Consider the following 50979-nt stretch of genomic DNA (forward strand, 5'->3'; position numbering starts at 1 on the left):
AGAAACCAGTGGGGGTGTTTTTGTTTTTTTTTTGTGGAGTTTGTTGGGGGGGGGAGGGTGGTGCTCGACACCCCCCCCCCCCCCCCCCCCCCCCCGGCCCCCCCCCCCCCCCCCCCCACCACCACCATTTTTAGGAGCCATCATGGCCGAAATCGTATCCCGCCAAGCAGCAAAGATTGTTGCCGGCACCAAGCTTTCCCCGCACGAAGCCGCAGGCAAGAAGCGCGTCTACGTCATCACCTCGCCGGCCGCCGCCGCTTGGGCGCAGAACGACATCTTCGCGTCGGGCGTGCGCCTGCCGATCGGTAGCCGCATCCTGTGCAATTCCTACGTCAGCAACGAGGCGATGGGCGCCGGCGTCACGCTCGACGTCGGTCTGCGCGACTGGACCACCAAAGTGGCTATCGACGCCGACGGCATCGCCGCAGCTGTGGACGTGGCCGCCGCCGGCCGCACCAGCCTGAACAACGGCGCCTTCGTCGCGGCCGGCGTCGAGTACGTCACCACCGTCGTTAGCGAGATCTACGCCACGCTGGGCGGCGCCAACCCGACCGATGACAAGCAGATCCGCATCGAGGTGTGCGTGGTCACCACCGACTAAGCAGCAGCGTTTCTCCTCCTACCCTGTGTGGGTATTTCGCCGGGGCCATGTGCCCCGGTTTTTTCATGAGGCCCGACAATGGCTACTTCCGTTTCAATTTGTTCCAACGCACTGGTCATGGTCGGCGGCAAGCCGTTCTCGTCGTTCGATGAGCCGAAGGACAACGTGCGCACCGCCGCCGTGCTTTACGCGAGCGTGCGCGACGACGTGCTGCGCCTGCATTCGTGGAACTGCGCGACCAAGCGCGAGCTGCTGGCGCCGCTGGTGACGCCTCCCGCGTTCGACTTCACGCAGCAATTTTCCCTGCCCGGCGACTGGATACGCACACTACAGGTCGGCTACGAAGGCGACCCCATCCCGTACCGCAGCGAAGGGCAGCGCATCCTGGCCAGCGTCACCGTGCTGCCGCTGGTCTACGTCTACCGCAACGACATCGAGGCGACCTGGTCGGCGAACCTGATCCACGTTGTCGAGCTGGCCATGGCCGCCAAGATGGCCTATTCGGTCACCGCGTCGGCGAGCCTGCGCGACAGCCTGCGTGACGAGTACGCGCGCGAGCTGAAGGTGGCGAAGGCGATCGACGGCCAGGACGATCCCCCGGAAGAGTTCATGTCCGGCACGTTCGTTGAATCCCGCTTTTCGTAGGAGCAGCCCATGCCACGCGTCACAATCGACCAAACGAACTTCACCGCCGGCGAGGTGTCGCCGAAGTGCTACGGCCGCGTCGACGTTACTCGCTATGCAAACGGCGCCGCCGCCATGCCGAACTGCATCGTCAATATCCACGGCGGCGCCGAGCGCCGGCCTGGCGGGCTGTTCGTCGCGCCCACCAAGACGGCCGCGAAACGATCCCGCCTGGTCCCGTTCATTTTCAGTATCACCCAGGCCTACATGCTGGAGTTCGGCGACCTCTACATGCGCGTCTACGTGCAGGGCGGCGGCCAGGTGCTGGTGGCGGGCGTGCCGTACGAGATCGCCACGCCCTACACCGAGGCGATGTTGACCGACATGGACTTCACGCAGGGCGCCGACACGATGTTCCTGTTCCACCAGGGCGTGCCGATCAGCACGCTCAAGCGCCTGGCGGTCGATCTGTGGGCGTTGCAGGCCGCCCCGATTGCCGTCCAGCCGTTCGACGAGATCGGCCACACCTTCGCCGTCGCGCTTACGCTGTCGCTGGCCACCGTCGGCGTCGGCCGCACCGCCACCGCGGCGAGCGCCGTATTTCTGGCCGCCGACGTCGGCCGCCGCATCACCTACCTGTCGGGCATCGCCAAGATCACCGGCTATACCAGCCCGACGGTGGTGACGGTGGAGATCCTGGCCAGCTTCACGACGACGGCCATCCCCGCCAGCCTGTGGGTGCTGGAGGACTCGCCGCAGACCGATTGCACGCCGTCGGCGAAAGACCCGGTGGGCGCGACCATCACGCTGACGCTGGCGGCCAGCGGCTGGCGCGCCGGCGACGTCGGCAAGTACGTCCGCATCAACGCCGGCCTGTGCCTGGTCACCGCATTCACCAGCGCCCTGATTGTCAACGCGACCATCAAGGAAGCGCTAAGCGCGGTCGTGGCCTCGCCGGCCAGCGCCTGGACACTTGAGGCATCCGTCTGGAACGCGATCAACGGCTATCCCGCCACCGGCGCCCTGTACGAGCAGCGCCTGGCCGTGGCCGGCTCGATCAAATTCCCGCAGACCGTGTGGGGGAGCCGGTCCGGACTGTTCTTCGATTTCACAATCGGCATCAACGACGACGACGCCTTCAGCTTCGCATTGCCGTCCACCGGCCAGATCAACCCGATCCGCCGCATGGCGTCCGCCGACGCGCTGATGCCGATGACCTACGGCGGCGAATACACGATGAAAGGGGGTAACGACAGCCCGCTGTCGCCGACCAACGTCAAGGCCCGTGCGCCGTCCGTCTACGGCTGCAACTCGGTCAAGCCGATCCGCATTGGTGACGAGGTGCTGTTCGTGCAGCGCGCCGGCCGCAAGGTTCGTTCGATGGCCTACCGGATCGAGTCCGACACCTACAAGGCGCCCGACCTGACGGTGCTGGCCGAGCATATCACCGTGTCCGGCATCACCGAAATGGCCTATCAGCAGGAGCCGCGTTCGACGCTGTGGTGCGTGCGCGCCGACGGCAAGATGGCCGTGCTGACGCTGGACCGCGACGAGGGAGTTACCGCTTGGGCGCCGCAGAGCACCACCGGCTTCTACGAATCGGTGGCGTCGATCCCGAGCGTCGACGGCGACGAGGTTTGGGTGGTCGTGAGGCGCACCGTCAACGGCGTGGCCAGGCGCTACGTGGAGCGCTTCGACGCCAGTCTGTACACCGACTGCGCAATCCTCGGCGCCGACGCTGCCGGCAAGGCGGTATGGGTCGGCCTTGGCCACTTGGAAGGGGCGACGGTGGCCGTGCGCGCCGACGACACCTACATGGGCACCTTCACCGTGGCGGCCGGCGCCATCACGCTGCCGCGCAACGCCTTCGCGGTCGAGATCGGCCTCCCGTTCACCAATAGCGTCACGCTGCTGCGCCCCGAAGTTCAGGCCGGTGACGGCACCGCGCAGGGTAACAAGCAACGCGTGCACGAGGTATCTATGCTGCTGTCCGACACCATCGGCGCCAGGATCAACGGTGACGAGATCGCATTCCGCTCGTTCGGCCCGGACCTGCTCGACGTCCCGCCCGAGGAATTCTCGGGCTTCAAAAATCTCGGGTTGACCGAGTGGTCAAACGGCGACGCCGCAATCACGATCACTCAGGACGAGCCGTATCCGTTCCACCTGCTTGCCGTCGTGCGCAAGATCACCATCAATAGCTGAGGACACCATGAGCATTCGAGTAGCGACGCTGGACGACCTGCCGCGCATTCTGGATTTGGGCGAGCTGCTGCACAAAGAAAGCCCGCGCTGGTCGCGGCTGACGTTCAACAGGGACAAGGCCGCGGCGTTCATGCGCATGCTGCTGACCAGCGAAAGCGGGGTCGTCTTCGTGGCCGAGCGCGACGGCGTGGTCGTCGGCGGCATCGCCGGCTACGCAGAGGCGCACTGGGCGAGCGATGACGTGCTGGCGAACGAAGTCAGTTTTTTCATGGACCCGGGGGCGCGCGGCAGCATGGCGCCGACCCGGTTGATTTGCGCCCTTCGCGCGTGGGGCGAGATACGCGGGGCGAAATGGCTGCACGCCGGCACGTCCACCGGGCTGGACCCGGAACGCACGGCGGGGCTTTACGAGCGGCTGGGCTTCACCAGGTGCGCAATTGGATTGAAGGTTGAATATGGGAATTGAAACAGCAGCGCTACTCGCCTACGCGGCGGTGGCATCGGCAACGGTAGGCGCCGGCGCCGCGATCTATAGCGGGGTCCAGCAGCGACAAGCCGCCGACGACAACGCGGAGCTGGCCCGGCGCCAGGGCGTTCAGGAGAAGGACGCCGCCGTCGCGCAGGCCGAGAAAATCAGGAAGGCCGCGCGCGCGCAGGCCGGCGCCGCCAATGCCGCCCTGGCCGCGTCCGGCGTATCCATCGGCGAGGGAACGCCGGTTCGCATCAACGAAGAGATATACCGCGATTCCGAGAGCGACGCCTACAGCACGCTGCTGACCGGATCCCGCCGCCAGCGGACCAACAACGACCAGGCGGGCATATTGACCAACCAGGGCAACGCCGCGATGACGTCCGGTGTGATCAACGCCGGCGCCAGCTTGCTTAGCGCCGGCGCGAACTACACGAAATGGAAGGGTACGAAAACATGAGAATCCCCACCGGCAATTTCGGCAACGTCACCGCCCAGCCGCAGGCACAGGCCCAAGTCCCGGGCGGCAACGGAATCGGCCAAGCCGTCGGCAATCTCGGGCAGGCTATCGGGCAGGTCGCCAGCCAGGCCGCCAGCGAGATCGCCGAGAGCGCGGAGAAATTGAAGCAGGCCGAGCTGCAACAGCAGCGCGCGCAGGCGGGCGCCACGCTGGCCACGCTGCAAAACGACCTGCACGACGTGCACGACGAGATCGGGCGCAGCGTCACCGACGGCAAGATGCCGGCCGCCCAAGCCATCCCCGAATTCAAGAAACGCATGGGCGAGGCGGTCGGCGCACGCACCAAGGGCTTGACGGTCGAGCAGCAGCAGCTTATCAACGACCACGTTATCAAGGCCGGCGGCACGCTCGAGCGCAACCTCAACGGCATCGCCATCGAGCGCACGCGCGCCGACACCGGCGCCAACCTGGCCGCGATGGGCGAGCAGTTCCAGCGCGCGGCGATGCGCGACCTGCCCGGCGCCATCAGTCAGTGGGATTCCTCCGTCGACGCGATGGGGCCGGCCGCCGGTTGGGACGCCGGGAAGATCGCCGCGGCGAAGCAGTCGTTCAAGGAAGGCGCGACCTACAACTTTGAGGACCGCTCCCTGGTGGCTGCCGCAGAAACCGGCAAGTTGGATTTGGTGGTGGCTGCACGCGCGCGGCTGGAGGGTCCTGACGGCGAAGTGCTCGACCCGGCGCGCCGCACCGCGCTGATCACCAAGGCCTACGGCTACGAAAACGGCATCGTCGCATCTGGCGTGCGCGATGCCGAAAAGCTCAAGCGCGAGCAGGAAGCCAAGGAGAACAAGGGCCGCGACGCATTCAAGGACGCACAGACCATGATGCTCAACGGGCGCTACCTGTCGACCGACTACATCGCCGAGCTGGCCAACGCCACCGCCGGCACCAGCGCCGCGCCGGCCGTGCAAGCGCTGGTGAAGTCCCAGGCGCTGGTGGCCGGCTTCGCCTCGCTGCCGCTGTCGCAGCAGACCGCCGCCATCGAGCAGCGCCGCGCCGCCGGCTCGACACCCGGCATCGGCGCCTCGCCGGACCAGGAGGCGCTGACCAACCGCATGGAGCAGATCCGCAGCGGCGGCCAGAAGGCCTACGCCGAGAACCCGTGGACGGCGGCGCAAGAGCGCGGCGTAATCCCGCGCGCGCCAGAGGCGCAGCTCGGGGACGTTGCCGGCGCCATGGTAGTGCTGGGCGAGCGCATGAAGCAGATCGGCACGGTGGAAGCCGCCGCCGAGCGCAAGGTGTCGCCCCTGCAGCCGCAGGAAGCCGAGCAGATCGGCCGGCTGGTGCAGGCGCTGCCGCCGGACAAGCAATCCGACGCGCTTGCCGGTATCAGCAAGGTGGTCGGCGACGGCGACCGCGTGGCGGCGCTGGCGCGGCAGATCGACGCCAAGGACAAGATACTCGGCACGGCCATGATGGTGGGCGACCTGCAAACCTCTCATGGCCGGTACGTCAGCGAGCTGGTCATCAAGGGCGCGCGGGCGATCAAGGACAAGTCGATCATGATGGACGAGCGCAAGGAAACCGGCTGGCGCGGCGCCATATCCATCCAGATCGGTGACGCCTTCCCGAATCAGGAACTGCGAGACAAGTTGATCGACGCCGCCTATTACGTGCAGGCCGGCTTCGCGGCCGAGGGCGGCGGCACCGACATCAGTCGAGCAATCCGCCTGGTGGTCGGCCCCATCGTGGAGCACAACGGCAGCAAGATCCCGCTGCCGCGCGGCATGGAGGAAGGCGATTTCAACAAGCGGCTCAGGGCCGTGCAGCCGGCCAGCCTGGCCGCGCAGGCGCCCGGTGGCCAAGTCTTCGTCGGCAAGAGCGCCGTGCCGCTGGAGCAATTCGTGAAGTCGCTGCCCGACGCCGTGCTGGTGCACGCCGGAGCCGGCCGCTACAACGTCCGGGCCGGCATGGGCCTGGTGACCAACGCGCAGGGCAAGCGCATTACCGTGGAGGTGCGCTGATGGCCATCGATGATATGTTCCAAGAAGGTACCGACAAGGTGCTGGATTACCAAGTAACGCGGCCACTGCAAGCCCCGCCGGCGCGGCCGTCGTTCGGCGCCAGCGCCTGGGGAACCTTCAAGGCGCCGTTCGCCGGCGTCGGGGCCGGCGCCAACGAGGTGGCCGGCTTCGCGTCCGACATGCTGGGTGCGTTCGGCACGATGCAGGCGGGCTATGGCGCGCAGACCGACCCGAGCCTGTTGTTTGATTCCGCCGCCGCCGACAAGCGCAGGGTCGAGGGCGCGCCGGCGCGGGCCAGGGTCCAGAGCGGCGAGGCGTTCAGCACTGAGACCGGCACCGAGTTCCGCGCCCGGGCGAACAGCTTCGCCCCGGACCCGCAAACGGCGAGCAAGGCCGATCAGATCCTGTTCGGGCTGACCCGCTTCGCCACCAAAGCGGTCGGCTACTCGCTGGCGGCCGGCGGGGCACCGGGCGCCGTGATGGCCGGCGCCGACGAGGGCATGACCGAGGCCGGCCGCCTCAAGGCGCAGGGCGTCGACTTCGAGACGCGCACCACCGCCGGCGCCGCCATGGGCGTGGCGACAGCGGCGGCCGTGGCGCTGCCGTTGGCCGGGCGCACATGGTTGCAGACCGCCGGGCTTTACGCCGCCGGCGGCCCGGGCGGCTTCATCGCGCAGCAGGCCGCCAGCAAGGCCATCTTGCAGCACGCCGGATACGACCAGATCGCCGACCAGTACGACCCGTTCGACCCGGTGGGACTGGCCGTGGCCACCCTGGTCCCGGCCGGCTTCGGCGCCTACGCGATGCGCGGCATCAAGGCGCGGCCGATTCCCCCGGCCGGGCCGGCGCCGCGCGAGCTGGCCAGCATGGGCGGCAACGAGCGCCTGGCGCTGAAACACAACGACACCCGCCTGGACGCCTACGCCGTCACGGCGGCGCAGCGCGAGGGCATTCCGCCCGAGGCGCTGTTGGCGATCAAGAATGCCGGCGAGCGCTCCAACCCGACGCAGGTATCCCCGGCCGGCGCCAAGGGCGTGATGCAGTTCATGGACGCCACCTGGGCCGCCTACGGCAAGGGAGATCCGCGCGACCCGGTGGCATCGATCGACGCCGGCGCCCGCTACATGAAGGATCTACTCAAGCAGTACGACGGCGACGTGCGCGCCGCGATCGCCCACTACAACGGCGGCGGCAAGGCGGGCGCGGCGGTGCGTGCTGGCCGCTATGCCCCGGCGCAGGAGACGCGCGCCTACCTGCAACGCACGGACGCCTATATCGCCGAGCGCGGCGGCGCCGAGGCCGGGCGCGCCGCTGCAGCCGATCCCGAAGCGGTGGCCGCAGCCCGCGTGGCGCTGGTGCGCGAGACGGTCGAATCGTGGAACCTGCGCGACCCGGCCGACATGGTGGGCGCCCAGGAGCACCTAACCGCCGTGCTGCGCGCGCAAGACCAGATCGGCGCCGGCGCGCGCGTCGATATCGGCGACGCCGTGCCGATCGATCTCCTTGGCCGCGCCCGGCTGCTGGACGACTTTACCGCGCGCCTCGAGCAGACCCGGGCCGAGCTGCTGCCGGAAGCTGCGGGCCTGGCCCCTGCCGGCGACGTTGGCGCGCTGCGCCAGCAGATCACCCGGCTCGAGCAAAGCCGGCCCGGCACCGACGACGCGACGCTGCGCGCCACCGCCAAAGAGATTCAGGCGGCCGAGGGCGTCAGCTACAAGAGCGCGCTGTCGGCGGCGAAGAAGCAGACCGGCGCCCAGCTTGCCGACATCGCTGGCCAGGTCGAGCGCCTGCAACGCCAGGTCGACGCCCACCGCGGCGCTGCGGAAGCGCAAAAGACCGTCAAGCACCTGGACGACCAGATCGCGCAGGTGAAGGCCGACCGCGCCGCCGTCGACGCGCCAACGCCGAAGCCGTCCGCGCTGGCCGTCCGCCAGGCCGTGGCCGAGCTGCCCGCAGCGAAACCGGTGAAAAGCGAAACGGCGGCGCCGGCACCCGCGCCAAAGGCCGCGCCAGCCGTCGCAGATCAAGCCCCAGGCGTCGCAGCCGGCAAGGCCGATGCGAACCCAGTCGCCGCGCACATCGACGCCCAGGCGGCCGAGATCGCGGCGCTGTCGCCCGACATGATGGTGCAGCTCGAGGGGATGGATGCGCCGATGCGGCTGGCCGATGCGCTGGAGGCCGTGAAAGCCGAGGCGGCGCGCGATGCCGCCGACGCGCCGCTGCTCCAGGTGGCGGCCGAGTGTTTCTTGCGGAGTGCTTAGATGCCGCCCAGCAGGATGGCGCCGGCGATGAAGGCGCCGGCCAAGGTCAGCCCGCCCATGATTTTGAGATAGGCCTTCAGGGCTTCCCAGGCGACCTTCTTGCTGCCAGAGCCGCCCCATACCGCCAGCGGGATGATGGAAACCATCACCGCCAGCGCCAACATCAATTTGAAGAAAGTGTACATACGCCATGAAACCACAATGCCGCCAAGCTGTCGAGCGCGCCGCCGGCCGAACATTGACGCAAGCCGAAATCAAGAAGATCGAAGACCGCATCAGCGGCACGATGCGTAACCTCGCCCGCACCGACCCCGCCGGCTGGCGCGCCAAGGGCGCCGACCAGCGCGTGCTGGACGCCGCCACCCAGGCCATGGCCGACATTCAGGCCGAGGCCGCGCTCAAGGTGACGCGCGCCGGAATGCAGATTATCAAGACCGCCGCGATGGAAAGCCGCGTGGTCGACCTGATGGCCAGCTATGCCGAAGGGCGCAACAAGGCGCTGGTGCACGAAATGGACAACACGCACAGCTACATCGAGGGCGTCAAGCGCGAGACGATGGGCAATCTGATGGACCTGCTTGACGCCGTGAACAGCAAGCAGGGCGCCAGCGCCGGCCGCAAAACGATGATGGTGCTGTTCGACGCCGAGAATCCGCAGATGAGCCGTGACCTGGCCACCGAGATTTTCGAGAATGCCGCCGGCAGCACCGGCAACGCGCTGGCCAAAGCCGGCGCCAAGGCGTGGCTGGAATCCATCGAGGGCATGCGCCAGCGCTTCAACGCCGGCGGCGGCGACGTCGGCCGGCTCGACTACGGCTACCTTCCGCAGCCGCACGACCAGGGGCGCGTGCGCGGCGACGCCAGCCCGGCGGCGCGCGACAAGTGGGTGCAATCGATCATGCCGCAGCTCGACCGCGGGCGATACCTTCAGGAGGACGGCGCGCGGCTGACCGACCAGCAGTTGGCGGGCGTGCTCGAGCGCGCATGGGAAACTATCGCCACCGGCGGCCTGAACAAGATGGAACCGGGCAAGTTCAGTGGCAGCGGCGCGCGCGCGAACGCCGGCAGCGAGACCCGGCAGATCCATTTCAAGGACGCCGGCGCCTACCTGCAGTACATGGGCAAGTACGGCGGCGGCAGCATGTACGACGCCATGCTCGGCCATATCGGCGGCCTGTCGCGTGATATCGGCCTGGTCGAGCGCTACGGTCCGAACCCGGCCCAGCAGATGCGCCTGCAGATGGACCTGGCCGAGAAGGCCGACACCGGCGTCAAGCGCGCCTTCGGCCTGCGCCCCGAGAGCTACTGGGACCTGCTGAACGGCAAGACCGGCATGGCCGAAAACGGCAACATCGCCCAGGTGGCGCAGGACCTGCGCAACATTCAGGTGTTCGGCAAGCTGGCCGGCGCCGTCATCTCCAGCGTCACCGACGTCGGCAGCTACTTCGTGACCACCGGCTTCAACAAGCTGCCGTACTGGGAAGCCCTGAAAAACATCGGCAAGCAGCTCGACGGCGACACGCGCGACTTCCTGACCATGCACGGCGTCATCGCCGAAACGATGGTGTCGAACCTGAACCGCTGGAGCGGCGACAACATCAAAAACACCTGGTCCGGACGGCTGGCCAACAGCACCATGAAGCTGTCGCTGATGAACGCGTGGACCGACACGCTGCGCCGCTCGTTCGCCATGACAATGATGGGCGGCCTGGCCAAAATGTCGAAAACGGAATGGGCCGCGCTGACGGAATGGGACCGCTCGCACCTGGGCCGCAAGGGCATCACGGCCGACGACTGGGACGTGATCCGCGCCGGCCAGCTCACGCAGTTCAACGGCGCCGACTTCCTGACGCCCGAGGCGATCCGCGCCAGCGCCGACCCGCGGGCGGGCGAGGTGGTGGCCAAGGTGCTGGGCCTGATCACCGACGAGTCGGAATATGCGGTCATCAATCCGGACCTGGCCACGCGGGCGATGGCCAGCGGCGGCGGCCTGTCGCGCGGCACGGTGCGCGGCGAGCTGGCGCGCTCGGTGATGCAGTTCAAATCCTTCCCGATCGCCATGATCTCGCGGCACTGGCGCCGGATGATGGAGGCGCCGCAGGGACTGGACGGCGCGCCGGGAATTGTTGGCGGCCGATACGGGGCAATGGGTGTCGGCCCGGTTACTGTCAACCGCCTGATGTACGGCGCGGCCATGATGACGTCGCTGACGGCGCTGGGCGCGGTGGCGTTCCAGACCAAGCAGATCGTCCAGGGCAAGGACCCGGTCGACATGACCACGCCGAAATTCTGGACCCGCGCGCTGGCGCAGGGCGGCGGCATGGGCATCGTCGGCGACTTCATTTTCACCGACCCGACCGAGAACCCGGGCGACGCCACCGCGAACGCGATCAAGAACGTGGCCGGGCCGACCGTCGGCAGCGCCTTCGATATCGGCTACAAATTGGGCGTCGAAAATATCTACGAGGCGGCCAAGGGCAAGGACACGCACCTGGCGGCCGAGAGCATCCGCGTCGGGCGCAGCCATTTGCCCTACGTCAATCTCTGGTACGCCAAGGCGGCGCTTGACCATGCCGGGCTGCATGCGCTACAAGAGAACTTAAGCCCCGGCTACCTGGGCCGCATGCAGCAGCGCGCGCGCAGGGACTGGGATCAGCAGTACTGGTGGGAGCCTGGTAATGGCGGCCCGGATCGGGCGCCGGATTTAACAGCCGTAGGAGGCAAGTGATGCGTCAAGACCAATATGAAAAGCTGCAGGCACTGGCCGAGAAGTTGACGGACGCGTTTATCGCCGAGGCCGACCCGGACAGCTGGCCCGGCGCCGGCCTCGGCCCGGCGGCGATGGACCAGCAGACCCGGGGCGACAGATACTGGTGCAAGAAAAACGCTGCGGCGACGCTGTCGGTGATCGTGCGCACCACCAGCCTGATCGGCATCATCCAGCAGCGCAGCGCCGCCGGCGCGCCGGACGGCGTCCAGCAGCAGCCGCAGGACGACGAGGAAACCGGCCTCGACGCCGAGGTCAAGGCGGCCGAGAAGGAAGCGGCCAAGCTACTCGCCAAAATGCAAGCCAGCATGAAGAAGGTTCATGGAAAATAAGATCCGCTTCCTCGCCTTCTTCGTGATGTGGGCGAAGGTGCAGGGCTGGACGGTTCCGCTACTCCACGTCCGCATCTGCCAGTGGCTGGACGAGTGCGACGACCCGGTGCGGGTGCTGATGGTGTTCCGCGGCGCCGCCAAGTCGACCATCTATGCGGTCTACAAGGCGTGGCAACTCTACCGCGATCCGACCTGGGTGTCGCTGATCTGGGCCGCCGACGGCCCGCTGGCCACCAAGCTGACCCGCGACACCATCAACGTGCTGCGCCGGCACCCGCTGTGCGTGGGCATGCTGCCGACAAAGCCCGGCGCCCAGATGTTCTGGGTGGCTGGCGCCGTCGACGCGCGCAACGCCAGCATGACCGCCACGGGCGTCAACCAGAACGTCACCAGCGCCCGCGCGCGCGACATCGACTACGATGACGTGGAAGTCCCGAAGAACATCAAGACGCCAGACGCGCGCGAGAACCTGCGCAACAAGATTCAGGAATCGACTTTTATTCTCGTCCCGGGCGGGCGCGAGACCTACATCGGCACGCCGCACACGCACAACTCGATCTATCCCGAGCAGGTGGCCGCCGGCGCCGCGCTGCTGAAAATCCCGCTGTTCGAATCGAGCGTGCGCTACGAGGAGACCAGCAAGGACACCCGCTACCGTTTCGACTTCACGCCCGGCGCCGACGGCCTGTATGTGGTGCTGGGCATCCACCGCTTTTCCCGGATGCTGGTCGAGGGCGCCGACTACCGCGTCGAAGGCCAAGAAATAGTGTTCGACCGGCCGCCTGGCGTGGTGATGGACATATACGCCCACTGCGCCTGGCCCGAGCGCTTTACGCGCGACGACATAACCCGGCGCCGCAAGAAGACCCGCACGCTCAACTACTGGGACAGCCAATATATGCTCGAAGCCAAGCCGATCAACGAGTGCCGCCTCGACCCGGCCAAGCTCAAGGCGTACGACCTGCAACCGGTCATCGAGAGCGCCAACCGCCAGGTGCGCATGATGCTGGGCAAGGTGCAGATCGTTAGCGGCCGCGGCTACTGGGATCCCTCGCTCGGCAAGGCCGGCGGCGACGCCAGCGCGCTATCGGTGATCTACGACGACAACCTGGGTAACCACTACTGGCACGTTTGCGAGGGGCTGGTGGGCGAGTTCGCCGAATTCAGCGACACCCGCAACACGCAGATCATCGCCGGCCAGGTGCTGCAAGCCTGCGACCTGATCCAGAAAGCGAATGTCCTGCACGTCTACGTCGAGACCAACAGCATCGGCAGCTTCGTCGGCAAGCTGCTGATGCGCGCCATCAAGCAGCGCGGCCTGCACTGTGGCGTCACCGAGATCACCACCAACGCGAACAAGAACGAGCGCATCCTCGGCGCGCTGGAAGCCCCGATGAAGTCGGGCGTGCTGTGGGCGCACGTCGACGTGCTGGACGGCCCGCTATGGGACCAGATGAAGGACTGGAACCCGGCAGTGAAGTCGCAGCCGGACGATTACCTGGACAGCGGCGCCGGCGCCATCGAGCAAGCGCCAGTGCGCATTAACCATTTAGTCGGGATTCCGACCGACAACATGCGCAAAGATTGGCGCCAATCAACTGGCGTCTTCGAGGTGACGCTGGAAACCTGAGCGTCGCCGGCGGTGGCGCTCTCACAGAGAGGCCGCCGTGTCCGTATCCAATCAAGAAACAGTTTTTCATTACGTGGGCAACGGGGTCACCGTCACATTCCCCTACGCCTGCCAAGTCCAGCTCGCCGCCGATCTCGACGTCTACCTCAACAACACGCTCATTACCAGCGGCATCACCATCAACGGTATTGGCGCGCCAACTGGCGGTAGTGTTACGTTCGCCGCCGCGCCGGCCAGTGGCGCCAGCGTGCGGTTGGAGCGCGTCGTAGAGTTGACACGCATCACCGACTATCAGCAAAACGGCGACTTCCTCGCGCGCGTCGTGAACCCCGACTTCGATCGGTTGTGGATGGCGTTACAGCAAATGCTGGCGGCACTCGGCAGGACTATCAGATTTCCACCATCGGAGGCTATCGACGCGCAGGTGCTGCCGGTCATCGCCTTGCGCGCCAATACCTTGCTCGGCTTCGATTCTGCCGGCGATGTCGTCTCCGTGGCACCGGCGGATCAAAGTGCTTCGGCGCTGGCGCTGGCGCTGGCCGGACCGAATGGCGTTCTTCAAGTCGGCAATGCGGCGGATGCGCGGGTTCTGGCAGCTTCGAATGGCGTATCCCTCATCGGGATAATTCGCGCTGCAACTGGCGCGGTTGCTGCAACCGCAGATAATTGGTTTCAGCGGCAAGATATTCACGTGTTTGAATTTATGTCGAGCGCTATGATTGCAGACGTTGAGTCCGGGGCTATGGCGATGGACCATACGGCGGCAGTTCAATCAGCCATCAATGCCGCAGTGACGAAAAAGCGAAAAGGGGTGCTGTTCGGGGCCGGAACATTCAAAATCTCCTCGCCGATTACTTGGCATAACGCAACCAGTATGGACCAGCCGGGGATTGCATTTGTAGGGGACGGGCGCGATGCCACTATCCTGCGGTCATTCATCGCCAATGGTCCTGTTTTCGATATCCGTGGCACCAAGAGTTTCGCGTCAGGCGGCACAGGCTCGAGGTTTTTCAACGGCGGCGGCATCTACGCAATGCGGCTGGACGGGCAGAGCGCGACCGGTACATCGGACGGTATCAGCGTTCAGGGCTGGCAGTACGCCGAGATTGTAGGGTGCTATATCACCACGTTTCCGCGCGACGGCGTGCGCCAATGGGTCGATACCGGGTTCCCCAACGCAGACTATTCATCGTCGAGCATCAACATCATCGACACATGGCTGTGGGATTGCACGGGCCAGGGCGTCAACCAGACCGGGGCAATAGGGGCATGGTCGTGGAAGTTCGAAAAATCACTGTTCGGGTACTGCGGCATGGGCGCGACGATCACCAGCGCCGGCAACGCGTTCTTCGATTGCTCATTTGTAGGAAGTGGCTACTCGCCTGCGGGCGTGGCACGTTCGGGCGGCTCCCACCTTCAGATTGGATCAATTGCAGGCGGCACGAATCGTATCACCATGCGCGGCTGTGAGTTTGATTTCGCACGCCTGGCTCACGTGAAACTTGACTATTGTTCCACCGTCACGATCTCGCAATGCCGTTTCATTTTCAACGACCGGAACGCGACGGGAACGCTCACTCCAAGCGTAGGCGGCGTGGTCATCGCGCCGGATGGCGCGGGATCAAATGTCGTTGGCGTTCATATTGATCATTGCAACGTGCGAATCGACACGGCGGGGACTTGTAACGCATTCGTAATCGCTAATTCGTCAAACACGATAAATATCCGAGTGGTTGATACGACGTACTCAAATAACTCCAGGGCTACGCTGAATAAATACGTTGGATTCACATCGTCTAATTTCAATGTCCGCTACGATTATTGCGCGATAGACGGCGGGCTGTCGTCAGATTGCATACCGGGCCGACCGTTGCCGGAATACATCGGACAGGCTACCTCGCCCACCGTTCCGGCGTCGGCCGTCGTAATATTCGGCACGCAAGAAGCGCTTAACCTACAGATTTTTGCGGCCACCTTGTACAACACAGCGACCGGCGTATTTACCTGTCCAGTAACAGGGTACTACGACGTTGCATTCTCTATCGTCGTGGTTAGCGCCACGACCGCCGAGTATTATCAATTCCAATTGAGAAAAAACGCCGTACTTGTGACCGAATTCAATTTTTCGGGCAACTCGCTTTACCGAACTCTTATGGCCGGAAGTCATCGACTGCACTGTAACGCGGGAGATGCGATTGATATTTTTTCTTCCGGGGTAAGCGGGAAGGCCATCACTGGAAGTTATTCGCAATTTTTTATTAAGTTGTCTCCGTGGCCCGTGTGAGTATTGTGCAAGACCAGTTAGTCAGGAATCTAGAAACAAATTCACAATCTGCCCTGATTTTTTCCTGAGTGGGCGGCGCAGGCAGCAATACGATTAATGCAGTTGTCACGTCAATGGAATAAAGGATCATGATGTCAAATCAAGAATTACAGAAAGAGGGCCGCCGCCGTCCAGATCGCCAGCACGACCTTGTGCGAGCTGTCGTGGTTGCTGTGCGCGAGGAAGTTGCCGCTCAAAGCATCCCCGACGACATGCACCGCGAGCATCACGCGTATCTGGTTGAGGTGATCGACGAGAAACGGCGCAAGCGCGAGACGGCCGAGAAGATCAAGGCAAGTGTCGGCGGGTGGATGATTATCAGCGCGCTATCGGGCCTCGGCACCGCTGCGTACCAGGGCTTCAACTGGGTCAGGGAGCACATGAAATGAATTTTGACGAAGCGTTCGACGAGCTGCAAATTAGCGAGGGCGGCTACAGCGACCACCCCGACGACACCGGCGGCGCCACGATGTACGGCGTCACCGAGCGCGTGGCGCGCGCGCGCGGATACGCCGGGGATATGCGTGCGCTGCCGCTGGCGTTCGCCAAAACCGTCGCCCGCGCCGACTACTGGGACAAATTTCAATGCGACCAGCTCGGCCCGGTGCTCGGGTTCCAGGTGTTCGACGCGGCGTATAACGGCGGGCCGGCGGCGAAGTGGCTACAGCGCGCGGTCGGCGCCACCGAAGATGGCGTGATCGGCGCGAAGACCATCGGGGCGCTGCGGGGGGCCGACCCGATCAAAGTCATGGCGCGCTTCAACGCGTACCGCCAGCAGTACCTGGCCGGGTTGGCCGTCTGGCCCTCGTTCGGCAAGGGCTGGGCGCGCCGCATCGCCGAAAATTTGTTGCTGGGGGCCGCGTAATGGATCCGGTTACCATCGCGCTCGCGCTGGCCAGCCAGTTCGCGCCCAGCATCATCAAGTACTTCACCAACAGCGACACCGCCGTCGCCGTCGCCGGCCAGGTGATCGACATCGCCAAGACCGTCACGGGCAAGGGCGAGCCGGAAGAGGCGGCCGCCGCGCTGCGCGAAGACCCGGCATTGGCGTTTCAGTTCAAGACGGCGTTGATGGCGAACGAAACCGAGCTGGAGAAGCTCCATTTCGCCGACAGGAAGGACGCCCGGGCGCGCGACGTGGCGTATATTCAGGCAGGCAAGCGCAACGTCCGCGCCGACGTAATGGTGCTGCTGGACGTTGTCGGCCTGATCGCCTGCCTGCTGGTGCTGTGCTTCTTCCACGACTCGATCCCCGGCGAAGCCATCGGGTTGATCTCCACCATCGCGGCCACGTTCGGGCTATGCCTGCGCGATGCACATCAGTTCGAGTTCGGATCGTCCCGAAGCTCGCAGACCAAGGACGCGACAATTTCCAACCTGTCGAAGTGATGTGAAGCGGACCTCGAGCCGGCGCGCCGCCGGCGGCCGCCGAGCTAAATGCATCGGTTAAAGTTTTTTCGCCAGCTGAGCTGCTGTTTCGTTGTAGTAAACCTGCAACATTCTCAAATCCTTGTGCCCCACCATGCGCGCCAGCTCAAGCACATTTAGCTTTTTGGCCAGCCTGGTGATAGCCTCATGCCGCGTATCGTGAAAGGTCAGATCGTGGATGTCCGCACGCACACGAGCTTTGCGAAACAAGGCGTCGAGGCTTGCCGACGTGATGCCGAAGCATGTCGCGCCGTCGGTGGGCAGTTCCTTGATGAGTTCGATCGCACGCTTCGACAGCGGCACGTCGCGGCTGGTGCCGTTCTTTGTACGGGGCAAGTGAGCCACGTTGCCGCTGACATTGGCGGGCGTGAGGCCGCAGATCTCGCCGGCGCGCATGGCCGTCTCGATTGCGAACAAGAAAGCGGCGGCCACCGCGCTTGATTTGTTGGTGACCTCGCCGTCGTAGCCGAGGGCAAGGCAAAGCCGGTCGATCTCGTCTTGGCTGACGAGCCGGTCCCTCGGCGCCGCGTCTTTCGGGCGCCGGACGTCCGTCGTCGGGCTGTCAGCCACCCATTTCCATTCCCGGCGCGCGATCGTGAATACGTGAGATATGAGGTTCATGTCCCGGTTGACGGTCGATCCCGATACCGTCTTGAGGCGCATGTCGCGCCATTTCCCGAGCAAGTCGGGCGTGACTTCCGCCAGCAGCAGGTCGCCGAATGCTTTGCCGGCAACTTCGTGCCTGGCGATCGCGAGCATGCGGATTTCCTCCCAGCGGCGCCCGGGCTTGTGCACCGAGACCTCTTCGGCGTAACGCTCGAAGGCCGCGCGGCAGGTCTTGCCCGTGACGATGCCGGTAGCATCGCTGCGCCGTAGCTCGACTTCGCGCGCGGCCGCCCAGGCGCTTGCCTCGGCCTTCGTGCTGAACGTCTTTGATTCCCGCGTGCCGAGGATGGCGATTTCCGCTCGCCACCCGCCTGCCCGCTTTCTTAGCGATGCCATAGGCTCTCCCTTTTGGCGTAATCATGGCGTAAATCCGGCGTAGTTACCAGCGGTTTTATCGGTTTTAATCGGTGGTTGTCGGAATGTGCAGGCGAAAAAAAATCCATTAAACCCTTGATTTTATTGGATTTAATGGACTTTTCGGTACTTATCGATTGTGTTCGTTGGTGCCCGGGACCGGAATCGAACCGGTACGCCCTTACGGACACGAGATTTTAAGTCTCGGGTGTCTACCAGTTTCACCACCCGGGCAACGAGGCAAGATTCTAGCACAGGTTGCGGGAACGCTACCATAGCAATCGCCCTGCGCATTGGTGCGCGAGACCCGGATAGAAGCTGCGACTCGAACCCTTACAGCAAACTTGGGACGATGAGCAGAGGTCAGCCCACGGGGGCGCGAGGAGCGACCTGCATGGGGCCGGACCGTCGCCGCTGACGACGAATCTCTTCCATTGATCCTGCAGTTGGGCGCTGAGCTGGAAATTAACGTATATCCGACGTCGGACGATGTCGTGTCTGATCAGGTCCGTCAATACGGGTCTGGACCAAATGGAACGTAAGCGAGGGCTACGGGGTGCCTTTTAACGCAGGTGGAGACGATCGTCGCCAGCCCCGCCAGCGCCTCGCCCAGTTTCACCTCTCCGTCGGTGAAATGGAAGGGTCGGACCGCGTCGCCGGCGGTTATCCCGCTTGGCAGGCGCAAGTCATGTTAAACATGACGACTACACGGTGCCATTGAAATGCTTGGTGAAGCCCATCCAGCACTGGTAGTAGTCGGGCTGCAGTTGCGGCGAGGCCAAGGCGTGGGCGGTCGGGCAGATCACGTCGCGCGTCTCGAACATGAAGGCCATGGTCGCATCCACCTTGTGCGGCACGCTGGTGTCGCTCGCGCTGGCCTTGTCGAAGGTCGGCGCGTCCGGTCCATGCCCGCTCATGCAGTTGTGCAGGCTGGCGCCGCCCGGGCGGAATCCGCTGGACTTGGCGTCGTACTCGCCTTCGATCAAGCCCATGAATTCGCTGGCGACGTTGCGGTGGAACCAGGGCGGACGGAAGGTGTGTTCGGCGGCCAGCCAGCGCGGCGGAAAGATGACGAAGTCCAGCGTGTCCACGCCCGGCGTGTCCGACGGCGCCTGCAGCACCAGGAAGATGGACGGGTCCGGATGGTCGTAGCTGATCGAGCCGATGGTGTTGAAGTGGCGCAGATCGTACTTGTACGGCGCGTAGTTGCCATGCCATGCCACTACGTCCAGCGGCGAATGCGCGATGGCGGCCGACCACAGGTTGCCGCCGAACTTGGCGACCAGCTCAAAATCGCCTTCGCGGTCCTCGTAAGAGGCGCGTGGCGTCAGAAAGTCGCGCGGGTTGGCCAGGCCGTTCGAGCCGATCGGGCCCATGTCGGGCAGGCGCAGCAGCGCGCCGTAGTTTTCGCAAATGTAACCGCGCGCCTCGCCATCCGGCAGGCTGACCTGGAAGCGCACGCCGCGCGGCACCACGGCGATTTCCCGCGGCGCCACGTCGAGCACGCCGAGTTCGGTGGCGATGCGTAGCCGCCCCTGTTGCGGCACGATCAGTAGCTCGCCGTCGGCGTTGTAGAAGTAGCGCTTGTCCATTGACCGGTTGGCCGCGTACAGATGGATGGCGCAGCCGCTTTGCTGCGCATGCGAGCCGTTGCCGGCCATCGTCACCCAGCTGTCGATGAAGTCGACGGGCGCCTGCGGCATGGGCAGCGGGTCCCAGCGCAGCTGGTTTGGCGGCGCGGCGACGTCATCGAAACGGCTGACAATGCGGTCGTTGCCAATCTGGCGGAACGGTTGATGCATCGCCGCCGGGCGGATGCGGTACAGCCAGCTGCGCCGGTTGTGCGCGCGCGGGGCGGTGAAGGCGGTGCCGGACAGTTGCTCGGCATACAGGCCGTACGGCGCGCGCTGCGGCGAATTCTGATGCGCGGGCAGGGCGCCGGGCAGGGCTTCGGTGGCAAACTCGTTGCCGAAGCCGGACTGGTAGCCGGGGTGTTCGAAAGAAGGGCTCATGCTGTCTCCTGGAGGTCGGTATATGAACAATGTAGTGCAGCGGCGCCATTTTTACGATATAAATACAAAAATTATGACTATTCACAATGTAAATGGAGGTGGCATGCAGCTGCGCGACTTGGATTTGAACTTGCTGGTGGTGTTTCACGAAGTGTTCCGCGAACGCCAGATTTCGGCGGCCGCCAAGCGCCTGCGGCTGACGCAGTCGGCGGTCAGCAACGCGCTGGCGCGGCTGCGCCGCAGTACCGGCGACGAGTTGTTTGTGCGTACCACGAGCGGCATGCAGCCCACGCCCTACGCCGAGCGCATGGCCGGACCGGTCGCCGCGGCGCTCGCGCATGTGGAACAGGCGTTCAACCCCGACGAGCCGTTCGAGCCGGCCACCAGCCGGCGCCGTTTCAGCATTGCCATGACCGACGCCGGCGAGATGTATTTCATGCCACGGCTGATCGCCGCCTGCACGGCGGCGGCCCCGCATGTCGATATTGTCTCGGTACGGGCCGGGCTGGTTGACCTGCGGGTCGAGATGGAAGCGGGCCGGGTCGACCTGGCCATTGGCGCCTTCGACGACGCCCCGGCCGTGCTGTACCAGCGCCGCCTGTTTCGCCAGGAGTATGTGTGCATGTTCCGCCGTGGCCACCCGCTCGGCGAGGGGGCGCTGACGGTCGAGCGCCTGGGCGCGGCGCGCCATCTGCTGGTCACCTCCATGGAAAGTCCCTACGACGGTATCAATCAGGCGCTGGCCGACGCCGGCATTGCGCCCGGCAGCAGCTTCAGCGTGCCGAATTTTGCCGCCGTACCCTACATCGTTGGCAGCACCGACTTGGTGGCGACCGTGCCACAAAAGTTGGCCGAGCGCGCCGCCGCGGCGTTCCAGCTCGAGTATGTGAAATCGCCACTGCGCCTGCCGGCGCTGCAGACCAATATGTTCTGGCACCGCCGCTATAACCTGGATGAGGGCGGCCGCTGGCTGCGCGCGCTGGTGGCGGACGGCTTCGCCGGCTGAGGAAGGCCCGACCACCCTGCAGTCTATGCGTAACTTCATCGGGCTCAAGGAGCTCATGGAGGCCAGCGAGGACGCCGCGCGCGCCGCTCCGCCTGCTTGAGCTTGATAGCTATCAACAGCGCTCGCTTGCGCCCAGGGTGTCGTTGCCATCCGTTAGCCAGCGAACAGTCGCCCTTGTTGCCGGACCGTACAGTGGATGAATTATTCATTCCATGACAGGTGCGAGATGAAAAATCCGTTTATGAGCGTGTTCCTTAGCGCGGCAAATCGTGCCGCAGGGTCGGCCAGAGCGCAGGCCACGGCGGCGGTGAAGCGGGAAGCGGCGAAGAATGTCCGGCAAATGAGCAGCGCCTGGGCCGAGGCATGGCTGGGGGCTGCCGCCACCCCGCGGAAAAAGAAAAGAACGCCGAAGTAGTCCGGGACCGCGCTATCTAGCACCCGGCTTTTTCAGGGGGCGGCGTCGCCCGTTGTATACAGCACGTCAGATCGGAGCACGTACTTCGTGCCCGAGCTTACTTGTTCACCCTCGTGCCAGGTGTCATGGATGAAAAGCAAGGCCATGCCGGTGGCGGGCCGGACAATGAAATCCCGGAAGTCGGTCGCGCCGCCGGCAAATGTGTCGTTCAGGTAGACAAGCAATGTCAATTTGCTGGCAAGGCCGCCTTCGGACCAGGGGCCGTCCTTGTGCATCTTGAAGCGCTGGCCCGGCTTGTATTTGTAAAAGCGCAGTTGCGCCGGTAGGCCGACTGCCGTGGCGCCGCCATCCAGTACGGGTAGCTCCGTGGCGGCAAGGCGAGTCCAAAGCCGCTCCCGCCATGCGGGCAATTCACAGACGAGCCGCTGGTTGTTGCGCACGTTCGCCATCGGTTTCAGCCCCAACTGTGTTCGCACCAATGCCGCCTCGAATCCCCGCGTCTCGGCGAGGGCGATCAATTCCGCGGACTCTGCCTTTGTAAGAAAGTCCGGAATGGCGAAAACGCGGTCCGAGTAACGGTGCATGTGCGCTCCCTACAGCGTCTTCCGATATAAGACAAACTCCGATCTTTGAGCAATCTTGTCGTACACCTTCACCGCGGATGTGTTGCCAGGGTTGGTTTGCCAGTAGACCCTGCCGCAGCCGGCGGTGTTCGCGCGCGCATGGATTTCCTCAATGAGCTTGCCGGCGATACCTGCATCGAAACACCGGGTCCAGCTTGTCTGCGTTATTTCGGGGGAAAGGGCCGTCTCGCCATGGCGTCCATACATCGCGTTATAGCTTAGCCACAATGGCTGCCACGCCGGGAAATCCTCCTTTTCGGCGGAGCGAACCTGGATCGCTCCGGTCACGGCGGTGTTCAAGCTTGGCGTCATGTTTGAATGCGGGTTGCGTGTGGAAAAACAGGCGACATGCTACAGCTGGCGCGCCTCGAAAGTGTTGCACTGCGCGATCTGTCCGCTCTCGATGCCCTTGCTAAACCAGCGCACGCGCTGCGCCGAGGTGCCGTGGGTAAACGAGTCCGGCACCACGTGGCCCTGCGACTGCCGTTGCAAGGCGTCGTCGCCGATGGCGGTGGCGGCGTTGAGCGCGGTTTCGACATCGCCATTTTCAAGGATGCTGCGCGCCTGGTTCGCATGGAAGGCCCACACGCCGGCGAAGCAATCGGCCTGTAACTCCAGCCGCACCGACATCGCATTGGCCTGGCTTTCCGACGAGCGCTGTCGCGCCTGGTCGACCTTGCCGCTGACGCCCATCAGGTTTTGCACGTGGTGGCCGACTTCATGGGCGATGACGTAGGCTTCGGCGAATTCGCCGGTGACTTTGAAACGGTCTTGCATCAGTTTGAAGAAACTCAGGTCGATGTAGACTTTCTGGTCGCCGGGGCAGTAGAACGGCCCGCTGGCGCTTTGACCGGCGCCGCAGGCGGTCGGCGTGCTGCCCGAGAACAGCACCAGCTTGGGTTTGACGTAGTTGCCGCCCTGGGAGCGGAACAGCTCGGTCCAGGTGTCTTCGGTGTCGGCCAGCACGGTCGAGACGAATTTCGCCACGTTGTCGTTGGCCGGCGGCGCGTGCGACGGCGCTTGCTGTCCGGTGCTGACCGAGCCGCCGCCACCGCTGAGCATATTGAGTATGGTGAGCGGGCTGACGCCGAGCACGTACGAGCCGACCAGGGCGATGACGATGGTGCCGATGCCGATGGAGCGCCCGCCGAAGCCGAAGCCGCCACCGCCGCCACCGCCGCCTTCGCCGCGGCGGTCTTCGACGTTGTCGCTTTCACGATTGCCTTCCCATTTCATATTGTTTACTCCAGCGTGTGTGCGTTTATTTTCCTGTCCGCGCCGCGTCGGCGGGGGAGGGGTTTTTGGTGTTTTCGATACTATACGCTGATGGGGCGCGGGACCGGCGCAGCGTTGGCCGGGCCGAATTCGCGCGTTGGCCCGATGCGGCGGCGGGTCGTTGGTGTAGTTGATGATTGTCGCCCACCGTTGCAATGGGTATAATGAGAGTGATTCGCATTTACCTATTGGGTGGTGCACATTTTCCCGTAAAACAAGCCAGGTGCGGTTCCCAGCCAGTGACGGATTTTTCACGCTTCAGGAGCCGCAACATGTCCCGCCGTATCCCTTTGTCCGTCCCGCCCTACCGTCGCAGCGCGTTGCGCCGGCGTTCCCTCGCGCTGGCGCTGGCGCTGAGCCAGTCCGGCATGGCGCTGGCCGCCGCGCCGGAAGAGGGCGGCGGCGCGCCGCTGACGATGCCGGTGGTGACCGTCACCGGGGCGTCGGAACCGGGCTACGCGGCGCGCCGCAGCGCGTCCGCCGCCAAGTTGGAACTGACGCTGCGCGAAACGCCGCAGTCGGTATCGGTCGTCACGCGCGCGAAGATGGACGATTTCAAGCTCAGCAACGTCAGCGAGGTGTTGCTCAACACCACAGGCGTCACGGTGGAGCAGTTTGAAACGGACCGCGCCTATTTCACCTCGCGCGGCTTCGACATCACCAATTTCCAGTACGACGGCGTCGGCCTGCCCGCCGTGTTCGGCAACCTGAATGGCGACGTCGACACGCTGCTGTACCAGCGCGTCGACGTGGTGCGCGGCGCCAACGGGCTGATGTCGGCCACCGGCAACCCGTCGGCCACCGTCAACTTCATCCGCAAGCGCCCCAGCGCGCAATTGATGGCGTCGGCCAGCCTAACGCTGGGTTCCTGGAACAAGCGCCGCGTCGAGGCCGACGTGTCGACGCCGTTGAACGCCAGCGGCAGCGTCAGCGCGCGGGCGGTGCTGGCCAGGCAAAGCAACGACTCCTACCTCGACCGGTATTCGATGGACAAGGCCGTCGCCTACGGCATCGTCGAGGCCCGCCTGGCGCCGCGCACCCTGCTCAGCGTCGGCCACAGCCACCAGACAAACAAACCGGTCGGCAACTTGTGGCGCGCGCTGCCGATGTACTACAGCGACGGCAGCCCGACCCGGTATCCGGTATCGGCCAGCACTTCGGCCGAGTGGTCGAACTGGCGGACCGAAACCGGCGCCACCTTCGCCGAGCTCAGCCACCAGTTCGACAAGGGCTGGAGCGCCAGGGTCAGCCTGGCCCACAACACCGCGAAGTCGAACTCCCAGCTGTTTTACGTCTACGGCACGCCGGACAGGGCCAGCGGCACCGGCCTGTTCGCCTATCCGTCGCGCTACGCCGCGCATGTCCGCCAGAGCCTGCTCGACGTGTCGGCGACCGGGCAGTTTGCGCTGGCCGGGCGGCGCCACGACCTGAGCGTCGGCGCCAGCCTGTCGCGCTCGACGCTGGACGACGTCTCGCACTACGGCGTCATCGGCGCGCCGTTGAGCGAGCGGCAGGCGCTCGGCGGCGGCTACCCCGAACCGCTGTTCAACGCCTCCAGCGACGGCAGCGAAGTCGAGGACATGCGCCGCGGCGCCTATGTCGCGGCGCGCTTCAACCTGGGCGACGACGTGAAACTGCTCACCGGCGTCAACGCGACCAAGGCCGAGTCGCGCGGCACGGCGTACGCGGCGAACCATGCCAAGTCGGCCAGCAAGACCACGCCGTATCTGGGCGCCGTGCTGGACATCGGCAACAACGCCTCCGCCTACGCCAGTTACACCGAAATCTTCAACCCGCAAAGCGAAGTCGACATCGCCGGCAAGACGCTGGCCCCGGTCATGGGGAGCACCGCCGAATTGGGCCTGAAGGGCGAGCTGTTCGAGCGCAAGCTGAACCTGTCCGGCGCCGTCTTCCAGACCAGGCAGAGCAACGCCGCCGAGCAGGCCGGCGTCATCGGCGCCAAGGCTTACTACCGCGGCATCAAGGCCGAGTCGCGCGGCGTCGACCTGGAGATGTCGGGCGAGCTGGCAAAAGGTTGGCAGAGCAGCGCCGGCTACACCCACTTGTCGATCGAGGACAATGACGGCGCCGCCGCCAAGACCTATCTGCCGCGCAAAATGCTGCGCCTGTCTAGCACCTACCGCGTACCGTTCTTCACGCCGCTGAAGGTCGGCGCCACGCTGAACTGGCAGAGCGCGATCGAGCGCAAGCAGGAGCAGCCCGGCGTCGTCACGCGCCAGGGCGCCTACGCCGTGCTGGGGCTGATGGCGCGCTACGAGATCGACCGCAAGCTGAGCCTGGCGCTGAACGCCAACAACGTCACCGACAAGCGCTACATCAACAGCCTGTACTGGGCGGCCTCGTACTACGCGGCGCCGCGCAACGCCAGCGCCACCTTGAGCTGGCAGTACTGACATGGCGGCGCTGACTCCGTTGCGGCCCGTGCTGGTCCTGCTGCACCGCTGGTTCGGGCTGGCGGCGGCGATTTTCCTGTTCATCGCCGGCGCCACCGGCGCGGTGATCTCCTGGGACCACGAGCTTGACGCCTGGCTCAACCCGCAACTGTTCGACGCCCGCAGCGCCGGCGACGCCGGGGCGCAAATGTTCGGCGTCGACCTGGCGCGCCAGGTCGAGCGGGCCGACCCGCGCGTGCGCGTCGGCTACGTGCTGACCGCGGTCGAGCCGGGCCACACCTCGCTGCTGCAGGTCGAGGGCCGCATCGACCCGGCCACCGGCAAACCGTTCGAGCTGGGCTTCAACCAGATCGCGCTCGACCCGGTCACCGGCCGGGAGCAGGGCCGGCGCCTGTGGGGCGAGATCGGCCTGAACCGCGAAAACCTGCTGCCCTTCCTGTACAAGTTGCACTACACGATGCATATTCCCGAGGGCTGGGGCATCGAATTGGGCGTCTGGCTGATGGGTATCATCGCCGTGGTCTGGGTGGCCGACTGCCTGATCGCGCTGTGGCTGTCGTTTCCGAACTGGCGCAGCTGGCGCAAGTCGTTCGCCTTCCGCTGGCGCCAGGGCGGCCACAAGCTCAATTTCGACCTGCACCGCTCCGGCGCCGTCTGGGTCTGGCTGTTGCTGCTGCTGTTGGCGGTGACGTCGGTGTCGATGAACCTGAACCGCCAGGTGATGCGCCCGCTGGTCGAGGCGTTGTCGACGCTGACGCCAAGCGCCTTCGACAGCCGCCAGCAGCGGCCGCCGGAGCGGCCGATCGAGGCGCAAGTGAGCCGCGAGCAGGTGATGGCGCTGGCGCGGGCCGAGGCGCGGCGGCGCGGCTGGACGCTGCCGGCCGGCGGCGTGTTCTACTCGTCGGCGTTCGGCCTGTACGGCGTCGGCTTCTTCGAGGCCGGCAACGACCATGGCGACGGCGGCCTGGGCAACAACTGGCTGTATTTCGACGGCAAGGACGGCAGCGCCGCTGGCGCCAGCATCCCCGGCACCGGCAGCGCCGGCGACATTTTCCTGCAGGCCCAGTTTCCACTGCATTCGGGGCGCATCATCGGTATGCCCGGGCGCATCATGATCTCGGTGATGGGCGCGCTGGTGGCAATGCTCAGCGTGACCGGACTGCTGATCTGGCTGCGCAAGCGGCGCGCCCGCGCGGTCGCGGCGCGGACACCGCGCGCCAGCGGCAACGCTGACATGTCGTCCCAATCGCTTGGCTGATCCCTTTATACAGGCGAACGGCACGCCGCGCCGGCGCGCCGCCCGCGCCAGTGAAAGCTGACTGAAAGGTAGTTGACAGCGGCTTGCAAGAAACGGCGTCCGGCGCGGCCGCCGCCGCTCGCTATTCCAAAAAATCCGTTCTAGACTGCGCTCAAGTCGGGTGCCTAGCCACACGCCGCCGACCCGTCCGCGGCATCGGCGCGGCCGGGCCGGCGGTACCGACGGGATGTCGGCCGGGCGCTCAACAGCGCATCGGTTTCACTACAACAACACGGGCGACTTGATCGCCCGAATGGAGAGATGGAAAATGAACAAGAAGAATCTGGCGGCGGCAGCGTCCGTCCTGGCCGTATCCGCGCTCTGCGTACAGGGCGCGCAAGCGCAATCGAGCGTGCAGGTCTACGGCCGCCTGAACGTCGACGTCGAACATATCAGCTTCAGCAAGCCGACCGGCGCCACCTCCGGCGACGTGACCCGCTTGTCGAGCAATTCCTCGCGGCTGGGCTTTCGCGGCGTCGAGGCGCTGGGCGACGGCTTGAAGGCCATCTACCAGATCGAGGCCTCGGTCGGCGTCGACTCCGGCAGCGGCACGCTGGCCGGACGCGACACCTTCGTCGGCCTGGAGGGCGGCTGGGGCAGGCTGCGGCTGGGCTTTTTTGACGACGTCTTCAAAGGCATGGGCGAATACACCGACCGCTACAAGGGCACCGGCATCGGCAACGACGCCACCATCGCCACGCTCGGCGGCGGCGGCGGTGGCTTCACCCGCACCCAGGTCAATTCGCTGCGCTACGACTCGCCCACCGTCAACGGCTTCAAGGGCGAACTGCAGTACGGCCTGGAGGACGAGCAGCGCGGCGGCAAAACGGCCTTGACCGCGGCCGCCTCGTACAGCCGGGGCAAGCTCAAGCTTGGCGCCGGGCTCGGGCGCCACGACAACTTCCTGCCGGGCCGCCACGACATGGCCTACCGCCTCGGCGCCAAGTACGACTTCGGCGTCGTCGACGTGGCGGGCGGCGTGACGCGCCTCAGCTACCAGCTGGCCAGCGGCGACGTCACGCGCGACTACTGGACCGTATCGCTCGGCTACAAGGTCGGCGCCGGCGTGCTCTCGGCCAAATACGGCGCCGCCGGCGACGGCCGCGGATCGGCGCCGGACGGCGCCACCACCCAGGTCGGCAGCGACGGTGCGCGCGTCGTCAAGGGGCCGCGGTCGGGGGCGACGACGTATGTGCTCGGTTACGAGCATAATCTGTCGAAACGCACGCAACTGTATGCCTACGCCACCCGCATCGCCAACGAAGCCAGGGCGAACTACCGCTTCGGCACCAACGGCTTGAATTCGGCGGCCGCCGGCCCGGGCGCCAGCCCGACCGGCTGGGTGATGGGCATGAGCCACGATTTCTAGGCTTTCGACACCGCGTGCAGCTGGCGCCGCGGCCGCGGGCGTGGCGGGGGTGGGCGGCGAAAACGAGTTCGCGCCGGCAGCGGCGGTGCTCAAGTCGACCTACCTCGGCGGCTTTTACGGGTACACCGAGATCGGCGGCCCGGCAGCCTAGGCGGCGACGACGTCCAGTTGCCGCCCGAGCGCCTTCATGGCCTCTTCGATGCGGTCGATTTTGGTCGCGTGCGCCGGATTGATCAGGCGGTTCACTTCCTGGCGGTTGGTGTCGAGGCGCCGCGCCAGCTCCGACGTCGTCACCGCCTGCGTCAGCATTTCGTTGAGCAGCAGTACCTTGGCGGCGACGCTGATCGGCAGGTCAACCAGGCGCTCGCCCTTGCGCGGCGGCGAGGGCAGTGGCACCGGCCGCTTTTCGTCGAAATAGACGCGGATCGCCTCGCAGAGTATCTCGCGTGCCATGAACATCGCTTCGGCGTGGTCGTCGCCCTGGGTCATGGCCTCGGGAATGTCGCGGAAGGTGACGACGTAGCCGCCGGCGTCGGCGGTGAGGGTGGCAGCGTATTTCATAGACAGGGTTCCTTGTGGCAGGGAAGAACCGGGGCGGCAACGGCCACCGGTTCGCTCATCGGCGTCCAAGCCGCGGTGCAGCGTCGGCGACGCGCCCGCGGCCCGAACCAGGAAAAAGGCGCTTTGCTAGACTACGATTCATGCCATCAGTGTAGCCAGATTTTTGCCAATGTCCGAGTGTTCCTTTGATGAAGCTTGGCTGAAACTGCCACGTCCGCGGGTTTTCCGCGCGACCTTTGACGGCGCTCAATTGGCGCGACGGCGAATGCGTCGAACAGGCCGCCGGGCGGCGCGCGCCACAGCGGCCGGGCTTAGCAGCGGGTTCAGGCCAGCAGCGGCGTCGGGGCGCGCTGGCGTACCAATTGGGCGAACTGCGCGGCCGGTACCGCCGGACTCAGGTAATAGCCCTGCAGTATGTCGCAGCGGTTCTCCTGAAGGAAGCGCAGCTGCGCCGCCGTCTCCACGCCCTCGGCCACGACCTCCAGGCGCAGGCTGTGCGCCAGCGCGATGATGGCGGCGACGATGGCGGCGTCGTCGGCGTCCTGCGGCAGGTCGCGCACGAAGGAGCGGTCGATCTTGATGATGTCGACCGGGAAGCGCTTCAGGTAGGACAGCGAGGAGTAGCCGGTGCCGAAGTCGTCGATCGACAGGCGCACGCCGAGCGCGCGCAGGCGGTGCAGCGCCATCAAGGTGTCCTGCGCGTATTCCATCAGCGTGCTTTCGGTGATTTCCAGCTCCAGCAGGTGCGGCGCCAGGCCGGTGTCGGCCAGCGCCGCCTCGACCGAGGCGGCGAAGTCCTTCTGCAGCAACTGGCGCACCGACAGGTTGACCGCCACGCGCATCGGCGGCAGGCCCTCGGTGATCCATTGCTGCAACTGGGCGCAGGCGGTGCGCAGCACCCAGTCGCCGAGCGGATTGATCAAGCCGGTTTCCTCGGCCAGCGCGATGAACTCGACCGGCGAGACCATGCCGCGGGTCGGGTGCGGCCAGCGCACCAGCGCCTCCATGCCGATCACGCGCCCGTCGGCCAGCCTGGCCTGGGGCTGGTAGTAGACCTGCAACTGGCGGTTTTCGAGCGCGTGGCGCAGGTCGCTCTCCAGGCGCACGTGCTCGGAGATCAATTGCGCCATCGACGCTTCGTAAAACTGGAAGCCGGTGTTGGTCTTCTTGGCGCGGTACATGGCGCTGTCGGCGTGCTTGACCAGCGTGGCGACGTCGCCGCCGTCGCGCGGATACAGGGCGATGCCGATGCTGCTGGTGACGAAGATGTCGTGGCCGTCGATCTGGTACGGCGCCGCCAGCGCGCGCACGATGTGCTGCGCCGTCGCGGCCGCCGCGGCCGGGCCGTCGATCTCGCCCAGCACCACGGTGAACTCGTCGCCGCCCAGGCGCGCCACGGTGTCGCCGGCGCGCACGCAGCGGCGCACGCGCTGCGCCACCGCCACCAGCAGGCGGTCGCCGACGTCGTGGCCGAGGTTGTCGTTGACGTATTTGAAGCGGTCCAGGTCGAGGAACAGCACCGCCAGCTGGGCGTCGGCGGCGCCGGCCTGGGCGATGCCGCCGGCCAGCAGTTCGAAGAACAGCGTGCGGTTGGGCAGCCCGGTCAGCACGTCGTTGTAGGCCAGGTGGCGGATGCGCTTCTCGGCGCGGTTGGCCTCGATGATGCGGCGCACCCGCTGCGACAGCACGGCGTAGTGGATCGGTTTCGGGATGTAGTCGCTGGCGCCGGCGGCGAAGGCGCGCTCGACCGAGGCGTTGTCTTGCAGCGCCGTGATCATCAACACCGGCACCGCGCTGCCGCCCGGCAGCGCCTGCATGCGCGCGCAGGCGCTGAAGCCGTCCATCACCGGCATCACCGCGTCCATCAGGATGACGTCCGGCTGGAAGTGCGCCAGCAGCGCCAGCGCCTGGGCGCCGTCGGCGGCCTCTTCGACGCGGAAGCCGTTGCGCTGCAGCGTGTGGCGCAGCGTGCTGCGGGTGCTGCGGTCGTCGTCGACGATCAGCACCAGCGCCTGCTCCTCGGGCGCGGCGGCGGCGTCGTGCAACTGCGCCGCCATTTCCAGCGCCAGGAAGGTGGCCACCTCGTCGTAGGCGGCGCGCAGCGGCGCCAGCAGCGGGGCGATGTGGCCGCCGCGCCGGCCGATCGCCAGTTGCTCGGCCTGGCCGGCCAGTTGCGCCAGTGTCGCCGCGCCCAGGTTGCCGGAGGCGCCCTTGAGGGCGTGCGCGCTGGCGCGGGCGGACTCGCCGTCGCCGTCGCGCACCGCGCGCTCCAGTTCCAGCAGGTAGCCCGGCGCGTCTTCCAGGAACGGCTCGACCGCCTGCGGCAGGGCGGCGCCGAGGAGCTCGCGCAGCTTGTCGAAGACGGCGCGGTCGACCGGGCCGGCGCCGGCCGGGGCGTCGGCGCCGGCGGCGTCGTCTTCAGCGTGCGCCGGCGCGGCGGCGGCCGCCTGGCCGCGCGGCAGCCATTTGTCGAGTTTTTGGCGCAGTTCGGCCAGCGTGATCGGCTTGGCCAGGTAGTCGTCCATGCCGGCGGCCAGGCATTTCTCGGCGTCGCCGCGCTGGGTGTTGGCCGTCATCGCCAGCAGCGGCGTGCGCCGGCCCAGCGCTTGTTCGGCGGCGCGGATGCGGGCGGTGGCCTCGTAGCCGTCCATTTCCGGCATACTGCAATCCATCAGGATCAGGTCGAAGCGGCCGCGCTGGGCCGCCTCGACCGCCTCGCGCCCGTCGGCGGCGAATTCGCAGACGCAGCCGTTCATCGCCAGCATACCGCCGGCGACCATGCGGTTGGTGCGGTTGTCCTCGGCCACCAGCACGCGAAATTGCGCCGGCGCGGCGTCGGCCGGCGCCGCCGCGGCCAGCGGGTCGGCGGCGGGCGGGCCGGCCAGCAGCTCGGCCAGCGCGCCCAGCAGGCGGCGCTGGCGCAGCGGTTTGTTCAGCGTGGCGTGGCCGTCGGCGGCGGCGGCGCCGTAGCCGCCCAGCACCAGCAGTTGCGGCGCCGGCACGGCGGCGTCGATGCGCCGCGCCAGCGCGGCGCCGTCGCCGTCCGGGCCGGCCTCGACGACGAGCACGTGGTAGGGCTCGCCGGCGCGCGCCGCCGCCAGCAGTTCGGCCAGCGCCGCCTGGGGGCAGTTGCTGGCGAAGCAGGGCACGCCCTGCTGCGCCAGCGTCAGCTGGACGAAGTCGCGGACGATTTCGCTGCGCTCGACCAGCAGCACGCGCAGCCCGGCCAGCGCGGCCAACGGCGCCGGCGCCGGCGCCGCGTCGGCGGCCGGCTGGCAGCGCACCGTGAAGGTGAAGGTGGTGCCGGCGCCGGGCGCGCTGTGCAGGCCGATCTCGCCGCCCAGCAGGCCCACCAGTTGCTTGCAGATCGCCAGGCCCAGGCCGGTGCCGCCGTAGCGCCGGGTGGTCGACGGGTCGGGCTGGACGAACGATTCGAACAGGTGCTGCTGGGCTTGCGGGCTGATGCCGATGCCGCTGTCGCGCACCGCGAAGCGCAAGCCGCAACCGTGGGCGGCGTCGGCGTAAAGCCCGATCAGCACGGCCACTTCGCCGCGCTCGGTGAACTTGACGGCGTTGCCGAGCAGGTTGATGAGGATTTGCCGCAGCCGCAGCGAGTCGCCGCGCACGCGCTCGGGCACGCCCGGTTCGAACAGGTAGCCCAGGCCGAGGTCTTTTTGCTGGGCCTGGCGGGCCACCAGCTCGATGGCTTCCTCGACCAGCGTGCGCAGGTCGAAGTCGGCCTCCTCCAGCGTGACCTTGCCGGCCTCCATTTTGGAAAAATCGAGGATGTTGTTGATCAGCTCGATCAAGGTGCGCGACGAGGTCCAGGCGACGTCGACGCATTCCTGCTGGCGCCGGTTCAAACCCATTTCCTTGAGCAAGTCGAGCATGCCGACGACGCCGTTGAGCGGGGTGCGCACCTCGTGGCTGACGGTGGCGGCGAACTGCGCCTTGACCTGGGCCATGCTGACGGCGGCGTCGCGCGAGTCCTTCAACTCGGCCTCGCGCTGTTCCAGCACGCTCATCATCTGGTTGAAGGCGGACGCCATTTCGATCAGGTCGCGCGGCCCCTCCGGCGCGGCGCGCATGCCGGACTGGCCGGACTGGGCGCGGCGCATCAGCGCCGAGAGCGCGTTGAGCGGGCCGATCAGGTGGCGCGTCAGCAGGCGCAGCAACACCAGCAGGATCACCGCGAAAGACAGCGTGATGGCCAGGTTGCCCAGCAACAGCGACCAGGTCAGGCGCTTCAGCGTGCCCTTGCCGACCTGCACGTGGACGTAACCGATCAATTGGGCGTCGCGCTCCTGCAACTCGAACGGCGAGGCCTCGGCTTGGCCGCCGTAGACCGGGGCGCCGAACAGCCAGGCGTCGGCGGTTTCGCCGACCAGGCGGGCGCGCCCGGGCGCGGCGCGCGCCGCGGCGGAAAACAGCGCGCCCGGCTTGGCCTGCGCCAGCACCACGCGCTGGCGCGTGTCGCTGATTTGCAAGCCCTCGACGTCGGGGAAGGCGAGGGTGGCGGCGACCACCTCGCGGGCGTTCTCGGCCGAATGGAACAGCAGCGCCAGCGTGCTCTGGCGCGCCAGATTCTCGGCCACGCGCTGGCCCTGCTCGACGAAATAGTCGCGCATGCGCGCGCTCGCCTCCCACGAGTTCATCAGCGAGGAAAACAGCGCCAGGCAAATGATGGCGGCCGAGACGATGACGGTCAGCTGGCGCCGGAAGCCGGTACGGCGTAAATATTGTTGCAACATAGGTGCCGGGCTCGGAAATCGATGCTTACATCGGAGGTTGAACGGCAGCGGCATCGGGCGTCAGGGTTGGGGGAAGACGACGTCGAAGTTGCGCTGTTGCTGCTGGCCCAGGTTCAGGCCGATATGGTTGGCGGTGCGCAGGTTGATCGCCGAGTGCAGCTCGCGCAGCGGCACCACGCTGCGGCGGCGGCCGTCGCCGGCGATCACCCCCAGCGCTGAGCTGGCCAGCGTGCGGCCCAGTTCCACGTTGTTGGGCATCATCGCGAACAGCGCGCCTTTTTTCACGTGCAGCACGTTGCTGGAAAAAATCGGCACGCCGCTGTTCCACGATTCGCGCAACACCAGCGGCAAAATCGTGGTTTCCTCGACGGTGGTGGTGTCGTGCGGCAGCCAGACGGCGTCGCGGCGGTTGTCGGCGGCGCCGATCAGGCCGGTGTACAGGCGCGCCGCCTCGGCCAGGTCGCCGGCGACGTGGGCCGACAGCTCCAGGCCCTGGGCGCGGGCGGCCTCGCGCCCCAGCTTGATCAGCCAGTCGCTCTTTTTCGGGTTGTAGACCACCACCACGCGGCGCAGCTCCGGCAGCAGCGCGCGCAGGCGCGCGAACAGCAGCGCCGGGTCGGGCGTGAGGCTGATGCCGGCGACGTTGTCGCTGTCCGACAGCAGCAGCACGCCGCCGACCAGCACCGTGATCTCGCGGTCCAGCGTGGCGGCCGCGTTCAAGCCCTGCCGCCCCAGCGCGATGACGACGCGGGTGCCGTTGTGCTTGAGGGTGGCGTTCAGCTCGGCGGCGTCGACCTTCGGCTCCAGCGCGTAGCTGCGCACGCGCAGCTTGGTGCGTTCCTCGATGCCCTGGATCATGCCGACGAAGGCGCTGCGGAAGGGCTCGTCGACGTTCGGGTACAGCACCGCGATGCTGCCGCCCTTGCCGATCGAAGCCTGCAGCTCGGGCCGGCGCAACTGGTCCTCGAGCTGGGCCAGCGTGACCGGCTTGAAGGCGGCCGGGCCGAACGCCGGCGCCTGGGCCGGGTCGAACACGCCGGGCAGGGCGGGCAGCGGGGCGAACGCCGGCAGCCCGGCGCCCTGGCCGGCGCCGCCCGGAAGCTCGATTTGCAGGCTGCGCGCCGCGGCGCCGCCGGGCAGGCCGGTGGAACCGGCGCACCAGCCCGGCGCCAGCAGCAGCAGCGGTAAATACAGCAGGGCGCGCGCAACGGCGGCGGCGAAGGTCGGATTCTTGTTCATTAGCGGTCTGGTGGGGTCCCTGGGACGCAAGTGCGGAGAGCGGTGGACGGGGCCATCGAGTACCGGTAGTAGTATAAGCTTGCTCTTGGCAAATTGAAAAGAACTTTGGCGTGCCGGAAAGCAATTATTGCCGCGCCCGCCAGGGGCTGTGGTTTCCGCCTCACGGTTCCTGGAAGACGAAGTCGAAGCCGCGCTGCTGGCCGGCGCCGATGCTCAGTCCCAAATGGCCGGCGGTGCGCAGGTTGATGGCGCCGCGCACCTCGCGCAGCGGCAGCACGCCGCGCCTGGGCGGCTCGGCGCCGAGCATGGCGATGGCCAGCCGGGCCAGTCCGCGGCCCAGTTCGGCGTGGTTCGGGTACAGCGCGAACAGCGCGCCCTTCTTGACGTGCAGGAAGCTGCTGGAGAAAATCGCCACGTTGCGGCTCCACGACTGCTTCAGCACGATCGGCAAGATGGTGGCCTCGTCGACGGTGGTCGGGTCCTGCGGCAGCCAGAGCGCGTCGCGGCGGCCGTCGGCGCCCGCCAGCGCGCTGTCGTACAGGCGCGCCGCGCCGGCCAGGTCGCGCGCCTCCAGCGCGGCCAGCTCCAAGCCTTGGGCGCGGGCGGCCTCGCGCGCCAGCTTGAGCAGCGCCTCGTTGTGCTGCGGGTTGTAGACCACGATGACGCGGCGCACCTCGGGCAGCAGCGCGCGCAGCTGGGTGAACAGCAGCGCCGGGTCGGGCGTCAGGCTGATACCGGTCAGGCGTTCCGGTTCGGGCACCGAGCTGACGCCGCCGACCACCACGCCGATGCCGGCGTCGAGCGCGCCGGCCGCCTTCACGCCCTGGCGCCCGAGCGCAATGACGACGCGGCTGCCGTGGCGCTTCAGCGCCGCCTGCAATTCGGCGGCGTCGGCGTTGGCGCCGACCGGATAGCTGCGCACGGCGACGCGGGCGTGCTCCTCGATGCCCTCGATGATTTCGGTGAAGACCTTGCGGTAGGGTTCGCCGATGTCCGGGAACAGCACGGCGATTGGCTCGCTGGCGGCGGGCGCCGGCCGGGCCGGCTCGGCCAACTGCGCCAGCACGGTCGGCGCGGCGCGCCGCAGCGTGGCGGCGGTGGCGTCAGCGGGCGCGCCGGGCCACTCGGGCGCCGCCGCCGGGCTGGCGCGCGCCGCGCCGGCCCACAAGCAGCCGCACAGACAGACCCGCAGCAGCGCCCGCCAGGGCGCCGGCGGCGGCGCCCGTCGGGGCGGCGCGGCGCGCGGCGCGCGCGCCCCTGTCAGGCGCGCAATCAATGCCCGCCTGGTCCGCACGGCCGCTTGGCCGCCCGGATAGCGCGCCGTGCGCAGGTTCGAATATGACTCATGATAGTTTCACGCTGCAATCAATAAGGCGCCCGCCGCGCCGTGGCCGGGCCGTTGCCGATCAAACGACGTAGCTTGTTCGAGTTTCCTGGTAGTTGTATTTACAACAGGAACGAGTATAGCCGCGGGCGCGGGAATTATGCACAAAAATGCGATTTTTTTAGCGCCGCCGGCAGCGGGCCGGCGGCCGCGATGGTGTAGCATTCGGGCGGCGCGACAACGGGCGGCGCCGCCGCGTGGCGCGCGCCGCCCGCCCGCCGCCCGCATTACTAAGGATAATTATGGATATTACAATCAACGAAACGCTGCGCTCGTTCATCGACCCGCTCACCGACAGCGAGTACACGGCGCTGGAACGCAGCCTGCTGGCCGAGGGCTGCCGCGACGCGCTGGTACTGTGGAACGACGTGCTGATCGACGGCCACAACCGCTACGCGATTTGCCGCAAGCACAACATTACCTACAAGACGGTGCAAAACATCGGCTTCGCGTCGCTCGACGACGTCATGCTGTGGATGATCGACAACCACCTGGCGCGCCGCAGCGTGTCCGACTTCCAGCGCGGCGTGCTGGCGCTGCGCAAGAAGGACATCGTGGCGGCGAAGACCGTGGCGCCGGCGCCGGCGGCCGACGACGGCGCCGGCCCGCCGTGGGACGATACGCCGCCTTTGAGCACGCGCGAAGACATCGCCAGGGCGGCGCGCCTGAGCAGCAACCAGATCGGCCAGATTGAAAAGATCCAGAAGGCGGCGACGCCGGAACTGGTCGAGGCGGTGCGTTCGGGCACCATCTCGATCAACGCGGCGGCCACGGTGGCGTCGTTGCCGCAGGCCGAGCAGGTCGCCGCGGTGGCCGGCGGCAGGAAGCAGTTGCAACAGGCGGCCAAGGAAATCCGCGAACAGCGGGCCGCGGCGCGCCCGCCGAAGGCGCCCAAGGAAGGCGTTGAGCCGGGGCAGGGCGACGCGGACGAGCGCGCCGCGCCGACCGAGTTGGAGCGGCTGCGCGCCGAAGTGGCGCAGCTTCAAGAGCGCGTGGCCGAGCTGAGGACGCAAAACGCCGCCCTCAACGAACGCATCGCGGTGCTGGTCGACGCCTCCTGAGCCAAGGCGCGGGCGCCGCGCCGGGGGCGGCCCCCCATGCCGTTCAGTGGCGCGCGCGACCCCGCCGAAGTGGCGACGATGGCCATCGGCTGTCGGCATGCCGCCGCCACGGGCGACAGGCGCACAGACACGTCGGCGTTGCATTGCGCGGCGGCGCTACTGCGGCGTCACCGCCGGGAAGGTGAAAAACAATTGCACGCCCTGGCCGCTGTCGCTTTCCAGCCGCAGCCGGCCCTTGAAGATTGCCTGCACCAGGTTGTGCACGATCGACAGCCCCAGCCCGGAGCCGCCCTGGCCCAGCTTGGTGGTGTAGAACGGTTCGAACACCTTGTGCTGCAGCGCGCGGGCGATGCCTTGGCCGTCGTCGCGGTAGTGCAGCTCGATCACGCCGTCCTGCACGCTGGCGGCCAGTTCGATGCGCCCGCCGCTCTTGCCCTCGAAGCCGTGGGTGATCGAATTCATGATGATGTTGTTGACGATTTGCTCCAGGTGGCCGGGGAAGCTGTCCATCTCGATGCCGTCGGGGATGCGCAGCTCGACCGTCGCCTTGGCCCGGCGCGTCACCGCGCCCAGCGCGTTCAGGCTGTCCTGCACCGTGGTGCGCAGGTCGAAGCGGCGCCGGCGCTGGCTGGTCTGGTCCACCGAGACGCGCTTGAAGCTGTCGATCAGGTCGCTGGCGCGGTTGCCGTTGCGCACGATGATGTCGCTGGCGTCGCGGCACTCGGCCAGCAGTTGCGCCATGCCGGAGCGGGTCAGCTTGCCGGCGTCGACCGCGTAGCCGATGTCGCGCAACTGGTCGCCCAGCGCCGAGGCGGCCAGTACCATGTTGCCGATCGGCGTGTTCAATTCGTGCGACACGCCCGCCACCAGCGCGCCCAGCGAGGCCAGCTTCTCCGATTCGATGATTTGCGCCATCGCCTGGCGCAGTTCGCGGGTGCGCTCGTCGACCCGGCTCTCGAGCTGTTCGTTGAGTTCGCGCAGCGCGTCCTCGGCGCGCTTGCGATCCGACAGGTCGACGTGGGTGCAGATCATGCGCAGCGGCGCGCCGTTGGGGTCGCGGCTGACGATCATGCCGTTGTCGAGCACCCATTTCCAGCTGCCGTCCTTGCACAGCGCGCGGTGCTCGTTCTTGTAGCGCCGCGTGGTGCCGTTCAAATGCTCGCGCAGCGCCTCCCGCACCCGCGCCAGGTCGTCCGGGTGGATCAGCCGTTCGCGCCCGGCCATGCTGGCCTCGATTTCGCCGGCGGCGAAGCCGTGCATGGCCATCCAGCACTCCGAAAACAGCACCTGGCCGCTGTCGACGTCCCAGTCCCAGACGCCGTAGCCGGCGCCCTCGAGCGCGAAACTCCACCGCTCCTCGCTCTGGCGCAGCGCGTCGGCGGCGCGGCGGTGCTCGCGCCGCTGCGCCGCCTCGTTGATTTCGCGCTTGACCGCCGGCGCCAGGCGGGCCAGGTCGGCCTTCATCACGTAGTCGTGCGCGCCGGATTTCATCAGCGCCACCGCGGTTTCCTCGCCGATGTTGCCCGAGACGACGATGAACGGCAGGTCCAGGCCCAGCCCGCGCATGCGCGCCAGCGCCGCGCTGGCGCTAAAGCCGGGCAGGTTGAAGTCCGACAGCACCACGTCCCAGCTGCGCCGGCGCAGCGCCGCCAGCAGTTGCGGCTCGCTTTCGACGCGCTCGCACTCCGGCTCGAAATCGGCGCGGCGCAGGCAGCGCAGGATCAATTCGGCGTCGCTGACGCAGTCTTCGACCAGCAGCACGGCAAGGGGTGTCGTCATCGTTTCAAGCTCCGTTCGGGCTTTCGTTGATTGCCAGCCAGTATAGGCCGAGCTGGCCCATCACGTCGGCGAACTGGTGGAAGTCGACCGCGGCGCCCGCCGTGCACGCCCTCGCAGAACAGGTAGTCCAGCCCCTCCTGGCCGTCGCCGGCCACCGGCGGGTTGGTGACGTCGCTGTTCTTGAGGGCGCGCTCGGCCGGGCCGACGTCGCCGGCGTTGTCCTCGATCAGCAGGATCGCTTTGGCGCTCATGGCGACTCTTTCAGGGTGAAGTAAAAAGTGGCGCCGCCGCCGACGGCGGCCACGCCCCAGACCGTGCCGCCGTGGCGCTGGACGATGCGCTGCACCGTCGCCAGGCCGATGCCGGTGCCGGGGAACTCGCTGGCCTGGTGCAGGCGCTGGAACACGCCGAAGAGTTTTTGCGCGTATAGCATGTCGAAGCCGGCGCCGTTGTCGCGCACGAAAAACGCCGGCGCCGCGCCCGCCGCGCCCGGCGCCACCACGCTGGCGCGGCCGACGCTGATGTGCGCCGGCTGGCGCCCGGCGCTGAACTTGGCGGCGTTCTCCAGCAGGTTGCCCAGTACCACCTCGAGCAGGCGCCAGTCGCCGCAGGCGCCCAGCGCGTCCTCGATGTCGAAGGTGAAGGCGCGCCCGGGCTCGCGCTCGGCGATGCGCTCGACCAGCTGCCGCGCCATCGCCGTCAGGTCGACCTGGTGCAGCGTCATCGCGGCGCGGCCCAGGCGCGAGAATTGCAACATGTCGTCGATCAGCTGGCCCATGCGCTGGGACTCGCCGCGCACCCGCTCCAGGTACTGGCGGCCGGTGGCGTCGAGGTGTTCGCCGTAGTCCTCCAGCAGCGCCAGGCTCCAGCCGTCGATGCCGCGCAGCGGGCTGCGCAGGTCGTGCGAGACCGAGTACGAGAACGCCTCCAGCTCCTTGTTGGCCAGCTCCAGCTGGGCGGTGCGCTCGCGCACCTGCGCCTCCATGGCGGCGTTGGCCGCGCGCAGCGCCGCGCGCGCGTGCTCGGTTTGCACCAGCAGCGCCTGCACCGCGTCCTCGGCGCAGCGGCGCGCGCTGACGTCGGTGTGGGTGCCGATCATGCGGGTGGCGTGGCCGGCGCCGTCCTTTTCCACCACCATGCCGCGCGCCATCACCCACTTCCAGCTGCCGTCCTTGCACAGCATGCGCTGCTCGATGCTGTAGGTGTCGGCCAGGCCGGCGAAATTGGCGTCGAGCAGCACGCGCGCCCGCTTCAGGTCGTCCGGGTGCGCCAGCCTGGTGTAGGTGTCGATATGGTTGGCCAAGTCGCCGTCCTGGTAGCCCAGCATGTCCTTCCAGCGCAGCGAATACATCACGTCGCCGGTGCTCAGGCGCCAGTCCCAGACGCCGTCGCCGGCGCCCTCGAGCGCGAACTTCCAGCGGAATTCGCTCTCCTGCAGCCCCTGCACGGTCAGGTCGAGGCGTTCGCGCATGGCGTTCAACGCCGCCACCATCTGGTCCAGTTCGTCGTCGGCGCCGCCGCGCCGGGCCAGCGCCAGCGGCGCCGGCACCAGAGCCGTCGGCACCGCGAACAGGCGGTCGGAATAGGCGGCGATGCGTTTCAGGTGGCGCCCGACCAGGTATTGGAACAGCAGCAGGATGAACAGCGACACCAGGAAGGTCTTGACCGTTTGCGCCACCAGGATGAGCACGACCTTGTCCTGCAGGCGCCGGTAGACGCCGTCCAGGTTGGCCACCGCGCGCACCGTGCCGATGCGCACCTGGCGCCCGCCGTGGCTGAACCGCAGCGTGAATTCATGGCTGATGACGCCGTCCAGCCTGGGCCGGCCGGCCGTCGCCACCAGCTTCTCTCGCTCCGCGTAGACCTCGAGGTATTGCATGTCGGGCAGGCGCATCGCGCCCTGCAACTGCGATCGCACGTCCTTGCTGTTGGTGTTCTCCAGGCTCGACGCCAGGCTGTCGGCATAGTTGGACTCGATCTGCTCGAGTCGGCGGCGGATGTCGCCGACGTCGTGGCGGTAGTCGATGCCCAGTTGCAGGGCGGTGGACAGCAGCGTCACCACCGAGCTGAACAGCAGGATCAGGACGGCGAAGCGGCGCCCCATGGCGCTGTTGCCCAGTTCGCAAAACCACGGTGGCAGGGGCGAGCGCACGCCGGCCCTATCGCGCGTCGCGCTGCATGACGGCCTCGACGATGGCCCGGTGCGTACCGTCGCGCTTTACCTTGCGCAGCGCCGCGTGGCGCTTGTGCAGGTAGACCAAGCAGTCGCCCTCGGCCGGCGCCCGGTCTCCAGCTTGAGCAGCGGGCGGCCGACGACGCCGCTGTTGGTTGAGCAGGCCGTCGCGGGCGGGCAGCGGCAGCAACGCGCCGGCCGACAGAAATAGTATCGTTTTCATTATCCGCCCCCTGACCAGCAATGAAACTTGCGTTGCGTCACTTTCCACCGAATTGGTGAAAGTGTCAACAACGGCAAGCGCGCCTGTGCGGAAGATGATTTTCCGACTAGATTGACGTTTTAAGACGCGCGCGCCGGCAGCGCTGGAAAAACCTTCGCATCGCTTTCACGATGTCGAAGGGGAAATCGAGCTTTGATCCGTCGCTTGTGACACTAAAACCTTGACTCGGACCATAGAATCTAATCCGACCTACGGAAAGTTAACGCGGCGGCATGAGGGCCACACACTGGGGGGCGACGCCGGGGTCCTCCTGGTGTTGACTATCTCAACGCCAAGCGCCTCAAATCGCCTCGAGCGCGGTTTGCAGGTCGTAGCGCAAATCCTCCAGCGCCTCGATGCCGACCGACAAACGCACCAGCGCGTCGCCGATGCCCAGCGCGGCGCGCTGCGGCGCCGGGATGCTGGCGTGCGTCATCAGGGCCGGATGCTCGATCAGGCTTTCCACGCCGCCCAAGCTTTCGGCCAGCGCGAACACCTGGCAGCGTTCGAGGAAGCGGCGGGCGCCGGCCAGGTCGGTCGCCAGCTCGACCGAGATAATGCCGCCGAAGCCGTCCATCTGGCGCTTGGCCAGTGCGTGCTGCGGGTGCGCGGCCAGGCCCGGGTAGTGCACCCGCTTGACCTGCGGTTGCGCCTCCAGCCATTGCGCCAGTGCGAGCGCGCTGGCGCAATGGCGCTCTATGCGGATCGCCAGCGTTTTCACGCCGCGCAGCGCCAGGAAGCTGTCGAACGGTCCGGCGATCGCCCCCACCGAATTTTGCAGGAAGCCCAGCTGCTCGCGCCATTCGGCCTGGCGCTGCTCGGCGCCGACGATGGCGATGCCGCCGATGATGTCGGAATGGCCGTTCAGGTATTTCGTCGTCGAGTGGACCACGATGTCGAAGCCCGACTCCAGCGGCCGCTGCACGATCGGGCTGGCGAAGGTGTTGTCGGCCACGGCGATGATGCCGCGCTCGCGGCAGATGGCGGCGATGGCGCGCAGGTCGGCCAGCTTGAGCATCGGGTTGGTCGGCGTTTCGACCCAGACCATGCGGGTGTTCGGGCGGATCGCCGCCAGCAGCAGCTCCGGCTTGGTCAAGTCGACGTAGCTGAAGTCGAGGCCGGCGCTGCGCCGGCGCACCCGCTCGAACAGGCGGTAGGTGCCGCCGTACATGTCGTCGCCGGCGATGATGTGGGCGCCGGCGTCGGCCAGCTCCAGCACCGTCGCGATGGCCGCCAGCCCGGAGGCGAAGGCGAACGCCTGGGCGCCGCCTTCGAGGTCGGCGACGCAGCGTTCCAGCGCCCAGCGGGTCGGGTTGTGCGAGCGGCCATAGTCGAGGCCCTTGTGCACGCCCGGGCTTTCTTGCACGTAGGTCGAGGTGGCGTAAATCGGCGGCATGATGGCGCCGGTGCTCGGGTCGGGCGACTGGCCGGCGTGGATGACGCGGGTCGCCAGCCGGGACTGGCGCGCGCTTGGGGTGGGTGTATGGCTCAAGATAGTGTCCTGCGTAAGTGGTTGAGAAGGTCGAAACGGGTGATCAGGCCGTAGAAGCGCTGCTCGTCGGCGACCACGGCGGTCAAACCGCGGTCCAGCGTGGCGCGCAGGGCGTCGATGCCGGCGTCCGGGCGCAGCGTTTCCAGCTGGGTGGTCATGCTGGCGCCCACCAGGGCGGCGAAATGTCCGGGCCGCCGCGCCACCTGTAGCAGCAGGTCGGACTCGTCGATGATGCCGGCCAGGCGGCCGGCGTCGAGCACCGGCAACTGCGCCAGGTCGGCGCTGCGCATGCGGTTGAAGGCCGTCAGCAGGGTGTCGGACGGCGCCACGGCGACCACCTCGCCCTCGTCGTAGCGGCGGCCGATCAGGTCGCGCAGGTCGCCCAGCGGGGCGCGCCGCAACAAGCCCTGGTCGCGCATCCAGCCGTCGTTGTACAGCTTCGACAGGTAGCGCGTGCCGGTGTCGCAAACGAAGGTGACGACGCGCTTCGGCGTGGTTTGCTCGCGGCAGTACCTCAGCGCCGCCGCCAGCAGCGTGCCGGTCGACGAGCCGCCCAGGATGCCCTCGGCGCGCAGCAGCGCGCGGGCCTGGTCGAAGCTTTCCTGGTCGCTGATGGTGTAGGCCTTGCGCACCCGGCTCAGGTCGGCGATGGCGGGGATGAAGTCCTCGCCGATGCCTTCCACCGCCCAGGCGCCGCTGGTGTCGGCGACGCGGCCGGTGTCGACGTATTCGGCGAGGATAGAGCCGGCCGGGTCGGCCAGCACGAATTCCAGGTCCGGCTGCTCCGTCTTGAAGTAATTGCTCAAGCCGGTCAGCGTGCCGGACGAGCCGACCCCGACGACGATGGCGTCGAGTTCATGCTGGGTCTGCTGCCAGATTTCCGGCGCGGTCGTGGTTTCGTGGGCGCGCGGATTGGCCGGATTGTTGAACTGGTCGGCGAAGAAGGCGCCGGGCAGCTCGGCCGCCAGGCGCGCCGCGTAGTCCTGGTAATACTCGGGATGGCCCTTGGCGACGTCGGAGCGGGTGCCGCGCACCTCGGCGCCGAGCGCCTTCAAGTGCAGCACCTTCTCGGTCGACATCTTGTCGGGCACCACCAGCAGCACGCGGTAACCCTTCAGCAGGCCGACCAGCGCCAGGCCGAGGCCGGTGTTGCCGGCGGTCGCCTCGACGATCACGCCGCCGGGGCGCAGACTGCCGTCGGCCTCGGCCGCCTCGATGATGGACAGGCCGACGCGGTCCTTGATGGAGCCGCCGGGGTTGTGCGACTCCAGCTTCAGGAACAATTGGCACAGGCCGGTGTCGAGCCTGGTGACTTCGACCAGCGGCGTGTTGCCGATCAGACCGAATAGCGCGGGGGCGGGGGGAGGGTGGGCATGCATACGAACTCCTGGGCTGTGGAACGGCGCGGCCGGCTCGTGCCCGGCGGCGGCTTCCTTTGAAAGGGCGGATCTTAGGCCCGGCGGCGCGCGGCGGGAACGAATGTTTACGCTTATACATATGCGCTTTTCGCCGAGGGGGGGCAGGCCGTCGGCGCCAAGGCGAGAAGGTCTGACCCCAGAACTGGCATTTGGTTTTAAAGCGCCGCGGCGGCGCCGCCGCGATTTATAATCGCCCTCTCGGAAAGACAAGCAAGAGGTCGGCAACATGGCGAAACTTTATTTCAGATATTCGGCGATGAACGCCGGCAAATCGACGGCGCTGCTGCAAGTGGCGCACAACTACGAAGAGCAGGGCCAGGCGGTGCGCCTGTACACGGCGGCGATCGACAGCCGCTACGGCGTCGGCCGGGTCACTTCGCGCCTGGGTCCGCAGCGCGAGGTCGACGTGTTCGACGCCGACACCGACTTCCTGGCCGACCTCCCGAAGGTCGCCTGCGTGCTGGTCGACGAGGCGCAATTCCTCGCTACGCGCCAAGCGCAGCAACTGCACCAGCTGGCGCAGGTCAAGGGCGTGCCGGTGATCTGCTACGGCTTGCGCACCGACTTCATGGGCGAGCCGTTTCCCGGCTCGGCCTATCTGCTGGCGTTGGCCGACGACATCGAGGAGCTGAAGAACATCTGCACCTGCGGCAAGAAGGCGACGATGAACATCCGCGTCGACGAACACGGCAAGCGCATCAAGGTTGGCGAACAGATCAGCATCGGCGGCAACGAGCGCTACCGCCAGGCTTGCGGCCGCTGCTTCTACGCCGGCTGAACGCGGCGCCACGCCGGCCGGTTAAAACGCGCGCCTTAACGAGCGCTTAAGCTTGTTCGCGCAAACTTGGTCCCCAAGGCAGACTTTTGCCCTGCCGTATACTGTAGAATTGTGCTCGGATCGCGGGCGCAGCCCCAGTTTCAACGGCGGCCGCGGCAACGCCGCGGCGCCGGTAAATCGTATATCACTTTTCGGAGAAGCCGATGAAGAAGCAAATGATGCTGGTCGTCCTGGCGGTGGCAATGTCAGCGCGGGCCGGCGCGGCCCAGTCGGAAAAGATCGCGGCGCCCACCATGAAGCCGCAGGCGCAGCAAACCCAGGCCGCCCTGTGGGCCTCGCGGGTGATGTCGCGCTACCATTACAAGGCCACCCCGCTTGACGACGCCATGTCGGAGAAGATCTTCGACCGTTACTTCAAGTCGCTCGACGCCGAAAAACTGTTTTTCGTGCAGGCCGACCTCGACCAGTTCGCCAGCGTGCGCTCCAAGCTCGACGACGCCATCACCGGTGAAAACCTGGCGGTGCCGTTCGCCATCTACAATCTGTACCAGCAGCGCTTCGACGAGCGCATCGGCTTCGCCCGCGAGCTGCTGAAAAGCAAATTCGATTTCACCGTTGACGAAAGCTACCAGTACGACCGCGAAAAAGCCGCCTGGCCGAAGGGCGACGACGAGGCCCGCGAACTGTGGCGCAAGCGCGTCAAGAACGACTGGCTGCGCCTGAAGCTGGCCGGCAAGGACGACAAGGCGATCCGCGAGACGCTCGACAAGCGCTACGAGAGCTACACCAGCCGCTCGCGCAAGCTCAACAATGAAGACGTGTTCCAGATCTTCATGAACGCCTACGCGATGTCGATCGAGCCGCACACCAACTACCTCGGCCCGCGGGCGTCGGACAATTTCGACATCGCCATGCGCCTGTCGCTCGAGGGTATCGGCGCGGTGCTGCAAACGCGCGACGAATACACGGTGGTGCGCGAAATCGTGCCCGGCAGTCCGGCCGGCCTGTCGGGCAAGCTGAAGGTCGGCGACCGCATCGTCGGCGTCGGCCAGGGGGAAAGCGGGCCGTTCACCGAGGTGCTGGGCTGGCGCATCGACGACGTCGTCACGCAGATCCGCGGCGCCAAGGACTCGGTGGTGCGCCTCGACGTGCTGCCGGCCGACGCCGGTCCCGACGCCAAGCACGCCACCGTCGCGCTGGTGCGCAAGAAAATCAGCATGGAGGAGCAGGCCGCCAAGAAGACCGTGATCGAGGTCAAGGACAACGGCGTCAAGCGCCGCGTCGGCGTGATCTCCCTGCCGACCTTCTACCAGGACTTCGAGGCGCGCCGCAAGGGCGACAAGGATTACAAGAGCGCCACCCGCGACGTTGCGCGCCTGCTCGGCGAGTTGAAGAAGGACAAGGTCGACAACGTCCTGATCGACTTGCGCAACAACGGCGGCGGTTCGCTCAACGAGGCGGTCGAGCTGACCGGCCTGTTCATCGACAAGGGGCCGGTGGTGCAGCAGCGTAACGCCGAGGGCAAGGTCGACATCGAGAGCGACACCAACGCCGGCCTGGCCTGGGACGGCCCGGTGGGCGTGCTGATCAACCGCGGCTCGGCGTCGGCGTCGGAAATCTTCGCCGCCGCGCTGCAGGATTACGGCCGCGGCGTGATCATCGGCGAGGCCAGCTTCGGCAAAGGCACGGTGCAAACGCTGATCAACCTGGACCGCTTCGGCGGCAACGAGAAGGCCCGCTTCGGCGAGCTGAAGATGACGATCGCGCAGTTCTTCCGCATCAACGGCGGCACCACGCAGTTGCGCGGCGTCACGCCCGACATCAAGCTGCCGGCCATGTCCGACAGCGAGAACTTCGGCGAGTCGAGCTACGACAACGCGTTGCCGTGGACCTCGATCAAGCCGGCGCTGTTCGTGCCGGCCGGCGACTTGAAGGATATCGTGCCCTTGCTCGAACGTAAGCACGAGGCGCGCGTGTCGAAGGACAAGGACTTCCAGTATTTGCAGGAAGACCTCGCCCTGGTCGCCAAATTGCGCAAGGAAAACCTGATCTCGCTCAACGAAACGGTGCGCCGCAAGGAGCGCGACAGCCAGGAGGCGCGTTCGAAAACCCGTGAACGGCGCCTGTTGGCCGCCGCCGCGAGCGACGACCTGACGGTGCTGCCGGACCCGAAAGACGCGCTCAACAAGGCCTTGAACATCAAGACCTCGGCCAAAACCGCGCGCCAGATCGCCGCCATGAAGGGCGCGATGCATACCGACGACGGCCTGCAGGGCGACGAACGGGCGCTGACGGCCGAGCTGGACGCCGAAAAGGCGGCCAAAAGCGCCAAGGACGTGCTGCTCAACGAAGCGGTGCGCATCCTCGCCGACGAAGTGGGCTTGATCAAGACGGATACCCGGCTGGCCTCGCGGGTGCTGCCTTACGTGCCGGAACCGGCCGCCTCCAAGTAACACCAGCGACTTGTCATCGGCCAAGAGCCCCGTGCATCGTACGGGGCTTTTTTTCGCCGTCCGCGCCGCCGCCGGTTGCGGTTAACACTGTTTTCCAGCGACGTATTCTTCCTTGCGCCGAACGCCCCGCGACGCGCTCAATCGGGGATTGTTTTTTTCGCCAGCTTCCATTACGATAAGTCAGGCGCACTCATTGCGCCACGTCGCTCGGACGGTTCCGGGCGCTTACGTAGAGCTTTTTCATGACACAATCCCCAACTCCGCGCAGCTTTTCGCGCATCAATCGCCTTCCCCCTTACGTTTTCAATATCACCGCCGAGCTGAAGATGGCGGCGCGGCGCCGTGGCGAGGATATTATCGATATGTCGATGGGCAATCCCGACGGCGCCACGCCGTCCCACATCGTCGACAAACTGGTTGAAACGGCCAAGCGCCCCGACACCCACGGTTATTCGGCGTCGAAGGGCATTCCGCGGCTGCGCCGGGCCATCTCGCATTGGTACAAGAAGCGCTACGACGTCGACATCGACCCCGACGCGGAGGCGATCGTCACCATCGGCTCGAAAGAGGGCCTGGCGCATTTGATGTTGGCCACGCTGGACCGCGGCGACACGGTGCTGGTGCCGAACCCGAGCTACCCTATCCATATCTGGGGCGCGGTCATCGCCGGCGCCGACATCCGTTCGGTGCGCATGAGTCCGGGCGTGGACTTCTTCGCCGAGTTGGAACGGGCGATCCGCGAAAGCTATCCGAAGCCGAAGATGATGGTGCTGGGTTTCCCCTCGAATCCGACCGCGCAGTGCGTCGAGCTGGAGTTTTTCGAGCGCGTCGTCGCGCTGGCCAAGCAGCACGACATCCTGGTGGTGCACGACCTGGCCTACGCCGACATCACCTTCGACGGCTGGAAGGCGCCGTCGATCATGCAGGTGCCGGGCGCGCGCGACGTCGCCGTCGAGTTTTTCACGCTGTCGAAAAGCTATAACATGGCCGGCTGGCGCATCGGCTTCATGGTCGGCAACAGCGAACTGGTGGCGGCGTTGGCGCGCATCAAGAGTTACCACGACTACGGCAGCTTTACGCCTGTGCAGGTGGCCGCGATCGCCGCGCTGGAGGGCGACCAAAGCTGCGTCAGCGACATCTGCGCGCAATACCAGAGCCGCCGCGACGTGCTGGTGAAGGGCTTGATCGAGGCCGGCTGGCCGGTTGAGAAGCCGAAGGCGTCGATGTATATCTGGGCGCTGATCCCCGAGGCTTACCGCGACCTTGGCTCGCTGGAGTTCGCCAAGCGCCTGCTGGCCGAGGCCAAGGTCTGCGTCTCGCCCGGTATCGGCTTCGGCGAATACGGCGACGACTACGTGCGTTTCGCGCTGATCGAGAACGAGGCGCGCATCCGCCAGGGCTTGCGCGGCATCAAGGCGATGCTGCGCGACGGCATGGCGGCGGCGCCGCGCTGATCCGTCGGGCGGTTTGGCAGGAATAATCCTCATACTGTCATTTGCGCCAACTCGCCGTCGCCCTAGAATGCCTGGGTGCCTCGATACAGCCGATCGGGGCTTTCCCACCATTTTCAAGGAGCCATCACCATGCTGGAACTCAGACCAAGCTGCGAGCACTGCGACATCGATTTACCGCCAGCCTCGGCGGAGGCGCGCATTTGCACTTATGAGTGCACGTTTTGCGTCTCCTGCGTCGACACCGTTTTGCACAACGTCTGCCCGAACTGCGGCGGTGGTTTCGTTGCGCGCCCGGTCCGGCCGGCGCACAACTGGAAGGGCAACAACTATCTCGGCGCGGACCCGGCCGCCACCGTGCGCAAGCACCGGCCGGTTGACGCCGCCGTGCATGGCGAACTGCTGGCCAAGTTGCGCGAAGTGCCGCCCGCCCAACGTTGACGCGCGGCCGCGCCATGATATTCATCAGGCTTATCGGTGACATCATGCATATAAATTGGATTTATATGTCACGGCGCAGCATACTGCATCTGTCTCCTCTATTCTCCTCCAAGAAAATAGATTCAGCCCGCTCTCCGTAGCGGGCTTTTTTTATGCGCGCGGCATGGACCCACTCTTGCGGGTGAAAATCTCGCCGCGAGCCGGGCATACCGTAGCCGCTAGTGGGCGGCGCGCGGCTTGCGCTGTGTCAAGTTGTGGCGGTGCCAGCTCTCCGGGGGCACTGGGCGCTAGTCGGCCGAAGCGGACTGTCGTGTCTAAATGCCTCATTTATATTATCATTTGGCTTGGTAATCCCACGGATACAAGGAGATATGATGTTCAGTCATGTAATGATTGGTTCGAACGACATCGAACAGGCAAAGCGTTTTTATGACGCCGTCCTCGCAACGTTCGGGGCGGGCGAGCCATTCCGTAATCAAGCAGATTCCGGTCACAAGCGCCTCTTCTACCGGCACGACGGCAGTACTTTTTGCATCAGCGAGCCGATCGACGGGGAAGCGGCGACGTGTGCGAACGGCGGCACGATAGGCTTCAAATGCAGCTCGCCCGAACAAGTGCAGCAATTTCACGACACCGCAGTCGCGCATGGCGGCCAGTCGGTTGAGGACCCGCCGGGCCTGCGTGACGGCGCCATGGGGGCCATGCACCTGGCGTATGTTCGTGACCCGGACGGCAATAAGCTCTGCGCAATATACCGTCCGAAATAAGCCATTCGTCTACCCGGGCGCGGAGTCTTTACCTGCGGAGATATCACCAAATTTTATCTCTATCATCATGAAAATAAAGTGGTTTTATATGTCGCACCGCAGCATAATGCATCTGTCTCCTCTATTTTCCTCCAAGATTATAGATTCAGCCCGCTCTTCGCAGCGGGCTTTTTTTTCGTTGAAATAGGGTGCCTGCGGCGGCGCCCGGCGGCGGAAAAAACTTGACTCTCGGCAATACGTAGACAATACTTGTGGCGATGGAACTTGCTGGAAGGCAAGGAGGTAGCAGGAACCTGATACCGCTCAGTTAAGTATGTTCGTAGATACTATGAATGAAGGCGGGTCGGCAAAAGACGCAAATTAATCCTAAAGTGAAGGTTCGAAGAATCAACTTAGGAGAAAATCATGCAACCG

Annotated in this window: 41 protein-coding genes and 1 tRNA gene; 24 read left to right on the forward strand and 18 right to left on the reverse strand. The window is 66.4% G+C overall.

All coding sequences use genetic code 11. The features are described 5' to 3' along the window. Window positions 1-142: 142 nt before the first annotated feature. The 7 genes from ACFDR9_RS08210 (at window position 143) to ACFDR9_RS08240 (ending at window position 8644) form a co-directional block, all read left to right on the forward strand. Window positions 143-601 (forward strand): hypothetical protein, encoded by a 459-nt coding sequence (locus ACFDR9_RS08210; RefSeq protein ID WP_409030692.1) that lies wholly within the window; start codon window positions 143-145, stop codon window positions 599-601. 78 nt (window positions 602-679) lie between these two features. After that, a complete protein-coding gene (locus tag ACFDR9_RS08215) occupies window positions 680-1246 on the forward strand; it encodes a hypothetical protein (protein WP_409030693.1) in 567 nt (188 codons plus the stop codon). A 9-nt stretch (window positions 1247-1255) separates the two neighbouring features. Next, window positions 1256-3430, forward strand: coding sequence for a hypothetical protein (locus ACFDR9_RS08220; protein WP_409030694.1), 2175 nt, complete (start codon window positions 1256-1258; stop codon window positions 3428-3430). A 7-nt stretch (window positions 3431-3437) separates the two neighbouring features. Beyond that, window positions 3438-3896 carry a GNAT family N-acetyltransferase gene (locus tag ACFDR9_RS08225; protein ID WP_409030695.1) on the forward strand — a complete coding sequence of 153 codons (459 nt, stop codon included), beginning with the start codon at window positions 3438-3440 and terminating at the stop codon, window positions 3894-3896. Beyond that, entirely contained in the window at window positions 3886-4359 is a 474-nt protein-coding gene (locus ACFDR9_RS08230) for a hypothetical protein (protein WP_409030696.1), read from the forward strand. The genes ACFDR9_RS08225 and ACFDR9_RS08230 overlap by 11 nt, the downstream gene beginning before the upstream one ends. After that, window positions 4356-6383, forward strand: coding sequence for a hypothetical protein (locus tag ACFDR9_RS08235; RefSeq protein ID WP_409030697.1), 2028 nt, complete (start codon window positions 4356-4358; stop codon window positions 6381-6383). Before ACFDR9_RS08230 ends, ACFDR9_RS08235 begins: the two co-directional genes overlap by 4 nt. Next, window positions 6383-8644, forward strand: coding sequence for a lytic transglycosylase domain-containing protein (locus ACFDR9_RS08240; RefSeq protein ID WP_409030698.1), 2262 nt, complete (start codon window positions 6383-6385; stop codon window positions 8642-8644). Before ACFDR9_RS08235 ends, ACFDR9_RS08240 begins: the two co-directional genes overlap by 1 nt. Here the strand turns inward: ACFDR9_RS08240 and ACFDR9_RS08245 are convergent. Then, entirely contained in the window at window positions 8641-8829 is a 189-nt protein-coding gene (locus ACFDR9_RS08245) for a hypothetical protein (RefSeq protein WP_327076188.1), read from the reverse strand. The genes ACFDR9_RS08240 and ACFDR9_RS08245 overlap by 4 nt on opposite strands. 5 nt (window positions 8830-8834) lie before the next feature. Here ACFDR9_RS08245 and ACFDR9_RS08250 point away from each other — a divergent pair, with 5 nt between their 5' ends. The 7 genes from ACFDR9_RS08250 (at window position 8835) to ACFDR9_RS08280 (ending at window position 17085) form a co-directional block, all read left to right on the forward strand. Then, window positions 8835-11372: a hypothetical protein gene (locus ACFDR9_RS08250; RefSeq protein WP_409030699.1), complete on the forward strand. Its 2538-nt coding sequence runs from the start codon at window positions 8835-8837 to the stop codon at window positions 11370-11372. Then, window positions 11372-11743, forward strand: coding sequence for a hypothetical protein (locus ACFDR9_RS08255; RefSeq protein ID WP_409030700.1), 372 nt, complete (start codon window positions 11372-11374; stop codon window positions 11741-11743). The genes ACFDR9_RS08250 and ACFDR9_RS08255 overlap by 1 nt, the downstream gene beginning before the upstream one ends. After that, window positions 11733-13373 (forward strand): phage terminase large subunit, encoded by a 1641-nt coding sequence (gene terL, locus ACFDR9_RS08260; RefSeq protein ID WP_409030701.1) that lies wholly within the window; start codon window positions 11733-11735, stop codon window positions 13371-13373. Before ACFDR9_RS08255 ends, terL begins: the two co-directional genes overlap by 11 nt. 37 nt (window positions 13374-13410) lie before the next feature. Then, window positions 13411-15657, forward strand: coding sequence for a C1q-like domain-containing protein (locus ACFDR9_RS08265; protein WP_409030702.1), 2247 nt, complete (start codon window positions 13411-13413; stop codon window positions 15655-15657). Window positions 15658-15785: 128 nt separating this feature from the next. Continuing rightward, window positions 15786-16085 carry a hypothetical protein gene (locus ACFDR9_RS08270; protein ID WP_409030703.1) on the forward strand — a complete coding sequence of 100 codons (300 nt, stop codon included), beginning with the start codon at window positions 15786-15788 and terminating at the stop codon, window positions 16083-16085. Then, complete coding sequence (locus tag ACFDR9_RS08275) at window positions 16082-16561, forward strand: glycoside hydrolase family 108 protein (RefSeq protein WP_409030704.1); 480 nt, start codon at window positions 16082-16084, stop codon at window positions 16559-16561. Before ACFDR9_RS08270 ends, ACFDR9_RS08275 begins: the two co-directional genes overlap by 4 nt. Further along, window positions 16561-17085, forward strand: a complete 525-nt coding sequence (locus ACFDR9_RS08280) for a hypothetical protein (protein ID WP_409030705.1) — start codon at window positions 16561-16563, stop codon at window positions 17083-17085. Before ACFDR9_RS08275 ends, ACFDR9_RS08280 begins: the two co-directional genes overlap by 1 nt. 57 nt (window positions 17086-17142) lie before the next feature. On the opposite strand, the gene ACFDR9_RS08285 is transcribed toward ACFDR9_RS08280, so the two are convergent. From ACFDR9_RS08285 to hmgA, 3 genes are all read right to left on the reverse strand, one after another. Beyond that, a complete protein-coding gene (locus tag ACFDR9_RS08285) occupies window positions 17143-18126 on the reverse strand; it encodes a tyrosine-type recombinase/integrase (protein WP_409030706.1) in 984 nt (327 codons plus the stop codon). 165 nt (window positions 18127-18291) lie between these two features. Beyond that, window positions 18292-18378: transfer RNA gene (locus tag ACFDR9_RS08290), tRNA-Leu, on the reverse strand. Between the two features lie 470 nt (window positions 18379-18848). Continuing rightward, window positions 18849-20156 (reverse strand): homogentisate 1,2-dioxygenase, encoded by a 1308-nt coding sequence (gene hmgA, locus ACFDR9_RS08295; protein ID WP_409030707.1) that lies wholly within the window; start codon window positions 20154-20156, stop codon window positions 18849-18851. 103 nt (window positions 20157-20259) lie between these two features. Here hmgA and ACFDR9_RS08300 point away from each other — a divergent pair, with 103 nt between their 5' ends. Further along, window positions 20260-21162, forward strand: a complete 903-nt coding sequence (locus tag ACFDR9_RS08300) for a LysR family transcriptional regulator (RefSeq protein ID WP_409030708.1) — start codon at window positions 20260-20262, stop codon at window positions 21160-21162. A 201-nt stretch (window positions 21163-21363) separates the two neighbouring features. Here the strand turns inward: ACFDR9_RS08300 and ACFDR9_RS08305 are convergent, their stop codons facing one another. From ACFDR9_RS08305 to ACFDR9_RS08320, 4 genes are read right to left on the reverse strand one after another with little or no spacing between them, the layout of a single operon-like run. Continuing rightward, window positions 21364-21600, reverse strand: a complete 237-nt coding sequence (locus ACFDR9_RS08305) for a hypothetical protein (RefSeq protein ID WP_409030709.1) — start codon at window positions 21598-21600, stop codon at window positions 21364-21366. Between the two features lie 9 nt (window positions 21601-21609). After that, entirely contained in the window at window positions 21610-22161 is a 552-nt protein-coding gene (locus ACFDR9_RS08310; protein WP_409030710.1) for a prolyl hydroxylase family protein, read from the reverse strand. A 9-nt stretch (window positions 22162-22170) separates the two neighbouring features. Next, window positions 22171-22500 (reverse strand): hypothetical protein, encoded by a 330-nt coding sequence (locus tag ACFDR9_RS08315; protein WP_409030711.1) that lies wholly within the window; start codon window positions 22498-22500, stop codon window positions 22171-22173. A gap of 51 nt (window positions 22501-22551) precedes the next feature. Then, window positions 22552-23436 carry a neutral zinc metallopeptidase gene (locus ACFDR9_RS08320; protein WP_409030712.1) on the reverse strand — a complete coding sequence of 295 codons (885 nt, stop codon included), beginning with the start codon at window positions 23434-23436 and terminating at the stop codon, window positions 22552-22554. Between the two features lie 311 nt (window positions 23437-23747). On the opposite strand from ACFDR9_RS08320, the gene ACFDR9_RS08325 reads away from it, so the two are divergent. The 3 genes from ACFDR9_RS08325 (at window position 23748) to ACFDR9_RS08335 (ending at window position 28555) form a co-directional block, all read left to right on the forward strand. Continuing rightward, window positions 23748-25889 (forward strand): TonB-dependent siderophore receptor, encoded by a 2142-nt coding sequence (locus tag ACFDR9_RS08325; protein WP_409030713.1) that lies wholly within the window; start codon window positions 23748-23750, stop codon window positions 25887-25889. A gap of 19 nt (window positions 25890-25908) precedes the next feature. Beyond that, window positions 25909-27147 (forward strand): PepSY-associated TM helix domain-containing protein, encoded by a 1239-nt coding sequence (locus ACFDR9_RS08330; RefSeq protein ID WP_409030724.1) that lies wholly within the window; start codon window positions 25909-25911, stop codon window positions 27145-27147. A gap of 307 nt (window positions 27148-27454) precedes the next feature. Further along, a complete protein-coding gene (locus tag ACFDR9_RS08335; RefSeq protein ID WP_409030714.1) occupies window positions 27455-28555 on the forward strand; it encodes a porin in 1101 nt (366 codons plus the stop codon). 147 nt (window positions 28556-28702) lie between these two features. Here the strand turns inward: ACFDR9_RS08335 and ACFDR9_RS08340 are convergent, their stop codons facing one another. From ACFDR9_RS08340 to ACFDR9_RS08355, 4 genes are all read right to left on the reverse strand, one after another. Further along, window positions 28703-29116 carry a hypothetical protein gene (locus tag ACFDR9_RS08340; RefSeq protein ID WP_017875208.1) on the reverse strand — a complete coding sequence of 138 codons (414 nt, stop codon included), beginning with the start codon at window positions 29114-29116 and terminating at the stop codon, window positions 28703-28705. Window positions 29117-29439: 323 nt separating this feature from the next. Next, entirely contained in the window at window positions 29440-33867 is a 4428-nt protein-coding gene (locus tag ACFDR9_RS08345; RefSeq protein ID WP_409030715.1) for an EAL domain-containing protein, read from the reverse strand. Between the two features lie 60 nt (window positions 33868-33927). Then, complete coding sequence (locus ACFDR9_RS08350) at window positions 33928-35106, reverse strand: ABC transporter substrate binding protein (RefSeq protein WP_017875210.1); 1179 nt, start codon at window positions 35104-35106, stop codon at window positions 33928-33930. A 160-nt stretch (window positions 35107-35266) separates the two neighbouring features. Continuing rightward, the gene (locus ACFDR9_RS08355) at window positions 35267-36382 is read right to left on the reverse strand and encodes an ABC transporter substrate-binding protein (protein WP_232429650.1); all 1116 of its coding nucleotides are present in this window, start codon (window positions 36380-36382) and stop codon (window positions 35267-35269) included. A 350-nt stretch (window positions 36383-36732) separates the two neighbouring features. Between ACFDR9_RS08355 and ACFDR9_RS08360 the strand changes: the two genes are divergently transcribed. Next, a complete protein-coding gene (locus tag ACFDR9_RS08360; protein WP_017875212.1) occupies window positions 36733-37551 on the forward strand; it encodes a hypothetical protein in 819 nt (272 codons plus the stop codon). Window positions 37552-37707: 156 nt separating this feature from the next. Here the strand turns inward: ACFDR9_RS08360 and ACFDR9_RS08365 are convergent, their stop codons facing one another. The 6 genes from ACFDR9_RS08365 to ACFDR9_RS08390 all read right to left on the reverse strand — a co-directional run bounded on the left by ACFDR9_RS08365 (window position 37708) and on the right by ACFDR9_RS08390 (window position 44636). Beyond that, the gene (locus ACFDR9_RS08365) at window positions 37708-39330 is read right to left on the reverse strand and encodes an ATP-binding protein (protein ID WP_157406439.1); all 1623 of its coding nucleotides are present in this window, start codon (window positions 39328-39330) and stop codon (window positions 37708-37710) included. Beyond that, window positions 39327-39581: a hypothetical protein gene (locus ACFDR9_RS08370; protein ID WP_017875214.1), complete on the reverse strand. Its 255-nt coding sequence runs from the start codon at window positions 39579-39581 to the stop codon at window positions 39327-39329. The genes ACFDR9_RS08365 and ACFDR9_RS08370 overlap by 4 nt, the downstream gene beginning before the upstream one ends. Next, window positions 39578-41482, reverse strand: coding sequence for a PAS domain-containing protein (locus tag ACFDR9_RS08375; RefSeq protein WP_409030716.1), 1905 nt, complete (start codon window positions 41480-41482; stop codon window positions 39578-39580). Before ACFDR9_RS08375 ends, ACFDR9_RS08370 begins: the two co-directional genes overlap by 4 nt. Before the next feature lie 7 nt (window positions 41483-41489). Further along, window positions 41490-41726 carry a hypothetical protein gene (locus ACFDR9_RS08380; protein ID WP_409030717.1) on the reverse strand — a complete coding sequence of 79 codons (237 nt, stop codon included), beginning with the start codon at window positions 41724-41726 and terminating at the stop codon, window positions 41490-41492. 340 nt (window positions 41727-42066) lie between these two features. After that, window positions 42067-43257 carry a trans-sulfuration enzyme family protein gene (locus ACFDR9_RS08385; protein ID WP_409030718.1) on the reverse strand — a complete coding sequence of 397 codons (1191 nt, stop codon included), beginning with the start codon at window positions 43255-43257 and terminating at the stop codon, window positions 42067-42069. Then, window positions 43254-44636, reverse strand: coding sequence for a pyridoxal-phosphate dependent enzyme (locus ACFDR9_RS08390; RefSeq protein ID WP_409030719.1), 1383 nt, complete (start codon window positions 44634-44636; stop codon window positions 43254-43256). Before ACFDR9_RS08390 ends, ACFDR9_RS08385 begins: the two co-directional genes overlap by 4 nt. 265 nt (window positions 44637-44901) lie before the next feature. Here ACFDR9_RS08390 and ACFDR9_RS08395 point away from each other — a divergent pair, with 265 nt between their 5' ends. The 5 genes from ACFDR9_RS08395 to ACFDR9_RS08415 all read left to right on the forward strand — a co-directional run bounded on the left by ACFDR9_RS08395 (window position 44902) and on the right by ACFDR9_RS08415 (window position 50565). Next, window positions 44902-45453 (forward strand): thymidine kinase, encoded by a 552-nt coding sequence (locus ACFDR9_RS08395; protein ID WP_409030720.1) that lies wholly within the window; start codon window positions 44902-44904, stop codon window positions 45451-45453. Between the two features lie 203 nt (window positions 45454-45656). After that, a complete protein-coding gene (locus ACFDR9_RS08400; protein ID WP_409030721.1) occupies window positions 45657-47906 on the forward strand; it encodes a carboxy terminal-processing peptidase in 2250 nt (749 codons plus the stop codon). A 242-nt stretch (window positions 47907-48148) separates the two neighbouring features. After that, window positions 48149-49360 (forward strand): alanine transaminase, encoded by a 1212-nt coding sequence (alaC, locus tag ACFDR9_RS08405; RefSeq protein ID WP_409030722.1) that lies wholly within the window; start codon window positions 48149-48151, stop codon window positions 49358-49360. A 129-nt stretch (window positions 49361-49489) separates the two neighbouring features. Beyond that, window positions 49490-49798 (forward strand): DUF1272 domain-containing protein, encoded by a 309-nt coding sequence (locus ACFDR9_RS08410; protein ID WP_409030723.1) that lies wholly within the window; start codon window positions 49490-49492, stop codon window positions 49796-49798. A 374-nt stretch (window positions 49799-50172) separates the two neighbouring features. After that, on the forward strand, window positions 50173-50565 hold the full coding sequence (locus ACFDR9_RS08415) for a VOC family protein (RefSeq protein WP_409030725.1): 393 nt from the start codon (window positions 50173-50175) through the stop codon (window positions 50563-50565). Window positions 50566-50979 lie beyond the last annotated feature (414 nt).

This window comes from Janthinobacterium sp. CG_23.3 (assembly GCF_046115965.1).
GTDB lineage: Bacteria > Pseudomonadota > Gammaproteobacteria > Burkholderiales > Burkholderiaceae_D > Janthinobacterium.

What these genes read in the sequence shown, in the direction of transcription:
- ACFDR9_RS08215 (WP_409030693.1), top strand. Translation starts at nt 680, where the DNA reads ATGGCTACTTCCGTTTCAATTTGTTCCAACGCACTGGTCATGGTCGGC.
- ACFDR9_RS08280 (WP_409030705.1), top strand. Translation starts at nt 16,561, where the DNA reads ATGGATCCGGTTACCATCGCGCTCGCGCTGGCCAGCCAGTTCGCGCCC.
- ACFDR9_RS08395 (WP_409030720.1), top strand. Translation starts at nt 44,902, where the DNA reads ATGGCGAAACTTTATTTCAGATATTCGGCGATGAACGCCGGCAAATCG.
- ACFDR9_RS08345 (WP_409030715.1), bottom strand. Translation starts at nt 33,867, where the DNA reads ATGTTGCAACAATATTTACGCCGTACCGGCTTCCGGCGCCAGCTGACC.
- ACFDR9_RS08320 (WP_409030712.1), bottom strand. Translation starts at nt 23,436, where the DNA reads ATGAAATGGGAAGGCAATCGTGAAAGCGACAACGTCGAAGACCGCCGC.
- ACFDR9_RS08390 (WP_409030719.1), bottom strand. Translation starts at nt 44,636, where the DNA reads ATGCATGCCCACCCTCCCCCCGCCCCCGCGCTATTCGGTCTGATCGGC.
- ACFDR9_RS08325 (WP_409030713.1), top strand. Translation starts at nt 23,748, where the DNA reads ATGTCCCGCCGTATCCCTTTGTCCGTCCCGCCCTACCGTCGCAGCGCG.
- ACFDR9_RS08275 (WP_409030704.1), top strand. Translation starts at nt 16,082, where the DNA reads ATGAATTTTGACGAAGCGTTCGACGAGCTGCAAATTAGCGAGGGCGGC.
- ACFDR9_RS08255 (WP_409030700.1), top strand. Translation starts at nt 11,372, where the DNA reads ATGCGTCAAGACCAATATGAAAAGCTGCAGGCACTGGCCGAGAAGTTG.
- ACFDR9_RS08310 (WP_409030710.1), bottom strand. Translation starts at nt 22,161, where the DNA reads ATGCACCGTTACTCGGACCGCGTTTTCGCCATTCCGGACTTTCTTACA.
- ACFDR9_RS08380 (WP_409030717.1), bottom strand. Translation starts at nt 41,726, where the DNA reads ATGAAAACGATACTATTTCTGTCGGCCGGCGCGTTGCTGCCGCTGCCC.
- hmgA (WP_409030707.1), bottom strand. Translation starts at nt 20,156, where the DNA reads ATGAGCCCTTCTTTCGAACACCCCGGCTACCAGTCCGGCTTCGGCAAC.
- ACFDR9_RS08245 (WP_327076188.1), bottom strand. Translation starts at nt 8,829, where the DNA reads ATGTACACTTTCTTCAAATTGATGTTGGCGCTGGCGGTGATGGTTTCC.
- ACFDR9_RS08370 (WP_017875214.1), bottom strand. Translation starts at nt 39,581, where the DNA reads ATGAGCGCCAAAGCGATCCTGCTGATCGAGGACAACGCCGGCGACGTC.
- ACFDR9_RS08250 (WP_409030699.1), top strand. Translation starts at nt 8,835, where the DNA reads ATGAAACCACAATGCCGCCAAGCTGTCGAGCGCGCCGCCGGCCGAACA.
- terL (WP_409030701.1), top strand. Translation starts at nt 11,733, where the DNA reads ATGGAAAATAAGATCCGCTTCCTCGCCTTCTTCGTGATGTGGGCGAAG.
- ACFDR9_RS08410 (WP_409030723.1), top strand. Translation starts at nt 49,490, where the DNA reads ATGCTGGAACTCAGACCAAGCTGCGAGCACTGCGACATCGATTTACCG.
- ACFDR9_RS08340 (WP_017875208.1), bottom strand. Translation starts at nt 29,116, where the DNA reads ATGAAATACGCTGCCACCCTCACCGCCGACGCCGGCGGCTACGTCGTC.
- ACFDR9_RS08285 (WP_409030706.1), bottom strand. Translation starts at nt 18,126, where the DNA reads ATGGCATCGCTAAGAAAGCGGGCAGGCGGGTGGCGAGCGGAAATCGCC.
- ACFDR9_RS08220 (WP_409030694.1), top strand. Translation starts at nt 1,256, where the DNA reads ATGCCACGCGTCACAATCGACCAAACGAACTTCACCGCCGGCGAGGTG.
- ACFDR9_RS08365 (WP_157406439.1), bottom strand. Translation starts at nt 39,330, where the DNA reads ATGACGACACCCCTTGCCGTGCTGCTGGTCGAAGACTGCGTCAGCGAC.
- ACFDR9_RS08210 (WP_409030692.1), top strand. Translation starts at nt 143, where the DNA reads ATGGCCGAAATCGTATCCCGCCAAGCAGCAAAGATTGTTGCCGGCACC.
- ACFDR9_RS08300 (WP_409030708.1), top strand. Translation starts at nt 20,260, where the DNA reads ATGCAGCTGCGCGACTTGGATTTGAACTTGCTGGTGGTGTTTCACGAA.
- alaC (WP_409030722.1), top strand. Translation starts at nt 48,149, where the DNA reads ATGACACAATCCCCAACTCCGCGCAGCTTTTCGCGCATCAATCGCCTT.
- ACFDR9_RS08240 (WP_409030698.1), top strand. Translation starts at nt 6,383, where the DNA reads ATGGCCATCGATGATATGTTCCAAGAAGGTACCGACAAGGTGCTGGAT.
- ACFDR9_RS08335 (WP_409030714.1), top strand. Translation starts at nt 27,455, where the DNA reads ATGAACAAGAAGAATCTGGCGGCGGCAGCGTCCGTCCTGGCCGTATCC.
- ACFDR9_RS08230 (WP_409030696.1), top strand. Translation starts at nt 3,886, where the DNA reads ATGGGAATTGAAACAGCAGCGCTACTCGCCTACGCGGCGGTGGCATCG.
- ACFDR9_RS08235 (WP_409030697.1), top strand. Translation starts at nt 4,356, where the DNA reads ATGAGAATCCCCACCGGCAATTTCGGCAACGTCACCGCCCAGCCGCAG.
- ACFDR9_RS08225 (WP_409030695.1), top strand. Translation starts at nt 3,438, where the DNA reads ATGAGCATTCGAGTAGCGACGCTGGACGACCTGCCGCGCATTCTGGAT.
- ACFDR9_RS08360 (WP_017875212.1), top strand. Translation starts at nt 36,733, where the DNA reads ATGGATATTACAATCAACGAAACGCTGCGCTCGTTCATCGACCCGCTC.
- ACFDR9_RS08270 (WP_409030703.1), top strand. Translation starts at nt 15,786, where the DNA reads ATGATGTCAAATCAAGAATTACAGAAAGAGGGCCGCCGCCGTCCAGAT.
- ACFDR9_RS08350 (WP_017875210.1), bottom strand. Translation starts at nt 35,106, where the DNA reads ATGAACAAGAATCCGACCTTCGCCGCCGCCGTTGCGCGCGCCCTGCTG.
- ACFDR9_RS08415 (WP_409030725.1), top strand. Translation starts at nt 50,173, where the DNA reads ATGTTCAGTCATGTAATGATTGGTTCGAACGACATCGAACAGGCAAAG.
- ACFDR9_RS08400 (WP_409030721.1), top strand. Translation starts at nt 45,657, where the DNA reads ATGAAGAAGCAAATGATGCTGGTCGTCCTGGCGGTGGCAATGTCAGCG.